58 protein-coding genes and 1 rRNA gene (1 of these 59 running past the window's edge) are annotated in these 57,671 nt (G+C 40.5%); 38 read left to right on the top strand and 21 right to left on the bottom strand.

The genetic code is table 11. The annotated features are described in order from the left end of the window. Positions 1-460 carry the beginning of an alanine/glycine:cation symporter family protein gene (locus tag NON16_RS18255; RefSeq protein WP_257350861.1) on the bottom strand. 887 nt of this gene lie to the left of the window's left edge, so only the first 460 of its 1,347 coding nucleotides appear in the window; it begins with the start codon at positions 458-460; the stop codon falls past the left edge of the window. A gap of 357 nt (positions 461-817) precedes the next feature. Further along, complete coding sequence (locus NON16_RS18250; protein WP_257350860.1) at positions 818-1,078, bottom strand: GlsB/YeaQ/YmgE family stress response membrane protein; 261 nt, start codon at positions 1,076-1,078, stop codon at positions 818-820. A 482-nt stretch (positions 1,079-1,560) separates the two neighbouring features. On the opposite strand from NON16_RS18250, the gene NON16_RS18245 reads away from it, so the two are divergent. From NON16_RS18245 to NON16_RS18230, 4 genes are all read left to right on the top strand, one after another. Further along, on the top strand, positions 1,561-2,031 hold the full coding sequence (locus tag NON16_RS18245; protein WP_257350859.1) for a YtxH domain-containing protein: 471 nt from the start codon (positions 1,561-1,563) through the stop codon (positions 2,029-2,031). A gap of 32 nt (positions 2,032-2,063) precedes the next feature. Next, entirely contained in the window at positions 2,064-2,897 is an 834-nt protein-coding gene (locus NON16_RS18240) for a YihY/virulence factor BrkB family protein (RefSeq protein WP_257350858.1), read from the top strand. A 331-nt stretch (positions 2,898-3,228) separates the two neighbouring features. Then, positions 3,229-4,869: an acetolactate synthase large subunit gene (locus NON16_RS18235; protein ID WP_257350857.1), complete on the top strand. Its 1,641-nt coding sequence runs from the start codon at positions 3,229-3,231 to the stop codon at positions 4,867-4,869. A gap of 255 nt (positions 4,870-5,124) precedes the next feature. After that, entirely contained in the window at positions 5,125-5,604 is a 480-nt protein-coding gene (locus tag NON16_RS18230) for a VanZ family protein (RefSeq protein WP_257350856.1), read from the top strand. 85 nt (positions 5,605-5,689) lie between these two features. Here NON16_RS18230 and NON16_RS18225 read toward each other — a convergent pair whose 3' ends face one another. Together NON16_RS18225 and NON16_RS18220 are read right to left on the bottom strand one after the other, a co-directional pair. Then, complete coding sequence (locus NON16_RS18225) at positions 5,690-6,130, bottom strand: TlpA family protein disulfide reductase (RefSeq protein WP_257350855.1); 441 nt, start codon at positions 6,128-6,130, stop codon at positions 5,690-5,692. Positions 6,131-6,728: 598 nt separating this feature from the next. Then, positions 6,729-7,904: an MFS transporter gene (locus NON16_RS18220; RefSeq protein ID WP_257350854.1), complete on the bottom strand. Its 1,176-nt coding sequence runs from the start codon at positions 7,902-7,904 to the stop codon at positions 6,729-6,731. 135 nt (positions 7,905-8,039) lie between these two features. On the opposite strand from NON16_RS18220, the gene NON16_RS18215 reads away from it, so the two are divergent. From NON16_RS18215 to NON16_RS18200, 4 genes are all read left to right on the top strand, one after another. Next, positions 8,040-8,426: an OsmC family protein gene (locus tag NON16_RS18215; RefSeq protein WP_257350853.1), complete on the top strand. Its 387-nt coding sequence runs from the start codon at positions 8,040-8,042 to the stop codon at positions 8,424-8,426. Continuing rightward, complete coding sequence (locus NON16_RS18210; RefSeq protein WP_257350852.1) at positions 8,411-9,022, top strand: YitT family protein; 612 nt, start codon at positions 8,411-8,413, stop codon at positions 9,020-9,022. The genes NON16_RS18215 and NON16_RS18210 overlap by 16 nt, the downstream gene beginning before the upstream one ends. A gap of 85 nt (positions 9,023-9,107) precedes the next feature. Next, positions 9,108-9,710 carry an abortive infection system antitoxin AbiGi family protein gene (locus NON16_RS18205; RefSeq protein WP_257350851.1) on the top strand — a complete coding sequence of 201 codons (603 nt, stop codon included), beginning with the start codon at positions 9,108-9,110 and terminating at the stop codon, positions 9,708-9,710. A 353-nt stretch (positions 9,711-10,063) separates the two neighbouring features. Continuing rightward, entirely contained in the window at positions 10,064-10,852 is a 789-nt protein-coding gene (locus NON16_RS18200; RefSeq protein ID WP_257350850.1) for a YfkD famly protein, read from the top strand. A gap of 76 nt (positions 10,853-10,928) precedes the next feature. Here NON16_RS18200 and NON16_RS18195 read toward each other — a convergent pair whose 3' ends face one another. After that, positions 10,929-11,252 (bottom strand): winged helix-turn-helix transcriptional regulator, encoded by a 324-nt coding sequence (locus tag NON16_RS18195; protein ID WP_257350849.1) that lies wholly within the window; start codon positions 11,250-11,252, stop codon positions 10,929-10,931. A 167-nt stretch (positions 11,253-11,419) separates the two neighbouring features. Between NON16_RS18195 and NON16_RS18190 the strand changes: the two genes are divergently transcribed. The 4 genes from NON16_RS18190 (at position 11,420) to rlmD (ending at position 16,097) form a co-directional block, all read left to right on the top strand. Then, positions 11,420-11,608: an SE1561 family protein gene (locus NON16_RS18190; protein WP_257350848.1), complete on the top strand. Its 189-nt coding sequence runs from the start codon at positions 11,420-11,422 to the stop codon at positions 11,606-11,608. A gap of 160 nt (positions 11,609-11,768) precedes the next feature. Beyond that, entirely contained in the window at positions 11,769-13,313 is a 1,545-nt protein-coding gene (locus NON16_RS18185) for a fumarate hydratase (RefSeq protein ID WP_257350847.1), read from the top strand. Positions 13,314-13,716: 403 nt separating this feature from the next. Further along, positions 13,717-14,493 (top strand): delta-lactam-biosynthetic de-N-acetylase, encoded by a 777-nt coding sequence (gene pdaA, locus NON16_RS18180; protein ID WP_257350880.1) that lies wholly within the window; start codon positions 13,717-13,719, stop codon positions 14,491-14,493. Between the two features lie 224 nt (positions 14,494-14,717). Further along, positions 14,718-16,097 carry a 23S rRNA (uracil(1939)-C(5))-methyltransferase RlmD gene (gene rlmD, locus NON16_RS18175; protein ID WP_257350846.1) on the top strand — a complete coding sequence of 460 codons (1,380 nt, stop codon included), beginning with the start codon at positions 14,718-14,720 and terminating at the stop codon, positions 16,095-16,097. 64 nt (positions 16,098-16,161) lie between these two features. Here the strand turns inward: rlmD and NON16_RS18170 are convergent, their stop codons facing one another. The 5 genes from NON16_RS18170 to NON16_RS18150 form a co-directional block, all read right to left on the bottom strand. After that, entirely contained in the window at positions 16,162-17,925 is a 1,764-nt protein-coding gene (locus NON16_RS18170) for a CocE/NonD family hydrolase (RefSeq protein WP_257350845.1), read from the bottom strand. Between the two features lie 399 nt (positions 17,926-18,324). Then, entirely contained in the window at positions 18,325-18,999 is a 675-nt protein-coding gene (locus NON16_RS18165; protein ID WP_257350844.1) for an ABC transporter permease, read from the bottom strand. 13 nt (positions 19,000-19,012) lie between these two features. Further along, positions 19,013-19,936 carry a glycine betaine ABC transporter substrate-binding protein gene (locus tag NON16_RS18160; RefSeq protein WP_257350843.1) on the bottom strand — a complete coding sequence of 308 codons (924 nt, stop codon included), beginning with the start codon at positions 19,934-19,936 and terminating at the stop codon, positions 19,013-19,015. Positions 19,937-19,953: 17 nt separating this feature from the next. Then, positions 19,954-20,595 carry an ABC transporter permease gene (locus NON16_RS18155; protein ID WP_372508840.1) on the bottom strand — a complete coding sequence of 214 codons (642 nt, stop codon included), beginning with the start codon at positions 20,593-20,595 and terminating at the stop codon, positions 19,954-19,956. Positions 20,596-20,614: 19 nt separating this feature from the next. Further along, positions 20,615-21,760: a betaine/proline/choline family ABC transporter ATP-binding protein gene (locus NON16_RS18150; protein ID WP_257350842.1), complete on the bottom strand. Its 1,146-nt coding sequence runs from the start codon at positions 21,758-21,760 to the stop codon at positions 20,615-20,617. Positions 21,761-22,206: 446 nt separating this feature from the next. Here NON16_RS18150 and NON16_RS18145 point away from each other — a divergent pair, with 446 nt between their 5' ends. Genes NON16_RS18145 through NON16_RS18130 form a run of 4 tightly spaced genes read left to right on the top strand, consistent with a single transcriptional unit; the run spans position 22,207 to position 25,154 of the window. Then, positions 22,207-22,758: a GbsR/MarR family transcriptional regulator gene (locus NON16_RS18145; RefSeq protein ID WP_257350841.1), complete on the top strand. Its 552-nt coding sequence runs from the start codon at positions 22,207-22,209 to the stop codon at positions 22,756-22,758. 15 nt (positions 22,759-22,773) lie between these two features. After that, complete coding sequence (locus tag NON16_RS18140) at positions 22,774-23,667, top strand: beta-keto acid cleavage family enzyme (protein WP_257350840.1); 894 nt, start codon at positions 22,774-22,776, stop codon at positions 23,665-23,667. 2 nt (positions 23,668-23,669) lie between these two features. Further along, complete coding sequence (locus NON16_RS18135) at positions 23,670-24,638, top strand: L-carnitine dehydrogenase (protein ID WP_257350839.1); 969 nt, start codon at positions 23,670-23,672, stop codon at positions 24,636-24,638. A 36-nt stretch (positions 24,639-24,674) separates the two neighbouring features. Next, complete coding sequence (locus NON16_RS18130) at positions 24,675-25,154, top strand: thioesterase family protein (RefSeq protein WP_257350838.1); 480 nt, start codon at positions 24,675-24,677, stop codon at positions 25,152-25,154. 406 nt (positions 25,155-25,560) lie between these two features. Here NON16_RS18130 and NON16_RS18125 read toward each other — a convergent pair whose 3' ends face one another. The 3 genes from NON16_RS18125 to NON16_RS18115 all read right to left on the bottom strand — a co-directional run bounded on the left by NON16_RS18125 (position 25,561) and on the right by NON16_RS18115 (position 27,863). Next, positions 25,561-25,719 carry a YfhD family protein gene (locus tag NON16_RS18125; RefSeq protein ID WP_257350837.1) on the bottom strand — a complete coding sequence of 53 codons (159 nt, stop codon included), beginning with the start codon at positions 25,717-25,719 and terminating at the stop codon, positions 25,561-25,563. A gap of 351 nt (positions 25,720-26,070) precedes the next feature. Beyond that, on the bottom strand, positions 26,071-26,622 hold the full coding sequence (locus NON16_RS18120) for a GNAT family N-acetyltransferase (RefSeq protein ID WP_257350836.1): 552 nt from the start codon (positions 26,620-26,622) through the stop codon (positions 26,071-26,073). 338 nt (positions 26,623-26,960) lie between these two features. Next, entirely contained in the window at positions 26,961-27,863 is a 903-nt protein-coding gene (locus NON16_RS18115; protein ID WP_257350835.1) for a TIGR01777 family oxidoreductase, read from the bottom strand. Positions 27,864-28,029: 166 nt separating this feature from the next. Between NON16_RS18115 and recX the strand changes: the two genes are divergently transcribed. Continuing rightward, complete coding sequence (gene recX, locus NON16_RS18110; RefSeq protein ID WP_257350834.1) at positions 28,030-28,842, top strand: recombination regulator RecX; 813 nt, start codon at positions 28,030-28,032, stop codon at positions 28,840-28,842. Here recX and NON16_RS18105 read toward each other — a convergent pair. Next, entirely contained in the window at positions 28,829-29,500 is a 672-nt protein-coding gene (locus NON16_RS18105) for an SDR family NAD(P)-dependent oxidoreductase (RefSeq protein WP_257350833.1), read from the bottom strand. The genes recX and NON16_RS18105 overlap by 14 nt on opposite strands. A 608-nt stretch (positions 29,501-30,108) precedes the next feature. Between NON16_RS18105 and NON16_RS18100 the strand changes: the two genes are divergently transcribed. Then, entirely contained in the window at positions 30,109-30,420 is a 312-nt protein-coding gene (locus NON16_RS18100) for a YfhH family protein (protein WP_257350832.1), read from the top strand. Positions 30,421-30,520: 100 nt separating this feature from the next. Here the strand turns inward: NON16_RS18100 and NON16_RS18095 are convergent, their stop codons facing one another. The 3 genes from NON16_RS18095 to NON16_RS18085 all read right to left on the bottom strand — a co-directional run bounded on the left by NON16_RS18095 (position 30,521) and on the right by NON16_RS18085 (position 31,936). Further along, entirely contained in the window at positions 30,521-30,679 is a 159-nt protein-coding gene (locus tag NON16_RS18095) for a YpzG family protein (protein WP_257350831.1), read from the bottom strand. A gap of 32 nt (positions 30,680-30,711) precedes the next feature. Then, on the bottom strand, positions 30,712-30,855 hold the full coding sequence (sspK, locus tag NON16_RS18090) for a small, acid-soluble spore protein K (protein ID WP_257350830.1): 144 nt from the start codon (positions 30,853-30,855) through the stop codon (positions 30,712-30,714). A 97-nt stretch (positions 30,856-30,952) separates the two neighbouring features. Further along, positions 30,953-31,936, bottom strand: coding sequence for a metal-dependent hydrolase (locus tag NON16_RS18085; protein ID WP_257350829.1), 984 nt, complete (start codon positions 31,934-31,936; stop codon positions 30,953-30,955). A gap of 250 nt (positions 31,937-32,186) precedes the next feature. Between NON16_RS18085 and mutY the strand changes: the two genes are divergently transcribed. Then, on the top strand, positions 32,187-33,284 hold the full coding sequence (gene mutY / locus NON16_RS18080; RefSeq protein WP_257350828.1) for an A/G-specific adenine glycosylase: 1,098 nt from the start codon (positions 32,187-32,189) through the stop codon (positions 33,282-33,284). Positions 33,285-33,358: 74 nt separating this feature from the next. Here mutY and NON16_RS18075 read toward each other — a convergent pair whose 3' ends face one another. After that, a complete protein-coding gene (locus NON16_RS18075) occupies positions 33,359-33,583 on the bottom strand; it encodes a hypothetical protein (protein ID WP_257350878.1) in 225 nt (74 codons plus the stop codon). 204 nt (positions 33,584-33,787) lie between these two features. Here NON16_RS18075 and NON16_RS18070 point away from each other — a divergent pair, with 204 nt between their 5' ends. The 9 genes from NON16_RS18070 (at position 33,788) to NON16_RS18030 (ending at position 43,839) form a co-directional block, all read left to right on the top strand. Then, positions 33,788-33,997, top strand: a complete 210-nt coding sequence (locus NON16_RS18070) for a gamma-type small acid-soluble spore protein (protein ID WP_257350827.1) — start codon at positions 33,788-33,790, stop codon at positions 33,995-33,997. A gap of 317 nt (positions 33,998-34,314) precedes the next feature. Further along, complete coding sequence (locus NON16_RS18065; RefSeq protein WP_257350826.1) at positions 34,315-34,980, top strand: SOS response-associated peptidase; 666 nt, start codon at positions 34,315-34,317, stop codon at positions 34,978-34,980. A gap of 247 nt (positions 34,981-35,227) precedes the next feature. Next, positions 35,228-35,755 (top strand): nucleoside tri-diphosphate phosphatase, encoded by a 528-nt coding sequence (ntdP, locus tag NON16_RS18060; protein WP_257350825.1) that lies wholly within the window; start codon positions 35,228-35,230, stop codon positions 35,753-35,755. Between the two features lie 16 nt (positions 35,756-35,771). After that, the gene (locus NON16_RS18055; protein WP_257350824.1) at positions 35,772-37,547 is read left to right on the top strand and encodes an ABC transporter ATP-binding protein; all 1,776 of its coding nucleotides are present in this window, start codon (positions 35,772-35,774) and stop codon (positions 37,545-37,547) included. 387 nt (positions 37,548-37,934) lie between these two features. Beyond that, positions 37,935-38,906: an ABC transporter ATP-binding protein gene (locus NON16_RS18050; RefSeq protein WP_257350823.1), complete on the top strand. Its 972-nt coding sequence runs from the start codon at positions 37,935-37,937 to the stop codon at positions 38,904-38,906. Positions 38,907-38,920: 14 nt separating this feature from the next. Continuing rightward, complete coding sequence (locus tag NON16_RS18045; RefSeq protein WP_257350822.1) at positions 38,921-39,907, top strand: ABC transporter ATP-binding protein; 987 nt, start codon at positions 38,921-38,923, stop codon at positions 39,905-39,907. 221 nt (positions 39,908-40,128) lie between these two features. Beyond that, on the top strand, positions 40,129-41,727 hold the full coding sequence (locus NON16_RS18040) for an ABC transporter substrate-binding protein (protein WP_257350821.1): 1,599 nt from the start codon (positions 40,129-40,131) through the stop codon (positions 41,725-41,727). A 181-nt stretch (positions 41,728-41,908) separates the two neighbouring features. After that, positions 41,909-42,913 (top strand): ABC transporter permease, encoded by a 1,005-nt coding sequence (locus tag NON16_RS18035; RefSeq protein WP_257350820.1) that lies wholly within the window; start codon positions 41,909-41,911, stop codon positions 42,911-42,913. Between the two features lie 14 nt (positions 42,914-42,927). Next, positions 42,928-43,839 (top strand): ABC transporter permease, encoded by a 912-nt coding sequence (locus NON16_RS18030; protein ID WP_257350819.1) that lies wholly within the window; start codon positions 42,928-42,930, stop codon positions 43,837-43,839. A gap of 703 nt (positions 43,840-44,542) precedes the next feature. On the opposite strand, the gene NON16_RS18025 is transcribed toward NON16_RS18030, so the two are convergent. Further along, positions 44,543-45,631, bottom strand: a complete 1,089-nt coding sequence (locus NON16_RS18025) for an aromatic acid exporter family protein (RefSeq protein WP_257350818.1) — start codon at positions 45,629-45,631, stop codon at positions 44,543-44,545. 195 nt (positions 45,632-45,826) lie between these two features. After that, on the bottom strand, positions 45,827-47,116 hold the full coding sequence (locus NON16_RS18020) for a glutamate-1-semialdehyde 2,1-aminomutase (RefSeq protein ID WP_257350817.1): 1,290 nt from the start codon (positions 47,114-47,116) through the stop codon (positions 45,827-45,829). A 258-nt stretch (positions 47,117-47,374) separates the two neighbouring features. Here NON16_RS18020 and NON16_RS18015 point away from each other — a divergent pair, with 258 nt between their 5' ends. The 8 genes from NON16_RS18015 to perR all read left to right on the top strand — a co-directional run bounded on the left by NON16_RS18015 (position 47,375) and on the right by perR (position 55,445). Next, positions 47,375-48,391 carry an ABC transporter ATP-binding protein gene (locus NON16_RS18015; RefSeq protein WP_257350816.1) on the top strand — a complete coding sequence of 339 codons (1,017 nt, stop codon included), beginning with the start codon at positions 47,375-47,377 and terminating at the stop codon, positions 48,389-48,391. Next, positions 48,384-49,175, top strand: coding sequence for an ABC transporter permease (locus NON16_RS18010; RefSeq protein WP_257350815.1), 792 nt, complete (start codon positions 48,384-48,386; stop codon positions 49,173-49,175). The genes NON16_RS18015 and NON16_RS18010 overlap by 8 nt, the downstream gene beginning before the upstream one ends. 6 nt (positions 49,176-49,181) lie before the next feature. Continuing rightward, positions 49,182-49,967, top strand: a complete 786-nt coding sequence (locus NON16_RS18005; RefSeq protein WP_257350814.1) for an ABC transporter permease — start codon at positions 49,182-49,184, stop codon at positions 49,965-49,967. Positions 49,968-50,608: 641 nt separating this feature from the next. Further along, the gene (locus NON16_RS18000) at positions 50,609-51,043 is read left to right on the top strand and encodes a potassium channel family protein (RefSeq protein ID WP_257350813.1); all 435 of its coding nucleotides are present in this window, start codon (positions 50,609-50,611) and stop codon (positions 51,041-51,043) included. Positions 51,044-51,107: 64 nt separating this feature from the next. Further along, a complete protein-coding gene (bcp, locus tag NON16_RS17995; RefSeq protein WP_257350812.1) occupies positions 51,108-51,575 on the top strand; it encodes a thioredoxin-dependent thiol peroxidase in 468 nt (155 codons plus the stop codon). Between the two features lie 420 nt (positions 51,576-51,995). After that, on the top strand, positions 51,996-53,261 hold the full coding sequence (locus NON16_RS17990) for a glycosyl hydrolase family 18 protein (protein WP_257350811.1): 1,266 nt from the start codon (positions 51,996-51,998) through the stop codon (positions 53,259-53,261). Positions 53,262-53,895: 634 nt separating this feature from the next. Continuing rightward, positions 53,896-54,846 (top strand): D-2-hydroxyacid dehydrogenase, encoded by a 951-nt coding sequence (locus NON16_RS17985; protein ID WP_257350810.1) that lies wholly within the window; start codon positions 53,896-53,898, stop codon positions 54,844-54,846. 155 nt (positions 54,847-55,001) lie between these two features. After that, positions 55,002-55,445 (top strand): peroxide-responsive transcriptional repressor PerR, encoded by a 444-nt coding sequence (perR, locus tag NON16_RS17980; protein WP_308216630.1) that lies wholly within the window; start codon positions 55,002-55,004, stop codon positions 55,443-55,445. Between the two features lie 211 nt (positions 55,446-55,656). Here the strand turns inward: perR and NON16_RS17975 are convergent, their stop codons facing one another. Further along, positions 55,657-56,019, bottom strand: coding sequence for a YgzB family protein (locus NON16_RS17975; protein WP_257350808.1), 363 nt, complete (start codon positions 56,017-56,019; stop codon positions 55,657-55,659). Between the two features lie 152 nt (positions 56,020-56,171). Here NON16_RS17975 and NON16_RS17970 point away from each other — a divergent pair, with 152 nt between their 5' ends. Further along, positions 56,172-57,041 carry a nucleotidyltransferase-like protein gene (locus NON16_RS17970; protein ID WP_257350877.1) on the top strand — a complete coding sequence of 290 codons (870 nt, stop codon included), beginning with the start codon at positions 56,172-56,174 and terminating at the stop codon, positions 57,039-57,041. A gap of 488 nt (positions 57,042-57,529) precedes the next feature. Continuing rightward, positions 57,530-57,671, top strand: a 16S ribosomal RNA gene (locus tag NON16_RS17965); the annotation flags it as partial.

Below are 57,671 nucleotides of genomic sequence, written 5' to 3'. Positions count from 1 at the left end.
AGGCACCGAAAAATGCGAAAAGCACTCCGAGCCATTTTGCTTTTAGCCCTTTATCGAGGTAGTACATCGGACCGCCAGACATTTCGCCGTCTTTGTTTTTGACACGATACTTAACAGCAAGGATTGCCTCAGCATATTTCGTTGCCATTCCAAATAAAGCACTGAGCCACATCCACAGGACAGCTCCGGGACCACCAATAAATACGGCTGTCGCAACTCCTGCGATGTTACCAGTTCCAATTGTCGCAGCAAGCGCAGTCATCAAGGCTTGAAAGTGGGAGATGTCTCCCTCAGATTTTTTGTCCTGATTCTTACTAAATGCTAATTTTAATGAATAAGGAAGTAATGAGAACTGTAAAAAGCCAAGTCGGATTGTTAAGTAAATGCCTGTACCGACTAAAAGTATTAGCAGCCATGGCCCCCATACCCAGCTACTAATTTGTCCAAGTATATCTTCCAAGGTTGATTCCTCCTTTATAGGTTATCTATTTAATATTCTGAAAAATATTGAAAATACCTTTTTCTTCAGAAAAATTTAAGAAAAATCATTATTTGACAGCATATATCAACATAAGTCGTCAAACATCGCATCTATGTGCATTCTTTTTTACGTTCTTAACGTGTAAAAAAGAGCTGCCCGAGTTGGACAGCCCTTGAAAGCTAAATTATCTAAAAATTTGCTGCATAGATGTGATGTCTAGTTGCAGCGCCCAGGTGCTCGAGGTCGCTTCGATTTATGGGCATCACGCTGGAAAACGCGTTCCTGTCCAGAAATCTCCAGCGCTTGTCGCACCTAAACAGGGCGCTTGCACTTTTCTTAATATGTTTTGCTTTTTCTTGTTCTTTTCATGATAAAGCTAATAAGGAGAACAATAATTATCGCTCCAATCAATGCGGGTATGATTGCAAATCCACCAATCATTGGTCCAAACGAGCCGAGTATCGCAGTACCAAGCCATGCTCCTATAAATCCTGCCACAATATTTCCTATAATTCCGCCTGGAACATCTCTTCCTACAATCAAACCAGCAAGCCAACCGATGATTCCACCAACGATTAAAGCCCAAATAATATGCATCTAAATTGCCTCCTTTTTGCAAGAATGTAAAAAATTTTCTGCCTAGATGTGATATCTAGCTCCAGCACCCCAGGTGTTCGAGGTCGCTTCGATTCTTCCACAAACACAAAAAGCGTGTTATGTTGCAGAATCTCCAGCGCTTGCACCACAGGCATAAGGGCAACTAAGGTAATCGCCTTGGCGTTTACCAAGTTTTCTTTATCACACCTGAACAGGGCGCTTGCGCTTTTCAATGATGTCTAGCTACAGCGCCCAGCCCCTCGGATCACTTCAGTCCATCTGCGGCGGCGACAGCCTCCTCGATGGCCTTCCAGTGTCCTTCGTGGCTACCCAGGCCGCTTGCGCTTTTCTAGTTAATTCGGAATGTATCGGTACTTTACCCATCATAATCCACCAGTAAACCTAAGAACCTTTATGTTTGACGGGATACATAACTGGGGAAGTTACATAATAGTAAACGATATTATAAAAGGAGAGATAGTATGACTCAATCTGTATATAAAACACAAGCCAATGGTATTCAAACACAGCCACAGATTCAAAAGAGTAAGGACAAAACCTTTTTATTGAAAGGAATTTTGATTGGTGCTGCAGTTGGAGGGCTTGCTGCATTAATTGATAAAAATACTCGACAAAATGTCCAGCAACGCTCTGTGAAATTAAAGGATCAAACGTCCAACGTATTCCAGTACGTAAAGGATGATCCGAAAGTAATTATGAATACGTTGAAAAATACAATGAATACAACTTCAAAGGCACTAAACGAACTGGCGACAGAGGTAAGAGATGTTATGAAAAAAGTGGATGAGGTTCGTGAAAATTCAATGGAAACATACTCGAGTGTAAAAGATGTTGGGCACGAACTAAAAGATGTATCAGGTAAGGTAAAAGAAGCAGGGAAAGAATTTTCAGACATGAATACAGGTTCAACCAATAAACTAGATACAAACTAGTACAAATTGAACATTAGGGGAGGAGAGGCGCTATGGGAACGATAACAAAGTCCAACACAAAACTTTTTTGGAAAGAGTTTTTCAAACGGGTTCAGGAAGATGGTGTGATGGACTTGTCAGCACAACTGGCTTATTATTTCCTGCTGTCTCTTTTCCCCTTTTTAATTGTTTCAATAACATTAGTAACAGCTATCGTTGATCCCCAGCAACTTTTCAGATTGATTGATGCTTATGGACCTCCAGAGCTGATGGAAATCATCAAGGAAAATATGAATGTTATTAACCAAGGTGGTGGTACGATCCTCTCGGTGGGGATTATCGTAACACTTTGGACCGCATCGAATGGGATGAATGCTGTTATTCGTGCATTGAATAAGGCGTATGATGTACCTGAAAATCGAAACTTTATCGTCGCCAGGGGGGTAGCAATTTCATTAACCTTTGGGATGCTATTTATGATCGTTGTAGCAATGTTGCTTCCTATTTTTGGAGAAATGATTGGGAACTTCTTCATTTACATAGGCTTATCTCACTTTGAACCAGTTTGGAATGCGTTGAGATGGGTCATCAGTACAATCCTAATTGCAGGCGTAATAACAATGATTTATGTAGCTGCACCGAATAAAAAACTAGTAGTTCATGACGTATGGATTGGTGCTGTCGTTGCGACAATTGGCTGGCAGCTTGTTTCATGGGGATTTGCCTTTTATGTAAACAGCTTTTCCAATTATAATGCAACATACGGAAGTCTTGGCGGAATTATAGTATTAATGCTTTGGTTTTACATATCCGGAATGATGTTGATTATAGGTGGAGAACTTAATGCGACCTTAAATAAGTTTCGGCGTCGTACAAATACTTTTTAAGAATATAAATTTTTATCAAGGAAAAACTAATTCTACTCTTAACTAAAGGGGTAGATATTTATGAGTAACAATAAGCAAAACCATAATGTGAAAAACAATAAGAAACACAAGAGTGACAGCAAGCATAAGACAAGTGGTTCTGCTAATAAAAAGAATAATTATCATTGAATATGAGCTAAGGCTGATCCGTGACTCAGTCATTAAGATGATTCCGAGTCAGCCTTTTTTCTTATGTCTCTAATTACATACTTTTATTTAAACGACCTAGAAGAAAAAGTATTCCTATTAGTGTGCAAAAGGTTTTCATTCGAAAATATGGAGGGACTAGTTAATGCGCGTATCAGAATTATTTGTAAAGTGCTTAGAAAATGAAGGGGTTGAATATGTATTTGGAGTACCTGGTGAAGAAAATATCGACTTCCTTGATGCAATGAAGGAATCTCAAATCAACTTTATTACAACCAGGCATGAAACTGGAGCTGCCTTTATGGCAGGGTTATATGGGAAGCTAACAGGTAAACCAGGTGTATGTCTTGCTACTCTCGGCCCGGGGGCAACCAACCTTGTCACCGGTGTTGCAGACGCAAACATGGACATGGCACCAGTAGTAGCTATAACAGGACAAGCAGGGTTGGAGAGACAACATAAAGAGTCTCATCAATATTACGATATTGTCTCAATGTTTAAGCCAGTGACGAAGTGGAATACTTCAATTCGGGACAAAGATATCGTTCCAGAGGTTGTTCGGAAGGCATTTCAGCTTGCAACAAGTGAAAAGCCCGGAGCGACCCATATTGAGCTCCCGGAAGACATTGCGGCTATGGAAGTCGATCAAAAACCACTCGAAGCGATGCCAAATGGGTTGCTACCAAAGGCTGTTGAAGAAACAGTTGAAAAAGCTGCTTCGATAATTAATAAATCGAAGAAACCAATAATACTGGTCGGTAACGGTGTAACTAGAATGAAAGCATCTGAATCGCTACTTCAATTTGTTGAGAAGCTGAATGCCCCATTTACTAGTACTTTTATGGGAAAAGGCTCGATTACATGGGAGCACCCCTTAAACCTACAGACAACTGGGTTACAGGATAAAGATCATATTTCATGTGGAATCGATGACTCTGATTTGATCATTACAGTTGGGTACGACATGGTTGAATACGCACCAGCTGCATGGAATCCTAAGGGTGATAAGCCAATCATCCATATTGACACAAAGATGACGGAAGTGGATTCGCACTATCCTATAAAGGCAGGCCTCGTTGGGAATATTGATGAAAATTTAAATGCATTAACAGCAAAGATTAATAAGCGCGAAAAAACAAACGGTTTCATACAAAAACTTCGCGAGCAAATTTTGGATGATCTTCACGAGCATAACGAAGATCTGTCTTATCCGATGAAACCACAAAAGATTGTAGCTGACCTTCGAGATGTTCTTGACGATGAAGACATCTTGATCTCAGATGTCGGTGCTCACAAAATGTGGATTGCACGTTTCTTCCATTGTATCAAACCTAACACATGCTTAATTTCTAACGGATTTGCTTCGATGGGGATTGCAATGCCCGGAGCAATTGGCGCGAAACTGGCTTCTCCGGATAAAAAAGTCGTTGCAGTTGCAGGTGATGGCGGCTTCCTTATGACCGTTCAGGAGCTTGAGACAATCGTCCGCTTAAATCTGCCAATTGTGATTGTTGTATGGACCGATAACCGATATGGCCTCATTGAGTGGAAGCAAATGAACCACTTCGAACGTAGCTCAGGCATCAAATTTGGCAACCCTGATTTCGTTCAACTTGCCAAATCATTTGGTGCTGAAGGGATGAAGGTATTACGAGCAGAAGAATTTAAACCATTGATGAAAGAAGCCTTCAAAATGAAAAAGCCTGTTGTGATTGATTGTCCAGTCGATTACAAGGAAAACGTCCAACTGTCAGAACGTTTAGGGAATATTATTTGTAATAACTAAAGGACCTAAGGCTAATTCAAATAGTTCGTTAGCTAGAGCCAGACTGCTACTACGTATTTTTCTCAACAATTTACAATTTGTTGGGGAACGGGATGTCTGGCTCTTTTTCCTTATGGTCTAAATAGAATTCTATTAATATTGAGATAGAAGTAGTGATAACCATATAAAGGCAGTCATAAACTGGTTACAGCAAGTCCTTTCAGTATGTTACACTATCCTTAGTTTTGAAGTCGTAAAGAGAGGAAGCACGTCCGGATGCAAATTCAGAATACACCCACTCATCGTAGTTATGCGCGTAGAAAGTGGAAATGGATTGGAACAGTGCTTTTTCTTGGTTATATTACTGTGCTGATCTATTCCACCTTACTGACGTTCAATTATTATGTGTACGGGAAGTCCTTTAACCTTGTCTTATTCGAAAGTATTGAATTAATGTGGAATAGCGGAAACTATTGGCTGATGTTTAAGAATATCATAGGAAATATACTGCTGTTTATGCCGCTTGGGTTCTTACTTCCGTTGATCTTTCGAAGATTGTCACGATTTAAATATATGTTTTGGATTACATTTGGGACGAGTACAGTGATTGAATACTCGCAGTTCATGTATGCAAATCGGATTTTTGATATAGATGATATCTTTCTAAATGGGGTTGGCGGTTTAATCGGACTCCTATTTTTTAAAATATGTGCGTTTATGTACCGGCTTTATGAGCGGAATGTGAAACGGAAATAGACATACTATAGAAAGTATTTTTATACTTTCTTAACGTGTAAAATGAAAGGGCTAACTGCGCAGGCAGTTAGCCCTTTCATTTCTATTATTTGCCGAGTACGCGGTTAACCCGTTTTGTTAGCATTTTCATGCCATCGCCGCCTGCTTGGAAGTGGCGCAGCTTTCCTTCATTATCAAATACATAGTAGGCAGGAACATATTGATTTTCATAGGCATCCGTTAATTTATGCTGGTTGTCTACGAAAATGGGTTGTGAAATTCCATGTTCTGCGGCTACTTCCTTAATCTGATCGATATCAAGATCCTTTTCAGAGCGAGGCATATGAACGGCGATAACGTTTAGTTCGTCTTTATAATCATCTCTGAATTCGTTAATGTTTGGCATAGCATCTTTACAAAGCTGGCAACTAACAGACCAGAAGTGAACAAGAGTGGGTTTGCCCCCGATAAGTTCATCCTTTGATACTTCACCATTTAGCCATTCAGTAGCACCTGCGAATTCAGGCATTTCAGTACGTAATCTCATTTGTATATCGACTCCTTTTTCCATGTTAATTCTAATTTACACGTTTAGAAAGTAATAAAACTTTCNATTCAGGCATTTCAGTACGTAATCTCATTTGTATATCGACTCCTTTTTCCATGTTAATTCTAATTTACACGTTTAGAAAGTAATAAAACTTTCTATAGAGGTTGTTCAAAAAGTCCGGTAAAAATAGCTGTCGAATTTCTTCGTTGTTCGATCTCTCCGGTCCTCACGTATTAATAGCATACGTTCTGGTCCTCGAGATTTTCACGCCTCGAACTTCTCGGCTCTTTTTGTCCTCCTTTTTGAACACGCACCTAGAGTACAAGTAAAACTAAGGCTCAGCCTTGCATTGCCTAGTTTTCTTTGTAATCATTATCACCTAATCACAATTTTAAAACGAATGTGTACGGACGTCAATTTATTAGTCTCAAACTTAGTATTCCTTTGAGTTACAGGGATTAAACGTGTCTTCTAGCCAGTCCACAATTCGTTCGACCATCGAAAGGGTTAGGGTTGTGGTGTGATTAACATCCGAGTATAGCTCTAATGTAATCTTATTCTTGTTCAGATAAGTTGACAGGGCTTTTCGTAAAATTCAACCTGTGTATATACGGGAATTTGCACTAGAAGATTTTTTCCGGTAAAAGGATACGATTACGAACAATAGCAGCATAACTCCGCCGATTGTGTAATAAATGCTTCCTTCTGCAAAATATTCAATCGAGAATCCACCAATGATTGGCCCTAAAATACTTCCCATACTAAAGAAAATCCCTGCTAAGATATTACCTGCTGGTAGAAGGGCCTTTGGCAGGAGATCCGCCATATAAGTGATCCCCATTGAGAACAGAGATCCTAGAAACAATCCCGCAATAACAAATAATCCAGCTAATAGAAGAAGTGATTCAACGAAACTCATCATAATAAAGCTCATTCCACCAATAAAAAGACAAACAACAAGTACGGGTTTTCTACCAACTCGGTCACTTAGCAACCCGAGCGGTACTTGAAAAATTAATCCTCCCACAACAAACGCAGGTAAGAGTATCGTAACGGCCTCTATTCCAAGCCCTTGTCTCAAAGCATATACTGGAAAGTTGCTGTGGACAGCGGTTTCCAGGAATCCATAGCCGAATGCAGCAATTAAACCGACCCATGATAAACGAAAAACAGCCCCGTAACGCTTCCAAGTGCTTTGGCCAGCCATCGTTTGAATGTTTTCAGGATATTCGTTTTCGATTCGAAGTAAAAGTAATAGTGATATCAAACATAATAGAGCTGCAATCGCAAATGGTAGAACGATGTGTATTTCAATTAAGCTGATCATAGTTGGACCAACACCAAATCCTACTCCAAACGAAACTCCATAAATTGAAATGTTTTTCCCGCGATTTCCTTCATTGCTCATTGAGGTTAGCCAAACTTGTGTTGCGAAATGAAAGATATTGTCGCCCATTCCGATAATTAGACGGAGGATGGACCAGAACCAGATTGCTTGCCAGAGTGGTATGAAAAGAATGGATACACAGGTTAATGCAATACCGGTAAGGATTAATTTTTTATACCCAAACTTATGTAAAGGTTTTTCCAAGAAAGGAGAAATCAGCACAATTCCAATATAAAAGGCAGAGGCACTCAGCCCATTTAAACCCGAGGAAACACCTGCATTTTCTAATAAAATCGCAAGCAAGGGCAATAGCATACCTTGTGCAAATCCAGAAACGAATACAACGATAATTAACACATTAAATCGGAAACGACCAGAACGCATAACTTGTACTTCCCCCCGATTGCTGTTACATTTTGATAGTTATGTCATACTGAGTTTATAAGCTATAAAACACAAACTTCTAAAGTATTATACCAAAGTTTGTCATTATAAGTAGGATAGAAAAGGTGAGAACAGATGGAATTTAGAATGAAAGACGGAGGATTTACAACAGATCTCGAATATGGAACATTGAATATTTCTGGAGATGAGCAATATGGGTTTCGTCCGTATCAATTGTTGGTTTCTTCGGTTGCTGTATGCAGTGGTGGCGTATTAAGGAAGGTCTTGACGAAAATGCGATATCCCTTTGAGAATATTACGGTAAAAGCTGATGTTCAACGAAATGAATCAGAGGCGGATCGCGTGGAAAAGATTTCGCTACGTTTTTACATTGAAACGAGTCAGTGGGACGAGAAAAAAATCGAAAAAGCAATGAAGCTAACCCGTAAAAATTGTTCGATGGTGCAATCAGTTCAAGCTAGTATTGAAGTAGTGGAGGAGGCAGAATGGGTCAGGGTGTGAAGCAGTTTGTGTTTCTCGTACTTGGTGCACTCATTCAAGGAATCGGAATGGGAATCTTCTTGTTTCCTCATCACATCCCTTCTGGCGGTGCTGCCGGGATTGCGATTATAAATGAGTACTTTTGGAACATTCCCCTTGGTTGGTCATTGTGGCTTGTAAATGTCCCATTACTGTTTGCTGCTGTTCGTTTTCTAGGTGCGGGTTCCGCTGTTAAGACCATTTTCGCAGTCACAATTACGTCCTTAACAGTTGATATAATCGGATTATCGATGACAAAACCTCTATCTGTCCCATGGGTTGATTTGATTTTTGGCGGATGTCTTTTTGGAATTGGTGTTGGAATTCTATTTCGAAATGGTGCATCCTCAGGTGGTATGGCGATTCTTGCACAAATTCTCTCAAAAGCGTTGGATCGTTCTCCTGGTAAAGTGATGTTTTGGATCAATGGAATTATCTTTTTTATTACCGCATTTGTCGTTGGCTGGTGGATCTTCCTATTCGCGTTTTGTACCCAATTGATCGGTACGAAAATGTTAGACATCGTCTACAAAGGCAATTTCATCAATGTGAAATTGCGGAAAGCTTTCCATATGTAACTCCATAAACGACCCTGCTACACATAAATAGTGGGAAGATGAGCACCCTCTCTGTTAGATAGATCTGACGAAAGGGTGTTTTCTTATGCAAAGATACTACTCGAGAATTTATTGGCATTTTACAGGCTCACCAAAAGGAAACTTTTCTGGTGCCTTGTGTCCTGATGAACTTCTCCAGAAAAGCCACCCTAAATCGGATCACGATTCTGTTGATCTCGTACAATCAATTGTTGAATCCGGAGTGTTGAAAGCAACAGGGGGAGACGAGGTTGGAATATACCAAACAAAAGCCTTTTGCAGCACAACCGATATTCCGATTAAAGATCTAGTGGATCACTCACTATATTATGGAAGAGCAGCAATCGGATTCAAGGCAAATGTCATCCATGATTTGTTTTTGCCTGTTCTTTATTTGTCCTCTGACCATACGAAACGTAAAGAATTTGTGAATAGAGACCATCCATTAAAAGATTTCATTAAGCTAACCGACTTTCAACCTGAAAAAGGACATACCTTTTACCGAGAACGGGAATGGCGACATATTGGTGACTTTCATTTTAAAAAGAAGGATATTGCCGCGATTGTCGTCCCCGATCCGTTTCTAAAAAAGATGCGTGATGTACTTGAACACAAAAATTATCCTGAAGATATTTCGGTTTTATCATGGCGTTTAATTGAAGAGGCGTAATTGGATCAAACGTCCGTTTTAAATGCCTAAAAATGACTGTGAAGCGCTCGTGCAGTCACTTTTCCCTTAATCTTTCACGGATTATGAGACTCAATCAAACGTTTGTTTAATGCGGCAAGATTATCAATCAAACGTTTGTTTGAAAATGAACGCTGAAATCAATTTAACTAATTTTTTCCACTGTTTCTTATTATTCAAACGTTTGATTTAATCGTTCGTTTCCTTATGGTTCTAAGGCTAATCGTCTCAATCAAACGTTTGTTTAAGTTGAAAAATAAACATATGAAAAAATTGGCATGCACATTTTAGCTTTAGTGGAAAAAAATAAGTATATGAAAGGGGTATGTGCGCTTATGAGAAAGATAAGTATTTTGATTTTCTGTTTATGCTTATTACTTGTACCTAACCAAGTTTTTTCAGCAAAAGAGAAGCAAAGTGATAAGGTTTCAATTCCAAATTCAACTGTTTCCATATCAAAGGAAAACACGTATCCGAATGCCACGCAGGATTTACCAGACCTTCAGCCTAGTGAGCTCACGAGGGATATGTTTTCAACAACTGACATCAAGATTGAGAACCCGGAACTTATCCGTCTCTTTAATGAATCCACTATTGCTCCAACAAAAACTGCTGTCGGATATCGAGCTAAGATCTACTTAGGTGAGTGGCCATTGAATTATGAATCTGCAGAAACAAATGTCAATTGGGAGTACAAGAAAGTGAATATCAATCAAGTGGACAATCGTGGTGGACAGGCGGTTCAACAACTGAAGTTCGTACAGGAAAACGAGGAGAAGGTGAGCGGAGGATTAACTGCTGAAATTCCAAGTAGTGACGATGTGAAAAAAATGATGATGATTACTGCTTCGAAAAAGACAGCTCTTCCATTGTCCTTTACTACGATTATTGGAAAAGGAACAAAGAAAGATAATGTTTATAATATTCAACCGAAGAAGGCAGGCTATTTATACGGATATATTCCAGCCGTTAACGAAAAAGGTCGTGTCACATACGGTGAGGTATACATTGTTTTAAAAGGAAGTAAGAAGATGATTGAAGTGAAAAACGTTACCCACCAAGGAATTGGTGCTTGGATCCCTGTTCAGGATTATATTACTCTCCGCTTTAACATGACAAACTGATTTTGTGAGATCGAGGGTGATTCATAATACTAATCCACATAAAAAATGGAGACTGACCACGAGGCCAGTCTCTTCCTTATTTATTTTTAGCTTCGACCCAATGGTCACTCCAACGTTGAATTTCACCTATGACATCCTTTAGTGAAGACCCTTTATCAGTTAGTTCATATTCAATACGTACTGGTGTTTCAGGGTAAACATCGCGCTTAACGATGCCGAGTGATTCAAGTTCCTTCATCCGTTCTGTAAGCATTCGATCACTCATATCGGGGATTTGCTTTTTAATATCTTTAAATCGTTTAGGTCCAGAAAGTAACACACGTATGATAAGCCCTGTCCATTTTTTACCAATAATTTCTATCGCAGCTTCGTATTTTGGGCACATGCTTTCATAGTTCACAATTCATCACCTCATATTTGTTGCTGAGATTGACTCGAGTTTACATGTAAGTTTTCTTTAGTGTACGGTTTCGACTTACTTTTGTAAAGCAATACCATTATGATATGGATGTCCCCAGCAAATCATTCTGGTATGATGGATACGGATAGAAAGGAGTTTTTTGCAAGATGGGAAATGCGATTAATGATAAAGAGACACAAATGCACTATATACAAAACCGTATGGATATGCTCTTAAAAGTTCTTGATGCGATAGATCCAAAAACAGCTGGCGTTGAAGAGATTGACCGTATTATCGGAATGCTTGATGAACTTGAACTAAAGTGTAAGCAGTTTCGACATGATTGGGAAGAGTAATTATGACAAATTTTATAGTTAATTTGTTATAATAAAAATAGATTAATTATAGTGTAACCAGTAATTTAATTTCGCTTACAAATAAGTATTATTTTTATAGAATAGTTTCAATTAGTGCATAAAAAAAGGGCGACAATTCTTGAAAAGGGGTCATTGGGGAATGGAGAAATTAAAAGATAGTATGTATAAGTTGATCGTTGAAACGTCGACTAACCTTCCAAAGGATGTCCGTAGAGCGATCGCGAAGGCAAAGGCTCAGGAAAACGCTGGCACTCGTGCAGCGATGTCTTTAGATACAATCAGTGACAATATTTTAAAGGCAGACGAAAATGTATTGCCAATTTGTCAGGACACAGGACTACCTACTTTTAAAATTAAAGTGCCTGTTGGAGTGAACCAACTTGAAATCAAAAAGGCAATTAAGGAAGCTATTACTGAGGCAACTGCAAACAGTAAATTACGGCCGAATTCGGTTGATTCATTAACTGGTGCCAATAGCGGTGATAATCTTGGCGATGGCACACCTGTCATTAAGTTTGAACAATGGGAGAAAGACTATATAGATGCTCGTCTTATCCTAAAAGGCGGCGGTTGTGAAAATAAAAACATTCAATATAGCCTTCCAGCGGAGCTAGATGGACTTGGAAGAGCCGGGCGTGATCTTGACGGAATCCGAAAGTGTATCATGCATTCCGTTTATCAAGCTCAGGGTCAAGGCTGTAGTGCAGGATTTATCGGAGTAGGAATCGGCGGGGATCGTACATCAGGCTATGAGCTGGCTAAAGAGCAGTTGTTCCGTTCCGTTGAAGATACAAACACAAATGATGACCTTCGTAAGCTTGAAGAGTATGTAATGGATAATGTGAACGAACTCGGAATAGGTTCAATGGGCTTTGGCGGTGAAACGACGTTGTTAGGTTGTAAGGTTGGTGTCATGAACCGGATTCCTGCAAGCTTTTTCGTTTCTGTCGCTTACAATTGCTGGGCCTATCGTCGTCTTGGATTTAAGTTAGATGGTGAAACAGGTGAGATTCAAGAGTGGTTCTATCAGGATGGGGAAAAGATTGATTTTAAAAAGGAAATGGAAAAAGCGGCTGCAACTCTTGAAGGACAGGATGAAGTACGTGAAGTCGTTCTTGAGGCACCAATCACTGAGGAGAAGATTCGAGAGCTTCGAGTTGGGGATGTAGTGCGAATTAACGGTGTTATGCACACTGGTCGTGACGCGATTCATAAGCATTTAATGTCTAACGACGCGCCAGTCGATCTGAATGGTCAGATCATTTATCACTGCGGTCCGGTTATGAGGAAGGATGAATCTGGTGAGTACCACGTAATGGCAGCAGGTCCGACAACAAGTATTCGTGAGGAACCATATCAAGGGGACATCATGAAAAAATTCGGAATCCGTGCTGTGATCGGTAAAGGTGGAATGGGTCCGAAAACGCTGAAAGCACTTGAAGAACACGGCGGCATTTACCTGAACGCAATTGGCGGTGCTGCACAGTACTATGCGGAGTGTATTAAAAAAGTGGATGGTGTCGATTTACTCGATTTCGGTATTCCAGAAGCAATGTGGCATCTTCAAGTAGAAGGATTTACAGCGGTTGTTACGATGGACTCCCACGGGAAAAGCCTCCATCAGGATGTTGAAAAATCTTCGTTAGAGAAACTAGCCCAGTTTAAAGAACCGGTATTTAAATAAAATGAATGTTTGGAAAAGCGGAGGACTCTAAGTATAGGAGTCCTCCGTTTTTTTAATAGGAAAGTATAAAATTTGATGCAAAGATGTAATGTCTAGCTTTAGCGCCCAGTTGCTCGAGGTCGCTTCGATTTCTGGCATCACGCTGGAAAGCGCGTTCTTGTCCAGAAATCTCCAGCGCTTGCACTAGCATAAGTTCAACTAAGGTAATCGCCTAAAAAGCGTGGCGTTTACCAAGTTTTCTTTATCGCACCTAAACGGGCGCTTCCGCTTTTCTGTATTGGAAATCGATTCCTCGTATGTATAGCTGAACAATATTCAAACTAAATGTAAGGACATACAGAGGGAGAAGATTTCTGTGCTAAAACATTTTATTGCCGCATTCCTTGCAGTTGTGTTGGTATTAATGGTTCCACTGAACGGAAATGCTTATTCGAACGAAAAGCATGATTGGTTTTTTAAACGGAGCAAGGATCATCAACCAGCAACAACAGAATCGGAATTTATTGAGCTTTTAAAAAAGTACAATGGATTTTTTATTGGGGACACAAGTGAAAAAAATCTTTATTTAACATTTGATAATGGCTATGAGAATGGATACACAAAACAAGTTCTAGATGTTTTAAAAGAAAAGAAGGTCCCAGCAGCATTTTTTGTTACGGGGCATTACTTAAAGGACCAACCAGAACTGGTTCAACGGATGGTAAAAGAAGGGCATATTGTTGGGAATCACTCGTGGCACCATCCGGACTTAACAACAGTTAGCAATGATCGTTTAAAAGAGGAACTTCAAAAGGTGGAAGAAGCATACCGAAAATTAACGGGACGCGATGATATGATGTTTTTGCGACCACCAAGGGGAGTATTTAGCGAACGAACTCTTGCTTTATCTGAACAAGAAGGTTACATCAACGTGTTTTGGTCACTGGCCTACATGGATTGGATGACGGATCAACAAAAGGGTTCAGATTATGCCTACCGTAATATCATGAAACAAGTTCATCCAGGAGCGATCATGCTGCTCCATACTGTTTCTAAGGACAACGCAGAAGCTCTAGCCCGCGTCATCGATGACTTACGTAAACAAGGCTACACATTTAAAAGCCTTAACACCCTTGTAGCAGATGAAAACCTTCTCGGCGCAAATAAGATTGGACAGGGTAATCTCCAACCCCTAGATTGAAGGAGAACAAACCTTCAATCTCAAGATTAAAACGGAACGATTGAAGGGGAATTAACCTTAAAGCTAATAGACGAAAATACGTGTTGAAATGACTGTTATGGAGGGTCAGGTTCGGTAAAGGATCGCAAAATTAAAGCGGTTCTTTACATCTACCTGACCCCTTTGATGTTAATGGGCCTTCATGTGATATAATGAATCCGATTCTACAAAGACGGAGTGTTAGGATGAACACAAAAGATGTACACGTAAAAGTTGGGGAAACAATCCCTGTTACAATAAAAAGACTCGGAATAAATGGAGAAGGGGTCGGATTTTATAAAAGAAAAGTAACATTCATCCCGGGAGCCCTCCCGGGTGAAGAGATACTTGCCGAAGTTACGAAAGCCTTTCCTAATCGCATTGAAGCGAGTGTAAAGTCAATAAAGAAACGATCAGAAGACAGGGTGAAACCGCCATGCCCGATCTACGAAGAATGCGGAGGCTGTCAGCTCCAGCATCTTCAATATGAGGCTCAGTTGCGTGAAAAGAAGGATATTGTACGCCAGGCTTTTGATCGGTATACGAATTACAATGCGCATCACCTTCCGTTGAAAGATACGATCGGCATGGAAGATCCATGGAATTACCGAAACAAAAGTCAACTTCAGGTTGCAAAACGAGATGCCTCAGTGATCGCGGGTCTATATGGAATTGGTTCTCACAAGCTGATCGATCTAACGAATTGCATGGTTCAGCATCCCGAAACAACAAGTGTCACGAATGAGATTAAGTCGATTCTAGAGGACCTGAACATTTCCATTTATAATGAACGAAAGCGCTCGGGTATTGTGCGAACCATTGTGACGAGAGTAAGTTTTCAAACGAAGCAGGTTCAAGTTGTTCTGGTTACAACTCAGCGTGATATTCCTAAAAAAGATCTTTTAATAGGTGAAATCAAAAAACGCTTGCCACTAGTCGTTTCGCTTTTACAAAATATCAACGGTCAAAAGACGTCTGTTATTTTTGGTGAGGAAACGATTCATCTTGAAGGTGCGGAAACGATTCAAGAAACGCTAGGGGATCTGTCTTTTGAGTTATCAGCTCGAGCATTCTTTCAATTAAATCCGGTTCAAACAGTCAAATTATATAATCAAGTTCGTAAAGCAGCTAAACTTACGGGTGAAGAAAAAGTCGTCGATGCGTATTGCGGAGTAGGAACGATTGGTCTTTGGCTCGCAAAGGATGCAAAAGAAGTTCGCGGGATGGATGTCATTGAAGATTCGATTGATGATGCCACAGAGAATGCAATAAAACACGGATTTACAAATGTTCAATATGAGACGGGAAAAGCAGAGTATTGGCTCCCTAAATGGTTAAAAGAAGGCTGGAAACCTGATGTTATCGTGGTCGATCCTCCGAGAACAGGCTGTGATCAGACGTTTTTAGATACAGTCAAAAAAATCAAACCGAAGAAATTGGTCTATGTTTCATGTAATCCATCGACTCTGGCAAAGGACGTAAACTTCTTATCGAAAGCAGGATTTAAAGTAGAGCGGTTACAGCCTGTAGACATGTTTCCACATACTTCACATGTTGAAGTTGTAGCTTCTTTAACTTTGAAATAAAAAGAAAAAAGCGTTTCGAGGATCCCGTGAATCAGAGATCTTCGAAACACATTCAAGTTTGGTATTATAAATTATCGCTCGGAATAATGGGCAGCAGGATATGTGATGGATATTTTTTGCTATGATAAATGAGTTGATTCGCTTTCTGAACATCCGTACTATCCTTCATTGTTAAACCTGTATTCGGATTCGCGTCAAACCTCGGAAAATTACTTGAGGAAACTTCAACACGGATGCAGTGGCCAGGAAGAAAAACGTTACTAGTTGCCCATAAATCAATTTCATACTCAATTACTTCTCCACATAAATCCGTCTCTGGGTGGTAACCGTTTCGATATCGGGCTCTAACAATGCCATCGGTCAAATTATAAGCAGTCCCATTGGGCATGACATCGACCAGCTTGGCGGTAAAATCAGTATCCTTCGCATCTGTAGAAGCCCAAAGCTTAACCTTCACTAATCCTGTAACCTCAATTGGCTCCTTAATAGGTTCTGAAGTATAGACTAATACATCTTCTCTCTCCTCGAGCACTTTCTGGTCACGAGGTCCAGTTGTGTTTACGCCATCATGTAATGTGCCGCCGCCATTAGATGGTACCGGATGTTCGGGGTCATATACGAATTGATCAACATGATCTTCAGTTGGATTTTCAGTGGATAGCCTTCCATCACCAAATCGCGTATTTGCCCCACCAGCACTATGTAGGTAGTACGGGGTGTAGGATGTACGTGCAAGTGGCCATTCTTGTTCGTTACGCCACTGATTTACACCCATAACAAATATTTTTACAGGTGCCTCATCGGTAATGTGTGTTTCTTCTCCTTTAAGCCAATGATTGAACCAACGCAAGTGGAGGTTTGTCAAATCTTCACGCAAATCAATCCAGTCTTCTGATGCGTGTGCACCGAATTTCCGGTCACCAATCACCGAACCAAAATCACCATGAGCCCAAGGACCAATTATGATCTTTTGATGTTTTCTTGCCTTTTCACTGCTGGCTTTCTTGCACATTTCAGTATAATTTTCAATCGTAGATAGGAGTAAGGAATCGTACCATCCACCGACATGATACGCAGGAACATCTATTTCGCTATATTTATGAACAATACTCGCTCTTTCCCAAAAATTATCCTCTAGGTCATAATTTAGTAATTCAAAGAAAAATTCAGCTATGCCGAGTTCTTTGATTGGAGGCCATTTTTTAATGGGGAAAAATCTGTACCATTCTTCTATTTGGTTAATATTTTCTGCTAACCTTTTCATAGCCTGCTTATAAGATACAGAGTCATCTTTGTAGGCTCTTTTTAAAAGATCAGGTACGATCGATTCTAGATACCAGGTTTCAGAAAGCCCCAATCCATAAGCTCCGTTTTGATAACTGCTTCCTCTTCGTGGATCATTCAGTGCCTGAGCAGGGAAGATCGCATTCAAATGTGGAGGCCGTTCAGTCGCAGCGAGAAGTTGTGTGAAACCGTAGTAGGAGAGACCAAACATGCCGACTTTACCAGAGGAATAAGGTAAAGAAGCCGCCCATTCGACAGTATCATAACCATCTTTAGCCTCGTTCACAAAGGGTTGAAAATCACCTTCAGATTCATAACGACCACGAACATCTTGTATAATCACGACGTAACCATTGCTTACAAGACGATTCGTATCTATGTAACGATGTGAATAAAACGGAAGGTCTTTGCCATAAGGAAGGCGAGTGATCAATACCGGGAACTTCCCATCTATGTTAGGTCGGTAAATATCTGCATACAGCACAGTACCATCCCGTAACGTACATGGTACATTCTTTTCTAATAAAATTTGTGTTGATTTCAATTCAACCGTCCCCTTTAGTAAATATTATCGAAATCCATTCGGGTTTTACCAAATGGACTTCGACAAAATGTATAATTTTAGCATAGATGTAATGTCTAGCTCCAGCCCAGTGACCTTCGGGGATACCCAGGGCGCTTTCGCTTTTCTTGCATGTTAAGAAAGTATAAAAAATACTTTCTATAGTATAAGCGCAACTATGGCGATCACCTGCGCTAAGGCTTGGCGCTAGTCAATTTTTCTTTATAAGTAAAGAAAGTATAAAAGTTTGGCGGCATGGATGTAATGTCCAGCTTCAGCGCCCAACCACTTGGATCACTTCAGGCCTCCTGCGGCGGCAACAGCCTCCTCGTCGGTCTTCCAGTGACCTTCGTGGCTGAACAGGGCGCTTACGCTTTTCTATCAAGCTGGCTTTTTATCTTGTTTTAGACCTTTGTTGTTTACCGGTGAAAGTATACGTTCTAGCCAACCCATACCGATATCAGCTATGACCGCCATTAGAGCTGTTGGGATTGCACCGGCGAGAATAATAGCTGTTCCATTGGTAGCGTTTGTACCACGGATGATAATATCACCTAAGCCACCAGCACCGATAAATGTTCCAATAGTTGCAATACCAATCGCAATGACTAGGGCAGTTCTGAGACCAGCCATAATGACCGATAATGCTAAAGGTAATTCCACCATTCGCAACACTTGGAATTTGGTCATCCCCATCCCACGGCCAGATTCAAGCAGGGCGTTATCTACGTTACGAATCCCGGTATACGTATTTCTCAGAATAGGCAAAAGGGAATATAGGAAAAGTCCAAAAACAACCGTATTTGCCCCAAGACCCATTACGAGCATGAGTACCGCGAGCATTGCAAGAGCAGGTATTGTTTGGATGATGTTCGTTAGTGAAATGACTACCGCGCTTAATCGAGCGTTTCGGGCAATAAAAATGCCGACGGGAATTGCCACCAATGCGGCAAATAAAACACCATAAGCAGACATTAGAAAATGTCGTGAAACTTCTTCCCATACATACCCAATATTTTGTGAATAGTAATACCACAAATCCTCTATGATATCCAAGGGTCATCACCTCCTAGTTAGTTTGTTCAAAGTAATTATTCTTCTCTAAAAACTCTTGTGCGACGATTGAGGGTTCTTTCATTTTTACATTAGCCTGATAGTTCATCTTTCGCATTTGTTTAGTATCTATTGTGTCTGCCAACTTCTTAATAATGTCACGAAGTTCAGGATGCTTCTTAAGTACTTCATTTCGGGCAACCGGTGAACTATCATATGGTGGGAAGAGATGTTTATCGTCTTCTAATGTGACTAGATCGAATGCCTCAAGGCGCCCGTCGGTTGTATAGGCTAGTACAACATCCATTTCATTGCTCTCGACCGCCTTATACACTAACCCGATTGACATTGGAAACACGCGTCCAAATTCATATCCATAAGTCTCCTTGAATGAATCATATCCGACTCCAGGACGTTTGATCCACGCACTGTCTACACCTAGTCTCAGTTCTGAAGATATTGGTTTAAGGTCTGAAACAGTTTTCAAGTTTTTCTTTTCTGCAAGTTCACTTGTTACTGTAAAAGCGTATGAGTTAGCAAAACCGTATGAATCAAACCAGGTTTGATTAAACTGTTCTTGGAATTCTCTTTTTACGATTTCGAGAGCCTTCTTAGGATCTTTGATTGGCTCCATTCCAAGTGCACCAACGAGATCCGTTCCTGTGTATCTTGTTGCTGTTATATCAACTTCACCCGCTGTCATGGCTTCATGCTGAACAGTAGAAGAGCCCATGTTTGTTATCATCTCAGTCTGAAGGTCAGTGTAATGTTCCACCATCAAGCTAACGATATTACCCATGATCGCCGATTCGGCTGTGCCCAACGTTCCGATCGTTATCGTTTTTTCTGCAGGCCCGCTCAATCCTGGAAGTGAACAACCACTGAGTAAAGTCAGAGAAAGCACGACCGCAATCAATGATTTTCTATTTATTTTAAACAATTAAGTATTCCTCCTTTCTAAATCGCTTCTTGTGAATCCCTAAGGCCTTTAGGTGTTGCTCGAACCTCAAGACGACCGAGAAGTAAATCAGTAATAAGTGCTAATAGAGTTACTGGAACAGCACCTGCAATAATTAGATCCGGACGATATAGGTTCAATCCATTAAAGATATAATCACCGAGACCTCCAGCACCGATAAACGAAGCAAGTGTGGCCCAACCGATCAGATAGACAGTTGATACACGAATCCCTGCCATAATTATCGGAACTGCCAATGGGATTTCAACGTTCCAGACGCGCTGCCAGCTGCTCATTCCCATGCCGCGTCCAGCTTCTAATAGACTTTGATTGACATCTTTGACACCGGTATATGTGTTTCTTAAGATTGGCAACATTGAATAGAAGAACAACGCTGCAATAGCGGGGACTTTACCGACTCCAAGAAGTGGGATGAAAAAGGCGAGAATGGCAAGACTCGGAAACGTCTGAACAACTCCAACCGTTCCAATGACAAAAGCGGCAACCTTTGGAATGCGTGTTAGCGCAACACCTAGTGGAATCGCAACAATAACACCGAGTGAGACGGCAATCAATGAAATATAAAAGTGTTCCCACGTTTTAAGTAACAATTGTGCTCCATTATTTGTCAAAAACTCCATCAAATCAATCAGCTCCTTTCTATTGATGGTTCATAGAGAGATTTTCTTCATCGCCCCAGATCGTATCGTAGACAACATCGGCAAGATTTGCTCTTGTTACGATACCAATTAATCGGTGGTTTGCTTCGACAACAGGAACGTACTTCATTCCCCTCTTCAGAATCTTGTGGATTGTATCTCGTAAAAGTGTTTCCTTTTCAACCGTATATACGTTCGTTTCCATAACGTCGCCGACTTGCACTTCCTTTTTACGATTCCGGTCAATGATTTCAATATCGATAAATCCTTTCAGAATTTGCTGTTCATCAACAACAAGCAGTGAATCGACTCGACGGTTTTTCATTAGTTGGATTGCCTCTGACAACGTTTTGTCCTCACCTATTGTTGCTGGTTCTAAACTCATAATCTGTTCGACGGTTTGAATATTCGGTCTAGCCTGAACCAATCGCTCTTTACCGATAAATTCCTCGACAAAATCATCTGCAGGGTTTCGTAGGATATCATCAGGGGTACCGACTTGTACCAGTTTTCCGTCGCGCATGATTACAATTCGATCAGCTAATTTCAGCGCCTCATCCATATCATGTGTAACAAAAACAATAGTCTTGCCAAGCGATTGTTGTAATTTCTTAAACTCTTCCTGCAAAGAATCTCTCGTAATCGGGTCAAGTGCTCCAAACGGCTCGTCCATCAAGATAAGTGGTGGGTCAGCGGCAAGTGCTCGTAGAACGCCGATTCGTTGTTGCTGTCCTCCACTTAGTTCATGAGGGTAACGGTCTAAGTATTCTGGATCCATATCAACAAGCCGTAATAATTCTTCTGCACGGGATCGACGTCGTTCTTCTGTCCATTTCAATAGCTTTGGTACAAGTGAGATGTTTTCTTGAATCGTCATATGAGGAAATAATCCAATTTGTTGGATGACATAACCGATTTCACGTCTAAGCTGTACCAAGTTTTTTTCTAAAATGTTCTCTCCTTCTATATAAATGCTTCCATCCGAAGGCTCAATTAAGCGATTGATCATTTTCATAGTCGTCGTTTTACCGCAACCACTAGGCCCAATAAAAACAACAAATTCCCCTTTTTCTACTTCTAACATCATATTATCTACTGCCTTTTTTCCTCCATCGTACACTTTTGTTACATGGTCGAATTTCAGCAAACAAAAGCACCTCCATTAAATTCCGAATTTTGTATTTTGCTTTTTAGAGGATGTTCAAAAAGGATCCAAATGATAAACGGCGAATTTCTGCGTTACTCGGTTTTTCCGGTCCTCATGTATTAACATCATACATTCCGGTCCTCAAAACTGTCGCGCCTTGAACTTCTTGTTTCTGATTCGTCTACTTTTTGAACACACACTTTTAGAATCCCCCGAACTTTTTAGCAATGATTAAAGTATAGAGTAAAAGACGAAAAGTATAAACCTTATGTACTGTACATATAATCCATAAAGTTTGTAAACTTTATATTGTACAAAGGTTATAAAGGGGTTTATTTAAAATCCCTCTTAATTTCTCCGGAATACTTAGAAATACTCGTTTTCGATTTTTATTGTGGTATGTTACATTGTTTTATATTGGTACATGAAGTGGGAGGAGTCCACGTATGGAAGGGAAAACGTTTGATAAATTAAGAAAAGCTGAAGACCAATTTGTCGAAAAAATTGCTGATAATATGCAGACGTTTGGTGTTTCATCAACGGTCGGTCGTGTCCTCGGTACGATTTATATGAACAGGGAGCCGATGACATTGGATGAATTATCAGAGAATCTAGGAATGAGCAAAACTCGTATGAGCCAAGTTGTTCGTGAAATGCTTGATCTTAATATCGCCGAGAAGGTTTTTGAAAGAGGTGTACGAAAAGATTTATACAACGTCGAGCGTGACTACTATCAAACCTTTATTTCATTGTTCACTTCTAATTGGCACAAAGCCATTAACAAAAGCAAAATGTTCGAACAAAAGCTGCATCGTGAATTAGTAGACTTGCAAGAGGATGAAATGGTTAACGAAGAAATGGAACAAAAAATAAATGAACTACTAATAGAAACAAAAGAATGGGTGGAATACTATCACTGGATAAGTCGGTTAATTGATTTCTTTGAGAGCGGAGAAATCTTTGAGCATGTTCCGAAACATACAACGAAGAAGGATTAGACAGGAGGAGTCAACATGAACAAAAATGTAATCATTACCTGTGCGGTAACAGGCGCAGGAGAAACGACTAAGAAAAGTTCACATGTTCCAGTAACACCAAAGGAAATTGCTGATTCATGTATTGAGGCTGCAAAAGCCGGTGCCGCCATAGCACACATTCATGTCCGTGATCCAAAAACAGGTGGGATTAGTCATGACAAGGCACTGTTTCGTGAAGTAGTGGAACGTGTCCGCGAATCCGATACAGATGTAGTCCTTAACATTACCGCAGGGGGTGGCGGTGACTGGATACCTAGTGATAATGATCCTACCGTGGGTGGACCTGGTACTGACATCCAGACACCTGAAGAACGTCATGCACCTGTAGCAGATTTATTACCGGAAATTTGTACTCTTGACTGTGGCAGCCTCAACTTTGGAGAACAAATTTATATTAGTCCGACAGAGTGGTTACGCAAACAAGCAAGTCTCATTCAAAAAAGCGGAGTAAAAGCGGAACTTGAGTGTTTTGACACCGGACAAGTTCGTTTTGCTAAACAACTGATTGACGAAGGTCTCATCGATGGTAATCCGATGTTCCAATTTTGCCTCGGCATACCGTGGGGAGCGGATGCGGATGCTGAAACGATGCTTTATATGCGTAATAAAATTCCGGAAAACGCCAGTTGGTCAGCCTTTGGAATTGGCCGCATGCAAATGCCAATAGCAGCACAATCCGCACTTCTAGGCGGCAATGTCCGCGTAGGTTTGGAGGATAATATTTACTTAGACAAAGGTGTTCTAGCTACTAATGGTCAATTAGTTGAAAGAGCGGTAACAATGATAGAAGGTTTGGGAGCAAAGCCGATGACACCCCAAGAAGCACGTGAACATCTTGAATTGAGAAACCCACATAAAGGGGTTAAGTAATTATGAGCGATATGAAACATGCAATTAAACAGATAACGGTTGTCGGTACAGGTGTAATTGGAAACGGCTGGATTGCCCGCTTTCTTTCACAAGGATACGATGTAATTGCTACAGACCCTGCAGAAGGAGCGGAATCGCGAATGCGTATGGCCGTGGATAATGCTTGGCCGGCCCTTGAAAAGCTTGGTCTTTCCGAAGGTGCCTCACGGGAGCGATTGCGTTTTGAACCCAATCTTGAGAAAGCTATAGCAGATGCTGATTTCATACAGGAAAATGCACCAGAACGTGAGGAATTGAAACGCAAACTATTATCCGATATCGATCGAATTGCAAAGCCGAATGCTATTATTGCTTCTAGTACTTCAGGATATATGCCAAGTACGTTGCAGGCAGATTGTAATAATCCGGATCGTATCATTGTGGCTCATCCATTTAATCCGGTCTATTTAATTCCACTCGTCGAACTTGTGGGTGGGAAGGATACTGCACCAGATACGATAGAAAGAGCAAGAATATTTTTTGAATCAATACAAATGAAGCCATTGGTTGTTACAAGAGAAATTGAAGGACATGTAACCGACAGGCTAATGGAAGCCATTTGGCGAGAAGCATTACACCTTGTTAATGACGGAGTAGCAACAACTGAAGAGGTCGATGCTTCAATCGTTTATGGACCAGGTTTACGTTGGGCGTTAATGGGTCCGTTCCTAACACTTCACCTAGCGGGTGGCGAAAAAGGGATGCGCCATATGCTCGAACAATTCGGTCCTGCTTTAAAGCTTCCTTGGACAAAACTCGAGGCACCTGAGCTTACAGATGAACTTTCCGAAAAGGTCATTGAAGGCTGTGAACATCAGACTGAAGGCCATTCAGTGGCTGAACTCAACCAACGAAGAGATGATTTTCTAATTGAGTTACTGGAATTACTCGAGAAGTATTGGCCAGCAGCAAATTTAAACGGAAAGTTATAAAAAATAGGTAATCAACAATAAAAAGGAGAACCAGACATGAATCACACTGGAAAACCACTGTTAGAAGGCCGTGTCCGTTCGGAATGGGTTGATTATAATGGTCATATGAACGATGCTGAGTATGCACGTGTATTTAGTATGGCTGTAGATCGTTTAATAGAGGATATTGGTATCGATGAGGCTTACCGCAATCATTATCAATATTCTATGTACACGCTTGAGACACATTTGTGTTATCTGGCTGAAGCTCATGAAGATCAACTTATTCGGATACAAGTGCAACTGCTGGATCACGATTCAAAACGATTGCATTTATTTTTTGTCATGGAGAACAACGAAGGAGAATCTCTAGCAACTAGTGAACAAATGCTGATGGGAATGGATATGAAAGAAGGACGGCCTGCTCCATTTCCCGAAGCTATTGAAGAGAAGGTCTCGGAATTGGCTAAAGCAAATGAGGGAGTGCCGATTCCCGATCAAGCGGGCAGAAAGATTGGGATACGCCGTAAACGATGATTCAAACCTAAATGTTTAAAAAAGTATAAATAAGAATGACCCTTCGGACTCTTCAAATAGAAGAAGTGTTTCGAGGGGTTTTTGCACGTTAAGAAAGTATAAAAATACTTTCTATAGTATAAGCGCAACTAAGGCTCAGCCGGCGCCAAAGGCTTGGCATTACCAAGTTTTCTTTATCAGTTAAAACATTGAGTTATAGTTTATCCCCAGTTCATCCACAGAATTTGTTAATAAGTCCACAATTGGAGATAGTTATACACATTTACATAACTGTGTTTCAACATAGTTATGCACATTAATCACCGTTTGTGGATAAAGTTATACACAACGTATGAAGTTTTCCACAAATTAAAAGAGACTTGCCGGGGAAGGGACAAGTCTCTTCGTTCAGTCTTAACAGAGGTTGTTACTTTCTTTCTCGACGATTTGCCGCAGCGGCTCTTTCTTGAGCTTGCAGATCGTTTGAGTCAGCAAGTTCTCGGGAAAATTCCACATCACGGCCGTTCTGAGGAGCCATGTTTTGCTTGTTTTGTGCGTTTTCACGAGCACGTTTATCTTTTCCCATGAGTAAACCCTCCTTAGACGCTTGGTGAGAGGATGACCTCTCGCTTATTATGATGTACATAAACGCCGGAACTATAAGAGGAAAGAATGGGAAATGGTGTGAATATGTGGTTAGGGCTTTCCACAAACATTATATCGATCACAGATCATTATATCGACCACGCATAGTAATAAGGTCCCGAATTTAGTGAACTCGGGACCACATTTACCGTAAAGCTATGCTAAAAACTCCATAAAGAAGGGAGTACGGAGTCAGGCACCTCCGACACCACATTTGGTCGCAACAAACCTACTTGTTGCTAAATGTTCTGTCAAACCGAGAGAATGAGTCACCCCAACACCCTTCAATGTATTAAGCTTCGCGAATAATCTCTTCTGTGGCGGCTTCGCGTAATGTGTATAGATGATACGTGTCACGCTCGATCTGGAACAAATCATAAATTTCCTCAGTGTTATTTAGTTGTTGATAAATATCTGGTCTCGCTTCATTAGCGATCGAAATGTATTGAATCTTTTGAGCCGCACGCTGAGAGCGAAGATTTGTTTTGCGAATACGCATAAAAATGGTTTGTATTCCTTTTTCGAAAAAGAGTTCGTGGAAGAAATCCTCTTTAGCAGGCTGATTGTAGCCTTTTCCATGATAAGGTTTTCCGAGCCAAGTTCCTAAAAAGCCGCACTGATCCTGAACATCAAAAAGATTATTCGTCCCAATTGGATTTTGCCATTCATCTAAAATTGTTCTTGAAATGATTTCGCCACGGTCTTCTGCTTCAATTGTTTGCTTTGTTAAAAACATAAATTCCTCTAGAGAGCTTGCCTTTTGGCGTACAAAAGGGAAGACCTCCGGATCCACCATTAAGTCGAACAGAACATGACACTCAGAAAGATCACGCTTCTTTAACACGCTCAACATCCTTTCCTAGAGGGTAGATCTATTCCACCCTCGAATTAAAAGTTCTAATTCGGGGTGGGAATCGAACCCACTAAGACCAGATGTACTGGTGGCGCACCAATTGCCTTCCCTAGCAATTTATTGAATTTTAAATAGGGATTTTCAAAAAGTGACCAGCGAAACGGTATGTGTATAAGTCGGCTATGTCAGAATGTGACATTTGAGCCGATGTTGTTCCTCGTCGACTTTTTGAACGAATTTTATAAGCTAATCATAATCGATTTTTTTCAAAAAGAAAACATACTTTTTTAGCATGTTAAGAAAGTATAAAAATACGTTCTATAGTACCTCTAATTATAAATTGCATTTAAGGCAGATGTAAGGGTGGGATATTGAAATTTGTATTCATAGTCTAGTGCTTTTTGTGGATAAACCTTTTGACCATCTAATATTAACGTACTCACTTCACCAAGAGCACCTCTCATCAAAAAATCTGGCGTAGGGAACCAATGGGGTCGGTGTAACGTTCGTCCGAGTATTTTTCCGAAATCATTCATTTGCACTGGGTGAGGAGAAGTGGCATTTAATGGTCCTTTTATAAAATCATTCTTTATTGCGAATTCAATTAATCCGACAATATCATTTATATGAATCCATGAGTACCATTGCTCACCTGAACCGATAGGCCCGCCGGCAAAAAGTTTGTAAGGCAAAACCATTTTGGGCAACGCGCCCTCATCGCGGTCAAGTATTAAACCAAATCGAGTATATACAACTCGAACTCCAAGCTCAGTCGATTCAGCTGCTTCCCTTTCCCATTTGCTAGTAACATGGGCTAGGAAGTCGTCGCCTGGTTCTGTGACTGATTCATCGAACGTTTTTGTTTGGGATGTTCCATAGTAACCGATAGCCGAAGCATTTACTAATACAGACGGCTTGTTTCGCTGAGCTTTAATTATTCTAAAAATTTCCTGAGTTGCACTTATTCTGCTTGCGAGGATCTTTTCCTTTTTTGCTTCAGTCCAGCGGCCGTTAATCGTTTCGCCAGCTAAATTAATGAGAGCAGTCATTTGAGGCAGGTCAGAGACTGGATCACTATCATCCGTTAGCCATTTTATATAGGTTACGTTATTTATTTCGGGTTTTCCAATAGGATTTCGGGTTAAGATATATACTTTATGTCCCTGACTGGTAAGGTGGTAGGTTAATGCTTGGCCGACAAATCCCGTACCTCCAGAAATGGCGATATTCATGTTTGTTTCCTCCCTGTACTTGCTATGCTTATTTTTGTATTCGCTCTACAATCCCTTTTCCCTTTAATATCCAGATTGAAAAGTTCGGCTTTGTGGTTTGGATCAGCTTTTTAAATATTCAAAGTAAGCTCAGAAGGTATGCTAAACTGGGGAAGAGGTGTTCATAATGAAAATTACGAAGATCACGGTTCAGAAGAAGAACAAAAGTCGATATAATGTTTTTGTCGATCGTGGAAATGGTGAGGAATTCGGATTTGCGATTGATGAAGATGTTTATATTAAATCAGGTATCCAAAAAGGGATGGAGCTTACGGCGAAGGATGTTTCCGAATTGGAGGCAGAAGATGAGGTCCGAAAAGGCTTTAACCTAGCTGTGAATTATTTATCGTACAGGATGAGGTCCTATAAGGAGATTGTTGATTATTTAAAAAAGAAGGAAGTCCCCGCAGTGGCAATTGAAGCAATTATGGAACGACTGCAAGGATTCAATTACATAGACGATCTTGAATTTGCAAAAATGTTTATACGTAGTAAAGTTGCCACGTCCCAAAAAGGTCCAAAAGCTCTTGTACAGGAATTGAAATTAAAGGGTGTACCACAAACGATCATTGAAGAGGCAATTCCTGTTTATCCTCAAGAGGAGCAAATTGAATCAGCGACAAAGCTTGCCATCAAAAAAGCAAAACAGAGCCAGAAACTGAGTGAGGTAGCTGTGAAACAAAAGGTCGGGCAAATTTTACAACAAAAAGGCTTTGCATGGAACATTATTGAACAAGCATTAGAAAAAGCCTCCCTTGAAAAAAATGAAGATGAAGAAAGGGAGGCATTGGATATACAAGCTCAAAAAGCCAATCGGAAGTATAGCAAATTCTCTGGTCGAGAATACAAACAAAAAATGAAACAGTATTTGTACAGAAAGGGATTTCCATTAGAGTTAATCGATGAATGGCTAAATAACAACGAACTTAACGATCAATAAATATTTCGGCTTGTCCATTATTCTGTTCAACAATTAGCTCCGCCACATGATCCGAGCTTTTCAAACGGGAAGGGTCCTTAACATGTTCCGTTTCATCCCAAAATGGGGTGTTCATTCCACCCATATATACGGCAGTAATTCGTATTGACGTACCTTCTAGTTCTTTAATTAAGCTTTCTGTAAAACCTCGTACAGCATATTTGCTTGCAACATAAACCGATTCATTTTTCTTACCACGAAGTCCGGCAGTGGAGATGATGTTCATTACCTGTCCTTGACCTTGCTCAATAAGCGAAGGGAGTACCTTTTTGGTCAGGTTGATCGTTCCTTTAACATTTGTAGCTAAAACCTGATCGATTTCCCCATCGGAGTAAGTATTAAGCGGGCCAAAACAACCGGTACCAGCATTGTTGATGAGGAGATCGATACGCTTTTCATTTAATAGTACCTGGATCGTTTCTTGTACCTCTTCACTATTCGTTATGTCACAAACAACCGGTGTTGCGCTACCTCCCGAGTTTTCCACTTCATTTTTTACGATATTCAATGGTTCAACCCTTCGGCCGATAAGATAGATATGGTAGCCCCTCATTCCATGCTGGATGGCAAGGCTTCGACCTAGTCCCGTTCCAGCACCTGTAATGATGACATTTTTCATTGTAATCACTCCAAATATTCTATTCATTAGATGTTAACGGTAAAAAAATTCGAATCTGTTTTTCTACACGTATCATAATGCTAGCATATCTCTTCATTTACCTAAAGCCTCGACAATTAACCAGTTGCGCTGTCATACATTAAACGGTTGCATGCGCTTTTCTTTTAAGTAAGTATAAAAATTTGCTTTATCGATGCGATGTCTAGCTCCAGCGCCCAACCACTTGGATCACTTCAGTCCCCTTCCGGCGGCGACAGCCTCCTCAGTGGCCTTCCAGTGACCTTCGTGGCTAAGCAGGGCGCTTCCGCTTTTCCATGATGTCTAGCTCCAGCGCCCAACCACTTGGATCACTTCAGTCCCCTTCCGGCGGCGACAGCCTCCTCAGTGGCCTTCCAGTGACCTTCGTGGCTAAGCAGGGCGCTTCCGCTTTTCCATGATGTCTAGCTCCAGCGCCCAACCACTTGGATCACTTCGTCCCCTTCCGGCGGCGACAGCCTCCTCAGTGGCCTTTCAGTGACCTTCGTGGCTAACCAGGGCGCTTCTGCTTTTCATATGGCATAGAAATGTTTATTCCTCTATAATTAAAGAGAATTTGGAGGTTTTAATTAATGGAAAAACGATATAGTGATATGAGTGAGCATGAATTACATGAGGAAATTAGTTCGCTTACTGAAAAAGCGAGGAAATCAGAACAGCTTGGAATTGTAAATGAGTTGGCTGTTCTTGAGCGGAAAATAGCGATGGCTCGCTGTTATTTACTAGACCCATCCCATTATAAGCCAGGTGAGGTTTATGAGCTTATCAACGATCCTGGCCGTGATTTCACCATTGATTACATGAATGGAGTTTTCGCTTGGGGATATAGAAGTGGAGAGAATGAGCTAGAAGCATTTCCTATTTCAATGCTTCGTTCAAAATAGTAAAAAAAAGGACTGACTCTACCTAAAATGTGAGACATGGGCATAGCCATTACACATCCTATTGGTAGAGTCAGCCTTGTTTGTTGCAAAATAATATGAGCTAAGAGCGTTTACGTGTTTCAACTTTCAAAACGTGATTGTGTAAACTCCGTTGCGTTTCTCCGTTTACCTGTTGGTAGGAGTGCTTCGGGTTTGCACGTGGTGATTGGAAAGGATCTTCATACATCGGAAATAGACGGTTTTGATTCCCTTTTTCCATAGTAGACAACTCCTGACAAAGTATCATCCGGATCAGTTTTGATTGGAACGTCTCATCCGTTCATCAGGATGAGTTTGTGTCGTTCCATTGGCTCGTTTAGACGCATATTCTTCTTTAGCTCGGGGTTCGCCCGATGGGGAAATCCGATTAGGAAAGTTTTTTGCTTTATTACGCATTCGTAACATCTCCCTTCTAATCGGTACCCTTAGTATGATGTGAAAGTACATCGGATATGTTTGTGAATTATTGACATAGGTTTCATTTTTTCATTAGTTAATTCGATGTCACAAGCTCAAGCTTCCGTTTAAGTGTTTTTTCACTATAAACCCAACCGGTAAAGGAGCTTAGGTTCCTTAATCCCTTATCTAGCCGGACAACTGCAACGAATGGATAGTGTCCCTTTGAGCGGTATCTTAAATCGATGAATCGAACTTCATATCCGTCTTCAAACTCCTCAACTTCCCACCGATAAACTGGCGAAAAGGATAGGAATGCTGCAAGGTTGGAATCCTTTTTAGCTGCGTTAATAATTGGATCGTCAGGAACAGGAATACGATCATAAACGTCATGTACTGTCAATTCATCGCCCTTCACTTCCACGACATGAAACTCCTTTTCGCTCATGACTGCCACATGCTTTTGACTCCAGCGCATTGTGGGACAAACAATCACATTTTCAGCATTTGGAATTTCCTTTTTTATCATGTGTATCGTATGTTGTTTTGAAAAGTATCGCCATATATAATAACCAATCAATATACCGTATATTGACAGGAATGTGTACCCGGGGTCGTAGCCTATGAACCATAGTACAAACCCGAAAATATGAGCAAAGAAAATAAACGGATCGAATATATTAATCATCCCGAGTGCAACCCATTTCCTCTTAAAAGGATGAAGTGCTTGTGTTCCATACGCATTAAATATGTCAACAAATACGTGTAAAAAGACAGATAAAAACGTCCATAACCACACATGTAGTAAGTCTGCCCCAGGAAAAATCATTCCGAGAACGCCAGCAATCAAAAATGGCCATAAAATTACAGCTGGTATTGAATGAGTGATGCCGCGGTGGTTACGAATATATACAGCATTGTTTCTTAATTTAAGTATCGTATCAAAGTCTGGGGCGTTTGACCCTATGATCGTCCCGACTAAAACAGCTTGAGTTGTAACTGAATCCTGTGCAAGTACAGGATCAATGGTGGCGAGTCCGCCCAGTGCAATACCCATAACTATATGTGTACCGGTATCCATTAATTGTAGAGCCTCCTTGGTTAGCGGTTCAAATTCGGATTCGGTTTAGAATATGCTCAAAAGGTATACGTATTTATATTGTATCCAATAAACTGTAGTTCGATGGGTAGCGATTTAATTTATGTCTTAAAAGTGCATTTAGTTTATAGTATAGTGGTTACGTTGTATGGTTTGGTCTTCTTAACTAAATCAATCAAATTTGTGCGGTTTTATTTATTGCTATACATTATTTTATCACGACGGGGGTTTAATGTTGAATAAAAAAGTTTGTCAGAAACTTAAACTTTCAATAAATATAGAAGGATTTCAATCAGATTTATTATCCTGGTACAGCGCTAACCATAGGAATCTTCCATGGAGAAAAGTACGGGATCCGTATAAGATTTGGGTTTCGGAAATTATGCTCCAGCAAACAAGGGTTGATACAGTAATTCCATATTATGAACGATTTATGGAGTTGTTTCCGTCTCCGGTTGCTCTTGCTGAGGCAGAAGAAGAGAAGGTATTGAAGGCATGGGAAGGTCTTGGCTATTATTCGAGGGCTCGAAATCTTCAAGCAGCAGTACGTGAGGTAAAGGAGTCCTACAACGGTGTTATTCCAGATGACCCAGTGGAAATTCTTTCGTTAAAAGGTGTAGGCCCGTATACGGCAGGAGCAATTTCAAGTATTGCTTTTGGATTGCCAGAACCAGCAGTAGATGGCAATGTTATGCGAGTATTATCAAGGATTTTACTAATTGAAGACGATATAGCCAAACCACAAACACGAAAAAAGTTTGAAGAAGCAGTTAGGTTACTGATTTCTCAGGAGAATCCTTCTCATTTTAATCAAGGGCTAATGGAACTCGGAGCGATGGTTTGTACTCCAAAATCTCCGTCTTGTTTGCTTTGTCCAGTTCAAGAGCATTGTAAAGCCTTTGATGAAGGGATTCAGGATGAGCTGCCTGTTAAAAAGAAGAAGATTAAGAAAAAAACAGTCCCGATAGCGGTCGCCTTACTTACAAATGAAAATGGTCATACCATTATAGAAAAAAGACCTGAAAAAGGACTCCTAGCAAACCTTTGGCAATTTCCATACCACGAAACAGAGAGCGATAAGGGGGATCAGGCTGAACAATTAAAAAATGAGTTAGAAAAACGCTATCCGATCACAGTCGAGTTGGACGAGCATTTGATAAACTTTCAGCACGTTTTTTCACATTTAACATGGAAGCTAGCTGTTTATTCTGGATCGTTTAAGGAAAATGGAACTATAAATGGACCGAAAGTAGTTAGTAAAAAGGAAATGGAAAAGTATCCATTCCCAGTATCCCATCAAAAGGTTGCCGCCCTCTGGAAATGGGAATAACTTAACATGTGAAAAAGGGTTGACCGATTAGATCTGGCACTACCAGATCTAATCGGTCAACCCCTCATAAGTAATTAATCGTATTTAGGCCTTGTGCCATGGTTCCAATCTGCTTCTTCCCGATGTAATCCACCACGATGTTCAATTTCTTCAATGATTTCACGATGAATGGATACTCCCTCACTATTTAAATAAGGTGTCATTTGTTGTAGTGAGTGATGAAAAAATGCTAATTCCTTATCCGACCATTCGGTTTTGGACATCATCGAAAGCTCCGTCATATCTCTCCCTACATACATATCTGTCATACCTCCTCATAAGGTGGTCAAAAAACGCCATTAACTTGCACTTTTTTTGAACCTTTCATTATAACTACTGTACCCGCCCACACTGATTTTAATCTTACCTTTTTCACTTGGTTTATGACTGGAAAATGGTACATTTCAAAAATGCGGATAGTACATGTATCTGTTGGTTAAATTATTTGTGTGGAGGTGAGACACATGGCTAAACAACAACAACCAGGCCAACAACAAAAAACTCAAGCTGGGACAAACGTTCAACAGGTAAAACAAAAGAACGCTCAAGCTGGTCAACAACAAGCTGGTCAACAACAACAAGCTGGTCAATTCGCTGCTGAATTTGGTAGCGAACAAACAAACGCTCAAGAAGTACGTCAGCAAAACCAGCAGTCCCAACAACGCAAAAAGTAATAACCACACTTCCTAAAGCACCCTTGGCATCCACTGTCAGGGGTGTTTTCCTTTGCACGCAAAAAAAAGATAAAATTTTGCTGCAGAGATGCGTTGTCTCTAGCTTCAGCGCCTAGGTACTCGAGGTCGCTTCGATTCTTCCACAAACACAAAAAGCATGTTATGTTACAGAATCTCCAGCGCTTGTCGCACCTGGTCAAGGCGCTTCCGCTTTTCTGCACGTACAGTATTTCTTGTATGTTTCAATATTCTGTTGAAGGAAACAATTTAAGTGTGACGAAAACAATGAAGTAAGTAGAAAGGGTGGTGATTACTCAATGTGTGGTCGATTTACACTGACAGCAGAAATTGACCTTCTTATGGATTGGTTTGAAATTGATGAATGGGCAGATAATAATCTACAACCGAGGTTTAATATTGCGCCGTCGCAAGACCTTTTAGCAATCGTATCGAATCATGGGAAACGTCGTGCTGGTTTTTTAAAATGGGGATTGGTTCCGACTTGGGCGAAAGATCCTTCAATTGGTAACAAAATGATTAATTCCCGTGCTGAAACAGTTATGGAAAAGCCTAGTTTTCGAAATGCGTTTAAAAGGAGAAGGTGTCTCATACCTGCAGATGGCTTTTATGAATGGAAAAAGGAGGGGAAGCAGAAACAACCGAAGTATATCCAGATGAAGAATAAGAACCTGTTTGCTTTTGCAGGATTGTGGGAAAAGTGGTCGGATGAAAATGGAAAAAGCCTTCATACGTGTACGATTTTAACTACAAAACCAAATGAACTGATGGAAGACATACATAATCGGATGCCGGTCATACTTCCAAAAGAGGACTATTCTACATGGCTTGAATGGGGTGGTTCTGCAGAGGGATTAGATGATTTACTACATCCATATAACACTTCAGAAATGACCGCACACAACGTTTCAACGCTCGTTAATTCACCATTAAACGATATTGCTGATTGTATCGAAGAAGTGTAATCTCGTGCACATTCATTTTCATTTATATGAAGAAGGGATATAATAAAAGGAGTTTGCATTTCATTTCGCTGTTGGATTAGACAGGGATGAAAGCAGTAAATTATTAATACATTGATACGATAAATATACAGGCTAAAGAAAACTTGGCTAGCACCATTCCTTAGCGCAGGTGATCGCCGTAGTTGCGCTTATACTATAGAAAGTATTTTTATACTTTCTTAACGTGAAAAAAAGAAAGGAGATTATTATGTCTTTTCCGACCACAGGAAGTTCAATACAAATTCATAGTTATAAACATAACGGACAGCTGCACCGGGTTTGGGAAGAAACCATTATCCTGAAAGGAACTTCCTCTGTTGTAATTGGCGGAAATGACCGTATCATCGTTACTGAGTCAGATGGAAGAGAATGGCGCACGAGAGAACCAGCCATTTGCTATTTTAGTTCTGATCAATGGTTTAATGTCATTGCAATGCTTCGTGAAAATGGAATCCATTATTACTGTAACCTTGGAACTCCTTTTACTTATGATGAAGAGGCCTTGAAGTATATCGATTATGACTTAGATGTGAAAATTTTCCCTGATATGACCTATACGTTGCTTGATGAAGATGAATTTGTCCTACATCGTAGAGAAATGGATTATCCGAGAGAGATTAATGACATCATGCGCCGAAACCTTGATCAATTGTATTCATTAATTAATCAACGGAAAGGTCCTTTTGAACCTTTTTTTGTAGAAAATTGGTATGAACGGTTTTTAGAATATCGGTAACAATGGGAGAACCCAGATGAAGGAGAAGCCTCAGGAGGTGAGGACAACGGATAGCATTAAAAGATACTTGAAATTCGTTGGCCCATATCGGAAACAAATCATCATTACCATTTTTATTGGGATTTTTAAGTTTGGTATTCCTTTATTAATTCCTTTGATCTTAAAATATATAATCGACGATGTCGTAAACGCGGATATTAGTATGGACGAAAAGGTGAGCCGCATGTCTTGGGTACTTGGGGGCGCCTTTTTTGTATTTGTAATACTAAGACCACCAATTGAATATTATCGCCAATACTATGCACAATGGACAGGGAGTAAGATTTTATATGATATCCGTGATAAGCTCTTCAGTCATATTCAGCGGTTAAGCTTAAAATTTTACTCGAATACGAAAGTCGGCGAGGTTATTTCTCGAGTTATTCATGATGTTGAACAAACGAAATCTTTTGTTATTACTGGCCTTATGAATATTTGGCTTGATATGTTCACAATTGTAATTGCAATTGTCATTATGATGACGATGAATGTCTGGTTAACACTTGTTGCGATTTCGTTACTTCCTTTTTATGGATTGTCGATAAAATATTTCTATAGTCGGTTGCGGCAGTTAACGAAAGATCGCTCTCAAGCACTTGCGGAAGTACAGGGGCATCTCTACGAGAGAGTGCAAGGTGTAACAGTGATCCGAAGCTTTGCACTTGAAGATTATGAACAAGATCAATTCAATGTACGGAATACGAAATTTTTGGATAAGGCTTTAGACCATACATCTTGGAATGCGAGAACTTTTGCTGTTGTAAACACGATCACAGATATTGCTCCACTGCTTGTTATTGGTGTGGCCGGTTATTTTGCAATCAATGGGCAAATAACAATTGGTGCGATGGCTGCGTTTGCGGCATACATGGACCGTTTGTATGGTCCTCTACGCCGCTTAGTCAACTCTTCAACAACTTTAACTCAAGCGATTGCTTCAATGGACCGCGTTTTCGAGTTTATGGATGAAACGTATGATATTGAAGATAAAAAGGGAGCAAAAAAGCTTGAGCATGTTGACGGAATGATTACATTTGATAACGTCTCGTTTCGCTATAATGATGAGGAACGTGATGTCTTAAATAATATTAACCTAGATGTACATGAAGGAGAAACGATTGCATTAGTTGGAATGAGTGGTGGAGGAAAATCAACACTTATCAGTTTAATTTCGAGATTTTATGATGTTACAGCGGGTAAGATTCTCCTTGATGGCGAGGACATTCGAAATTTCAAAGTGCGTACTCTAAGAGATCAGATAGGTATGGTGCTTCAAGATAATATTCTTTTCAGTGAATCGGTCAAAATGAACATTAAAATGGGAAATCCAGATGCAACAGATGAAGAAGTGATCAAAGCAGCTAAAGCAGCCAATGCTCATGATTTTATTAAAGGATTATCTCAAGGATATAATACAAAAATTGGAGAACGGGGAGTAAAACTTTCGGGTGGTCAAAAGCAACGACTTGCAATTGCCAGAGTCTTTCTGAAAAACCCACCGGTTCTCATACTTGATGAAGCTACTTCAGCTTTGGATTTAGAGAGTGAACACCTTATCCAAGAATCGCTTGAAACGTTAGCCAGAGATCGGACTACATTCATCGTTGCCCATCGCTTGGCAACAATCACACATGCTGATCGAATTGTCGTTATAGAAAACGGAAGGATTGCGGAAATAGGAACCCATGAGCAACTTATGAAACAAAAGGGGAGTTATTACAATTTGTTTACGGTTCAAATTTTAGAAGGTTAATAGGAATTTTCAACTTTCCTTATCACATAATTCTATGAACTAGTATGAAAGGACTGGCCAAAAGTGATCAATACTTTGCGGGCCAGTCTTTTTGTTTTCGTTACTCTAAAAAAGAATAAAAAGTGGACTCTTATCCACTTTAAAGTGAATTATCCAATCGTAAAAAGAGAGAATTTTAATTTCTGGAGTAAATAAATATAGGTAAAAAGAAGGAGATAAATGTAGTTTTGTGGAATAGTACATAAGTATTATATTTGCAACTTTCTAAATTTTTTGTGTTGTCAAACAAGTGCATCGATGGGATAATATGAACAAACGTTCAGGGCCGTAACAAGATTGTAAAGTTTTTAACATCAAGATCAATTGACAGAAAGAGAGGTGGGGCGAATGGATGCTCCAGTTTTGGACGTTAAGGGTTTAAAGACCTACTTTTTGACAGACGATGGCGAAGTCCCTGCTGTCGATGATATTGATTTTCACGTCAAACGTGGTGAAGTTCTCGGAATCGTTGGAGAATCGGGATGTGGGAAAAGCGTTACTTCTCTCTCGGTAATGGGACTCGTTCCTTCTCCACCGGGGAAAATTGTAGGAGGAGAAATCCTTTACAAGGGAGAGGATTTAACGAAGGCCAATGATAAGAGAATGCGTCAGATTCGTGGAAACGACATCGCGATGATTTTCCAAGAACCTATGACATCCTTAAATCCAGTTTATAAGATCGGTAATCAGCTGATCGAAGCAATTCGATTACATAATCCATGGAGTAAGAAACAAGCGTGGGAACGAGCAGTAGATATTATGACGCAGGTCGGACTTCCACGCGCAGAAGAGTTGATGGACAGCTACCCCCATCAGTTATCCGGAGGGATGCGTCAAAGGGTTATGATCGCAATGGCGATGGTATGTAATCCTGAAGTATTAATTGCTGATGAGCCAACTACTGCACTTGACGTCACTATTCAAGCTCAAATATTAGACTTGATGAAGAGGCTTAACACTGAAACACAAACGTCAATCATTATGATTACGCATGATCTTGGAGTTGTCTCAGAAATGTGTGAACGAATCATTGTCATGTATGCGGGAAAGGTCGTCGAAGAGGCAAACGTCGAAACGATTTTTAAAGATCCGAAACATCCTTATACGGTTGGTTTAATACAATCTGTACCTGATATGAGATCAAAGAAACAAAGATTATATTCGATACCCGGAACAGTACCGAAGCCAGGCTCGATCAAACAAGGCTGTCAATTTGCACCACGATGTGAACATGCTTTTGACCGTTGTTTTGCTGAGACACCAACATTGGAGAAAACGGATAATGGAAGTCGGGTTCGATGCTGGCTCCATCACAGCTAGAAGGGGGTCAAGAGATGTCACAACCATTACTAGAAGTAAAAGAACTAAAAAAACATTTCCCGATAACGGGCGGTGTTCTGGGCAAAGAAGTTGGACAAGTTAAAGCGGTTGATGGTGTAACCTTTTTCATTCGTGAAGGTGAAACTCTCGGTTTAGTTGGTGAGAGTGGCTGCGGTAAATCAACAACAGGCCGCATGTTGCTTAGGTTGATTGAACCAACAGAGGGTGAGGTAACCTTTAACGGCAAAAAGATTACCAGCATATCTGGATCTGAAATGCGTAAAATGCGACGAGACATACAGATGGTTTTCCAAGATCCTTACGCTTCCTTAAATCCAAGACATACGGTTGAAAAGATTCTTGAAGAACCGATGATTGTACACGGCATTGAGAAAAACTCGAAAAAACGTAAGCAAAAGGTAAGGGAACTGCTTGAAAAAGTCGGCTTAAGCAGTTATCACGCAAAGCGGTATCCGCATCAGTTCAGTGGCGGCCAGCGTCAACGTATCGGTATCGCCAGAGCACTTGCGGTTAAACCAAAATTAATTGTTGCTGATGAACCAGTGTCAGCTCTGGATGTATCTGTGCAGGCACAAGTGTTGAACTTGCTGCAGGACTTGCAAAAAGAGTTCGATTTAACGTTCTTATTTATCGCTCATGACCTTGGTGTTGTTCGTCATATCAGTGATCGTGTAGGTGTGATGTATTTAGGTAAATTGGTCGAGCTCGCAGGCAGTGAAAAGCTTTATGAAAAACCGCTACACCCATATACACAGGCATTGTTATCAGCTGTACCTGTTCCAGATGTTGAACACAAGAAGGAACGTATTGTACTTCAAGGAGATGTTCCGAGTCCGTCCAACCCGCCTAAAGGGTGTCCGTTCCATACAAGATGTCCAGAAGCTATGGATGTATGTAAGCAAGTCGTACCTAAGTTTCAAGAGGTTGAACAAGATCATTATGTAGCTTGTCATCTATATGAGGATAACAAGTCTATATAGAGGATGTTCAAAATGTCACCAAATGATAAACGGCGAATTTCTACGTTACTCGGTTTTTACGGTCCTCACGTATTATCAAATACGCTCCGGTCCTCAAAACTGTCGTGTCTTGAACTTCTTGTTTCTGATTCGTCGACATTTTGAACTTGTATTAAAAAAGGATGTTCATTGATAAAGGATGTTTTTGAAAGCGCTTTAAACTATTACAAGGGGGAGTACAAATGAAAAAAGGATTTCTGTGGGCTTTAGCCGTTATTATGCTTTTATCCGTGGCACTTGCTGGGTGTAACTCTAGTTCAAGTGGTGGAGAAGGCGGTGGAGGAGAAGGAGAAGGCGACAAGGAACAAGTATTGATTTTTGGTCGTGGTGGAGACTCTGTTGCTCTTGACCCTGCTATTGTAACCGATGGTGAATCATTTAAAGTTATTAAAAATATCTATGACACGTTAGTAGAATATGGTGAACAGGATACAAGCATTAATCCGGGACTTGCGAAAGAATGGACCGTTTCTGATGACGGTTTAACGTATACGTTTAAACTAGAAGAAGGTATTAAATTCCACAATGGTGATGATTTCAATGCAGATGCTGTTGTGAAAAACTTCGAACGCTGGATGACGAGTGGTGACGCAGGAAAATTTGCTTACTATGCCTCTATGTTCGGTGGATTTAAAGGTGACGAAGGACATGTAATCAAAAGTGTTGAAGCAAAAGATGATTACACTGTCGTATTTACTCTTAATCGTCCTCAAGCACCATTCCTTAAGAACCTTGCTATGACGCCATTCTCAATCGCGGCACCTAGTGAGTTTGAAAACCTAGCAACAGAACCTGTAGGTACTGGACCATTCGTATTTGAAGAATGGAAACGTAAGGACAGAATTACTATTGTAAAGAATGAGGATTATTGGAGAGATGGACTTCCGAAGCTTGATAAAGTCATTTTCCGTTCGATTCCCGATAACTCTAACCGTTTGAACGCTTTAAAAACGGGTGAAATTCACCTTATGGATGGTGTAAACCCAAGTGATGTTGCAGAAATCGAAAAGGTTGAAGAATTGCAAACATTCTTCCGTCCATCAATGAATGTTGGCTACCTTGGATTCAACACTGAGATGGAACCGTTCAATAATAAAAAAGTTCGTCAAGCATTAAACCATGCTGTTGACAAAGAGGCTCTTATCAAGGCGTTCTATTCTGGGCAAGCAGAACCAGCGAAGAACCCACTGCCTCCGGTAATTGATGGATACAATGATGAAATTGAGCCTTATGAATTTGATCTTGAAAAGGCAAAGAAAATGTTAGCAGAAGCTGGATATCCTGATGGATTCAAAACAGAACTATGGGCAATGCCAGTACCGCGTCCATACATGCCAGATGGAAAGAAAATTGCGGAAGCGATCGCATCTAACTTTGAAAAGATTGGTGTCGATGTTGAAATCGTAACGTACGAATGGGCAACTTATCTTGAAAAAACACAAGCAGGTGAGTCTCCAATGTTCCTATTAGGCTGGACGGGTGACAATGGTGATGCTGATAACTTCTTATATACGTTACTTGATAAAGACAACATTGGTTCAAACAACTACTCTAGATATGCAAATGACGAGCTTCATAAAATTTTAATCGAGGCACAATCAACTCCTGATAAAGAAAAACGCGCCGAGCTTTATAAGAAAGCACAAGTTATTATCCATGAAGACGCTCCTTGGGTTCCGCTTGTACACTCAGAACCAGCACTTGCAGGACGCGCTGATCTTAAAGGGTTTAAACCACACCCTACAGGCTCTGATAAGTTAACAAACGTTTATTTTGAGTAAATGGTAATGTGGGGGGTGAATCGCTCCCCTTTTCTATCTTTTTTCAACAGTGTAATTATAATGTACAACCCTAGAAATAAATTGTTCATAACGGTGATTCAGATCAGGTTGTGCAGCTTGGCTTATTTACATAAGCAGCTAGATATTTCTGGTATAAGCCAGTCTCAAGAGGTGATAAAGAATGTTTGCATACACGATCCGAAGAATACTTATGTTAATTCCAGTTCTGTTCGGGATGACGCTTATTGTTTTTTTGCTAATCCGTGCGATTCCTGGTGATCCAGCCCAGGTTATTTTGGGTCAGCAGGCAACACAAGAAGCAGTGGCTGCATTGCGGGATAGCCTTGGACTAGATGAAGCATGGTACACTCAATACTTTCTTTACATAGGAGACCTCTTTACAGGTGACCTAGGTGAGTCGATTCGAACAAATTCACCGATCAATGAAGAAATTTGGCCTTACTTTGCGGCTACTTTAGAATTGTCCCTTTTTGCAATGATTATTGCGATTGTCGTTGGGGTGAATGCTGGAATCATCAGCGCATGGTTTCAAAATTCATGGTTTGACTATATTGCAATGCTGCTTGCACTTATCGGTGTCTCAATGCCAATCTTCTGGTTAGGATTAATGGAACAGTGGGCATTTGCAGTTGAATTTGAAATCTTTCCAACGTCCGGCCGTGAAAGTATTTTGAATCCAGTAGATCCAATTACGCATTTGTTCATAATTGATACGATTATCCAGGGACGCTTTGATCAACTTGCAGTAGTCCTTAAACATTTAATATTACCAGGAGTTGCTCTAGCAACGATTCCGATGGCGATTATCGCTCGTATGACCCGTTCCAGCATGCTTGAGGTTATGCGCTCTGATTATATCCGAACAGCAAGAGCAAAGGGTTTACGTATGTTCTGGGTTGTTTATAAACACTCATTAAAGAATGCGTTTGTTCCCGTCCTCACGGTAATTGGTTTACAAATGGGCCTTTTATTAGGGGGGGCAATCCTGACTGAAACGATCTTCAGTTGGCCAGGAATAGGGCGATATATTTATGATGCAATCGGTTTTCGTGACTATCCTGTCATTCAATCCGGTATCCTCGTTGTCGCATTTGTATTCGTAATGATTAACTTATTGGTCGACCTCTTATACGCAGCTATCGATCCAAGAATTAAATACCAATAGGGGAAGTGAAGATAATGGCGGAACTAGCACGAAATGATAATCCTATTCAACCTAATCAACAAGATGAAAAGCCAGCTTCTCCATGGAGAGATGCTTGGAGGAATTTCCGAAAAAACAAGTTAGCATTGATTGGCCTTGGTATCGTTACCTTTTTTATCATACTAGCCGTTTTTGCACCAGTCATAGCACCAGAGGGAATCGACGATCAAAAGATTTCAACTGAAAATTATGCAAAACTCGAATCTCCTTCAAGTGAATATTGGTTCGGGACAGATGATTTTGGTAGAGATATTTTAAGTCGGGTTATTTACGGAGCACGTATCTCATTAACTGTTGGATTCTTTGCGGTTATGGGGTCAGTAATTGTTGGTTCCATCCTTGGGATTGTTGCTGGTTATTACGGGCGTTGGGTTGATACGATTATTTCGAGAATATTTGATATAATGCTTGCCTTCCCAAGTATCTTGCTCGCGATTGCAATTGTTGCTGTTCTCGGTCCATCTCTTAAAAATGCATTAATAGCGATTGCGATTATTAATATTCCGAACTTTGGACGGCTCGTTCGATCTAAGGTGTTAAGTATTAAGGAAGAAGAGTATATAATGGCAGCAAAGGCAGTGGGGATGAAGGATAGCAGGATTCTATTCCAACATATCCTACCTAACAGCTTCGCACCGATTATCGTTCAAGGTACTCTTGCGATTGCAACTGCGATTATTGAAACAGCCGCACTTGGGTTCCTTGGACTAGGTGCAAAAGCACCTACTCCTGAGTGGGGTACGATGCTTGCAGATTCAAGACAATTTATTACAGACGCACCATATACAATGATTTTTCCAGGACTCGCAATTATGCTGACCGTTCTTGGTTTTAATCTGATGGGGGACGGCCTTCGTGATGCATTGGATCCAAAGATGAAGAGTTGAGGAAACATTGGTAGTTATCAAAAAGTGAAAGGGATGTCTCAGAGCCGTTAAAGGCCGGGACATCTCTTTTTTACCTTTTCTTATTAGTATCAGAATTTATAAGTTGAATTGGATCTAGGTGTTGTCTTTTTGAGATTTGTAGTAGGCATTTTGAGGATGTATTGGACGATTACGAGGAATAAATCGAAGGAACGTCCACTTAACGATGTAAAGTTCATCCGTTGCAACCCATTTAGGTAGGAAAGTCAAATAACGATTGAGTTGAGATGCCTTATTGGGGGATTTAATAACCTTTTCCCTCCGCCCCAATATTAATTCGGCCACGAAATCCAATATATCGGTCGCGGATTGAATTATATCGGCCACGAATAGTAAAATGATCCCGATTTCACTGTGCCCCTTGATTGAAAAATTTTAAACTCCTAGTGTACAAGAAAACGAACGGATCTCCACATGATGGCCGATCCGTTCTTTCTTAGATGGTTATAGGTGAGAAAGTATAAAACTTTGTTGTATAGATTAAGGGTGCTTGCGCTTTACTTATAAAGATAAGAAAGTATAAATTTTAGTTGCATAGATGTAATGTCTAGCTCCAGCACCCAGGTACTCGAGGTCGCTTCAATTCTTCCACAAACACAAAAAGCGTGTTATGTTGCAGAATTTCCAGCGCTTGTTGCACCTGAACAGGGCGCTTGCGCTTTTCTTAATCATCTGTGGAATAAGTGTCAGTAATTTTCACTTCATTTTCAACTGTATGATAGGTGTGAAAGCTTTCAATCAGTTTATCAAGATGAATAAGCAGATGGTTATAATCAATGATCAGACCGATTAGTGGGAACACATTCATCCATTGCTCCCGATCTACCAATTTACTGTCATAAAGCTCCATGAAGTATTCCGTAAGTTCTTGTTCATCCTGATCCAGTTGGTTCAAGATCTCCTCAGGTGATTGGTATCGAACCTTTCCGATATATTTCAGTAATATACGTTGATGATAATTTGTAAGTTGATCTAATTGATCCTGAATTCGCTTCTGTATCATTTCAGGCATTTGATAGATTTTATGGTCATGCTGGTCAAGACTTTTTAATATTGCAGCAGCTTTGTTGGTCGTTGAGATCATGTGACGGAATAATACGAGCTTTCTGTTTTTCGTATATTCGGAACGTTTCATGTAGTTCCGTTCTTCTTTAAACATCAAATAGTAGTTGTCGGCCTTAATCATGTTTTCGTTAATCTTTGCGAGATCTTCTTTTAAAATCTTTCGTTCAGCATCGTTTCGAGTGGCTAATCGAATCCACTGTGCAATTTGCTCGGTATTTTTCACATTTTTATGATAGAGCCGTGTCTCATATTTCGGTGGTAAAAAGGCAAGGTTTACAAGGAACGAGCACAATACACCAATCATAATGACAGAGAATCTTTCAATTGCAAAAGAGATGTAATGATCACCCGGGTTAACCATTAGAATGATAACCGTAACGATTGCGAGTGGAATTGTTTTTTCTATTTTCAGCTTGATGTTAATTGCGATTACGATAAGTGCAACAAGACCTACTATAATTGGCTCGTTTCCGAGAGTAATAACTGCAATAATAGCAAACACAGCACCGATGATGTTGGCCTGAACCTGGTCAATAATCGTTTGATAAGAACGGTAAATCGTAGGTTGAATAGCAAACACTGCAGCAATCGCAGCAAAAGAAGGGGAATCTAGATTCAGCCACATACTGATGTATAGTGACAACGCGATTGCTATACCGGTTTTAAATATTCGTGCACCTAATTTCATAGCGGATAATTAATTCCTTTCCTTTAAAAATGTTCATATGATAAACATTTATGATAAAAGGGACTATACACCGATTTGCACAATAAAGCAAGATGGGTTACAAAACCTTAAACAACAAGATAAATTACTAAAAATTCGAAACTTAATTGGATTCTGTTTCGTTATAGCTGTGCATAAAAACTTCCACTACCTGTTTTAAAGTTTTTTAAATGCGTGTTCGACTGCAGCTAGTGTTTCTTTTATATCAGATTGGGTATGTGCGGTGGTTAGGAACCATGCTTCGTATTTAGATGGTGCTAGGTTAATGCCCTGAGCCAACATGAGATTGAAGAAGCGTGCGAACATTTTACCGTCACTTTGTTCCGCTTGATCATAGTTCACAACTCTTATATCCGTCCCGAAATAGATGGTTAATGCGCCTTTTAGTCGGTTAATAGAAAGTGGTACAGTGTATTGTTCGGCAAGCTTTGCAATTTCAGTCTCGAGCGTTTCTCCTAGTGCATCAAGCTGCTCATAAACACCATCTTGTTGAAGGACTTCAAGGCAGGCAATACCAGCAGAAATCGATGCAGGGTTTCCTGCCATCGTGCCAGCTTGATAGGCGGGACCAAGTGGTGCAACCTTTTCCATGATTTCCTTTTTACCCCCGTATGCTCCGATCGGTAAGCCGCCGCCGATAATTTTTCCTAAAGCGGTCATATCTGGTTCAACACCTAATAGGTTTTGCGCGCCTCCATACATAAAACGAAATGCAGTGATCACTTCATCATAAATGACTAGTGAACCGGCGTTGTGGGAAATCTCATTAACCGCCTCGAGGAAACCAGGTCCAGGCTCTACGATTCCGAAATTACCGACGATTGGTTCCACTAAAACACCTGCAATCTCATCTCCCCAACGATCCATGGCTTCTTTAAAAGCGTCGATATCATTGAAAGGAACGGTGATTACTTCCTGTGCAATGCTTTTCGGGACTCCAGCAGAGTCTGGCGTACCAAGGGTTGACGGTCCTGATCCCGCTGCAACTAAAACGAGATCCGAGTGGCCATGGTAGCAGCCTGCAAATTTAATGATTTTATCCCGGCCAGTGTAGGCTCTAGCTACACGGATTGTTGTCATGACTGCTTCTGTTCCAGAATTGACAAAACGGACTTTTTCCATAGCTGGCATAGCATCTTTGAGCATTTTTGCGAACTTGTTTTCAAGTCTTGTAGATGTTCCATATAGGACCCCGTTTTCTGCTGCGTGAGTGATTGCTTTTGTAATATGAGGGTGGGCGTGTCCAGTGATGATCGGACCATAGGCTGCCAAGTAATCTATGTACCGATTGCCATCAACATCCCAGAAATAGGCACCCTGAGCACGTTCCATGAAGGTCGGTGCACCTCCGTCAACAGCCTTATAAGAACGTGAAGGACTGTTCACCCCACCTACTATATGTTCTAGTGCCTCTTCATATAACTCATTGGATTGATTCCGTTTCATAGTAACCTCCTATTAATGAAGGGGTCATGTACCGAATTCATGCTACGATATAACTGGATTAATAAGCGATGCCAAATCCAACTATAAACCTTGATATATCAACTTTCATTTCGGTAACAGACCTCAAAATGATTGCTTTCCTATTGTAGCAAATTATAAAAAGTTACGCAGAGTATTAGAAATGTTTGAAGCGGTTATGTTGTGTTTTTTTTGATTGGTCTATAAACTATTAATGGTGTAACTGGAGGGAAGAAAATTATGAGTAATTTAATGATAGATGTTGATAATTTAACGAAGGAATTCAAGTCTCATTCAAGTCGTTCCGGGCTGAAAGGGGCTTTCAGGGACTTACTCACCCGGAATTATACGGTTCATCAGGCTGTGGATTCGATTTCACTTAAAATCAAGCCAGGTGAAATGGTCGGTTATATCGGAGAAAACGGAGCTGGTAAATCGACGACGATCAAAATGTTAACTGGAATTCTAACTCCGACTGCAGGTAACGTGAGGATCAATGGGATGAATCCACATAAAGAGCGGGAGCGGTTCGTGAAAACAATCGGTGTTGTATTTGGGCAACGGTCTCAATTATGGTGGGATATCGCGGTACAGGAATCTTTCCGACTGCTGAAAAAAGTTTACAATGTTTCTGATGAAGACTATAAAAGTCACATGGGATTGGTTATTGAAGCACTGGACATTGCTCCATTACTCGATAAACCTGTTAGAAAGCTATCACTTGGTCAGCGAATGCGTTGTGAATTAGCAGCAGCGCTCATCCATAATCCACCCTTGCTGTTCCTTGATGAACCTACAATCGGACTCGATGTTCTCGTAAAACTGAAAATCCGCGAGTTCCTCAAAGAATTAAACGATCGCTACCAAACAACCGTTGTACTAACGACACATGATCTAACTGACATCGAAGCGCTTTGTGAGCGAGTTATCATGCTTGATGAAGGGAAAATCATCTATGATGGAGCCCTTAGCCAATTGAAAACGAGCTGGGGCGAAGGGAAGCAGATTCAATTTCATTTCACTTCACCAAAGACGAGAGAAGAATTACTGGAAACCACCGGTAGTGAGCTTGTCGTTTGGGAGCCAAGCGAAAATGCCAACAGTTGGACGGCAAATGTAACGAATGATGAAGAGGTTATATCTGTTTTAATTAAAGATGTTGTAGCTGATCATAAAATTCTTGATCTTAAGCTTCTGGAAACGTCAACGGAAGAGATCATCCGTAATATTTACGAGGAAGGCGTTATCCATGGGTAAGTATATTGAAATGATCCGGATTCGCTTTCTAATGATGCTTGCGTACCGAACGAATTACTACAGCGGGATCATCATTTACAGCATTAATATCGCCGCTTATTACTTTCTATGGAGTGCGATCTACGGGGGCAAAGAGGATATTGAAGGGCTATCAGTCATTCAAATGACGACGTATATTGCAGTCGCTTGGATGGCACGTGCCTTTTATTTCAACAATATCGATCGAGAAATCGCGTTAGAAATTAAAGAGGGAAAAGTTGCGGTGGAATTGATAAGACCGTACCACTATTTGAGCATGAAAACGATGCAAGCACTAGGGGAAGGGATCTTCCGTCTACTCTTTTTCTCAGTGCCTGGAATGGTGATCGTCAGTCTTATTTTTCCTTTAAAAATTTCAGCGGACCCAGCCACCTGGGGATTCTTTGCGATATCGATCGTGTTTAGTTTTATGATTAATACACAAATTAATTTGATGACAGGTATTCTAACATTTTTCCTATTCAATAATGATGGTTTAATTCGGGCAAAGCGAGTGGTTATTGATCTCTTTTCAGGATTGCTTTTACCAATTAGCTTTTATCCACTATGGGCTCAGTCAATCATGGGCTATTTCCCATTTCAGTATATCTCGTATGTACCGAGTATGATCTTCACAGGTGGTTTTGCTGGTTCAGAGGTTTGGAACGCGATTATGATGCAGTTCCTCTGGGTTGCCATCCTATTCATACCGATTCAAATACTATGGGTGCTTGCGAAAAAACAAATGGTCATTCAGGGAGGGTAATCGACTATGTCCTATGTTTCAATCTTCATGCAATATGTCGGGCAGTATATGAAAACGCGATTAACCTACCGAACGGATATGATCGTGGAAATATTCTCAGATTTGCTTTTTCAAGCGGTTAACCTTGTCTTTATCCTAGTCGTTTTCGGACATACGAAGTTATTAAGTGGGTGGACAAAGGATGAGATCATCTTTATTTATGGATTTTTCCTCATCCCATTTGCCGTCTTCTCGACCTTTTTTAACATTTGGGACTTCAACGAACGGTATATTGTCAAAGGTGAACTGGACCGAATCTTAACACGTCCGATTCATAGCTTATTTCAAGTCATTCTTGAACGGTTAGAGCTTGAGTCAATGTTTGGGGTCATAACTGGACTCGTTGTAATGGTTTATGCGGGTCAAAATTTAGGGCTGACCATTGAGTGGTATGACCCAGTATTGTTCCTATTATTTGTGCTTGGTGGATCGCTTGTCTATGCAGGGATCTTCATAAGCATTGCAACGATAAGCTTTTGGTCGGACAGTCGGACTGCGATCATGCCAATGATGTATAATATCGGAAACTTCGGGCGTTATCCGGTTAATATATACAATCAAATTATTCGATTTGTCCTTACATGGATTCTGCCGTTCGCATTTGTCGGCGTGTGTCCAGCTGCCTTTTTCCTTGGTAAAACCGATTGGTATCTATATGCATTTCTGACTCCGGTCATGGGGATCGCGTTCTTTATCTTTTCGATCATCCTCTGGAATATCGGTGTGACCAAGTACCGTGGTGCTGGAAACTAGAGTTTGTTTATATGTGTCTGTTCAAAAAATAGACGAATCTTGTTAATGAAGTTCAACTAAATACGTCACATCCTGTGACAACATTGAACTGACTCACATCGTGTGAGCCCAAGGCACGACAGTTTCGAGGACCGGAGCGACGAGCAGTACCTGCATAAAAGGCTACGAGTTGTACCGAGGAAGCTTACTCCAAAGGTGAACTAGTAGACGCAGGTACATATAGAACTTCGACTAAGTACTTCACGTCCTGTGAAAACGTCGAAGTCAGCATAAGGATAGCTACGCTGAATAATCATCGCAGACACGAAAATAATTTTATTTTTGTGTTGAGGTCCCTGTGCAAGTCCGGAAAAACCGAGTACAAGAGTATTCTCCGGAAGCGGTACCTCGCACGAAGGAAAAGTGAACTTCTTTTTCAAGGAACGCAGAAATTCGCCGTTTATCAACGAGCGGTACTTGCAAGACCGCTACGAGTTGTACCGAGGAAGCTTACATCCCAGATTACACTTGTAGACGCAGGTACAGGAGCCCCTTGGATACTTTTTGAACAACCTCTATAATGAAATTTCCATCTGTAAAAGTAAGGTCGATCTTGTCCTATCTTTGCCCATTTTTGCATAGGCTTAGATGAGGTGGATAAGATGGACCTTCTTTTTTTACTGTTTATCATGATCTCGGTATTTTTCATCGTACAGAGGAGTCTCCGTTCATTTTTTGTGCATAATAATGTGCGTCGAAAGCCTCCGAGGGGGTTTATTTCACTTGAAGATTTGACGTCTTTATTTATTGTTTATTCGATCATTATATTAGGATTCGGTACAATCTACTTATGTTTACTCGTACAAGGAATCCCTGTGCTTTCAGAGGGTGGATTTCCTGTCAATGGAACCTATATCGAACTCATTGAAGCAGTCTCTTATTTTAGTGCGGTAACACTGCTCTCAGTTGGTTATGGGGACATAACACCTGTTGGGATCGGGAGGTGGCTTTCAATTATAGAGGCACTAATCGGCTACCTATTACCTGCTGCCTTTGTGTTATCTAGTTTTACCGATAAGGGTAGGAAGTCAGAATAGTTGTAACCTTTATATAGATTGGGTACCCTTATAGTAGACAAACTATTACATAGGAGGGTATTAAATGGCTGTAAAAACAGGCGAAATGGCTCCGGATTTTACGGTGCCGGCAAACAATGGTGAAAATGTAAGTCTATCTGACTTTAAAGGGAAGAATGTAGTGTTGTATTTTTACCCAAAAGACATGACACCTGGCTGTACAACGGAAGCATGTGATTTCCGAGACAACCACGAGAAATTTGGTAACTTAGATACAGTGATACTTGGGGTGAGCCCAGATCCGGTTGACCGCCATAATAAGTTTATTGAAAAACACGACTTACCTTTCTTATTGCTTGCGGACGTGGATAATAAGGTTGCGGAACAATATGACGTATGGCAATTAAAGAAAAACTTTGGAAAAGAATATATGGGAATTGTACGCTCAACCTTCATCATTAATAAAGAAGGGGAGCTAGTGAAAGAATGGCGCAAAGTTCGTGTGAAGGATCATGTTACTGAGGCGCTTGAATACATTAAGGAAAACCTTTAAAAGAAGTTAATTAGTTAAATTTATTCCCAATGAAGGGGCTGGCTGAAGGTTCATCATAGGAACTTTATAGCTAGCCTTTTTGTTTACACGTTAAGAAAGTATAAAAATACTTTCTATAGTATAAGCGCAACTACGGCGATCACCTGCGCTAAAGCTTGGTGCTAGCCAAGTTTTCTTTATGAGTAAAGAAAGTATAAAAGTTTGCGGCATGGATGTAATGTCCAGCTTCAGCGCCCAACCACTTGGATCACTTCAGGCCTCCTGCGGCGGCAACAGCCTCCTCGTCGGTCTTCCAGTGACCTTCGTGGCTAAGCAGGGCGCTTGCGCTTTTCTTACATTTTTATTCCGAAAATCGTTCATTTCTCCTGTATTTGAAAAATAAGTATAAATATTAAGGACTTATGCTGATGGGGGAGTATTATGGCGATTCATACAGTTTCATCGGGGGATACATTGTGGAGGTTATCAAGAGTTTACAGTGTTCCCGTCTCATCCCTTATGCACGTAAACGGATTAGTTTCTAACGCTCTTGTACCGGGCTTGAATTTATATATTCCCGATCAAATGCCTCCAGAGAGATTTTATCAGGTTAAGGCGGGAGATACTTTCTGGAGGCTCTCGCAACAATTCCGTACCTCCGTTCAGGCAATCATTACTGCAAATCCAGGGGTTGATCCGAATGCACTAAGGATTGGGCAACGCATTCGTATTCCTACATGGCAAAAATACATTATGCAGACCCTTGTTTTTATCGATGCGATTGAACCTTCCCCCTATATTGATCTGTTAAGGGAACTTTCCGGTAATATTACCTATCTTGCCATTTTCACTTATTCTTTTAATCGAGAAGGTACGTTAATTGAAGCGAATGATGAAGCGATTATACAAGCTAGTAAAAAGAACAATATTCAACCGCTGATGGTTGTCAGCAATTATGAAAAAGGGACGTTCAGTGCTGAATTGGCTGATCAAATCTTAAATCCCTCCGTACGGCGTACACTTATCAAAAATATAATTGCCGCAGTTGATAACAAAGGCTATGCAGGCGTGAGTATCGACTTTGAATTCGTTCCTCCGACAAGGCGTAATGATTTTACGGCATTTTTACGTGAACTAAAGTTGGAGCTTGGTAAACGTATCTTGCAAATAAATGCCCATGCAAAAACTAGTGATGCTCCAACGAATCGGTTGACCGGTTTCCTTAATTACAGTGCGATTGGGAAAGTTGTTGATATCATGTCGGTCATGACGATTGATTATGGATATGCAATCGGACCGCCAAACCCTGTTTCTCCTGTTTGGTGGGTCGAACAGGTGTTGAAATATGCCACTGGTCAGGTCAACCGCCGAAAAATTATGATGGCGATCAATCTGTACGGTTATGACTGGACGATGCCCGATGAACCTAGTGAAGATGCAAGGATGATTGCAGTCAATAATGCACAAAATCAAGCAATTTCAAAATGGATCCCAATTCATTTTGACTGGCAGGCCCAAGCGCCAGGGTACCGTTATTCAGAGGGTGGTAGCGAACATGTCGTTTGGTTCGAAGATATCCGAAGCGTTACTGCAAAATACAAATTAATGGAAGTGTATAACCTGTTGGGAACGACTTACTGGCGGTTACGTTTCAAGTTTCCACAGAATTGGGCATACGTTGCAAAGAATATCCAGGTGAATAAGTGATGATAAGAGGCATAATCCCCTTTTTCCCTCTTTTTATAGTTTGTGATAAAATGAAGTCGTCAGAATTTTGCGAGAGAAAGGGGATTACTTTTGAAAGATCAATAAAAACATTAGCGTCAACATCATTCGATTGAACTGAAGGAACAACAATTTTACATAAACAATCGACCGAAGCTGAGTAATACTTAAATACGCGACAAAAGGATTGGCGCAAAAAAGTTGGAATGGCTGAACCCTGCACAATTAAAATAAACATCTCCTACTAGGGTCGTTCGTCTATACGGAGCCAGCAACTGCCGCATATAAAAGGAGTAACTGAATCTCTTCTAAATTGATAGGGGACTCTGAACAAACGAGTCTCCTTTTTTTACACGTTACGAAAGTATAAATTTTAGTTGCATAGATGTAATGTCTAGCTCCAGCACCCAGGTACCCGAGGTCGCTTCAATTCTTCCACAAACACAAAAAGCGTGTTATGTTGCAGAATTTCCAGCGCTTGCACTCCCAAGCATAAGTGCAACTAAGGCAACCGCCTTCACAATGCTTGGCGCTGGCCTAGTTTTCTTTATCGCACCTGAACAGGGCGCTTGCGCTTTTCTTACACGAATATAAAAATAGGTCAAGGAGGAGTTATATGTACATTCTTTCTTCAGCAAAAATAAGGTATTCGATACAGGATCATCTTAAAGGGAAGTACCCGGAACTTCAGTTTCATTTTTGTAAGAACATGGAGGAAGCGAAGGGAGATTTAGCAAAAGCAGAAATACTTATTACATATGGTGAGGATCTTACCCCGGAATTGATTGAGGCGGCCAATCATTTAAAATGGATCCACGTTATTTCAGCGGGTCTAGACAAAATGCCTTTTCAAGCGATCAAGAAGCAAGAAATTCTTGTTACAAATGCAAGAGAAATTCACAAAATTCCAATGGCTGAGTACACAATCGCAATGATGCTTCAGGTTGTCCGCAATATACCGCTGATGTTAGAAAGTCAAGCGAATAGGGTGTGGAATCAGAGAATTAAGATGGATGAGTTGCATGGTAAAACGCTTGGAGTTCTTGGGGCTGGTGCAATTGGTTCAGAAGTTGCAAGACTCGCTAAAGCATTTAATATGAAAACGGTAGGCATGAACAGCAGCGGAAAGCATGTCGAGTATTTTGATGAAATCGTAACACCCAAAGACCTTGACTCGCTTTTACCAAAGGTCGATTTTCTCGTTTCTGTTCTTCCAAAAACAGATTCAACAGAGTCCTTTTTAAAGAAAAAGCATTTTGAAACGATGCAGGATCACGCTGTTTTTATCAATATTGGAAGAGGGACGACGGTCGATGAAGCAGGATTAATCGAGGCGCTTCAGGACAATCAAATTGCCCATGCCGTACTTGATGTAACGGAAGAAGAACCTCTACTTGAAACAAGTCCTCTATGGGATATAAAAAACGTTACTATAACGCCGCATATTTCTGGGATCACACCTCAGTACCAGCACCGTGCGTTTGAACAATTTGAAAAGAACTTACACGTGTATCGAACAAACAAAGGAAACTATATTAATGTAATTGATCTAGACAGGGGTTATTAAAAGGCACACAACGTTTATTTCTTCGCTACAATATTTTGATGGGTTTTGGAACATGCTATAAATAGGCTTAGGATTGACAACATTTACTGATTCCGTGTACACTAATTATAAGTATTATAAAGTAAGAATGTTTTTTGGAAGAGAGGTGCATGACGATGCTACAAGAAGAAAATCGCTTGCAGACAGCGGTTGATACGTTGAAGGGTGCGGGAGTTCGCATTACCCCACAACGTCATGCGATTCTAGAGTATTTAATTCAAACGCTGTCTCATCCAACAGCTGATGAGATTTATAAAGCATTAGAAGCAAAGTTTCCGAACATGAGTGTAGCGACAGTATATAATAATCTCCGTGTTTTTCGCGAAGTAGGACTGGTTAAAGAATTGACCTATGGTGATTCATCCAGTCGATTTGATTGCGTAACAACGGATCACTACCACATTATTTGCGAGGATTGCGGTAAAATGGTTGACTTTTCTTATCCAGGGCTTAATGAAGTCGAAGAAGTCGCAAAGCATGTAACGGGCTTCCGAATCGGCCATCATCGAATGGAAGTATACGGTACTTGCCCAGATTGTCAGAAAGCTAAAGCTCATTAAAGTTAAATGGGGTATGGCGTAGGCAAGCTTTAAGAATACGCCTGCTGCTCCTACTATAGAACTTTTTTAATATAAAGAAAACTTGGTTAGCGCCAAGCCTTAGCGCTGGCGATCGCCTTAGTCCCTAAAGGGATGACCTAAAGGCCCTTGCTTTATACTATAGAAAGTATTTTTATACTTTCTTAACGTGTAAAAAAGGACTGACACCACGTCAGTCCTTTTTGCTTTTCCTTTTATTGTTGTACTTTTCATCAAACTCTACGCCTTCAAGTGCAGGATCCATAGTTAATGGTTGTTTACAGAACATGCATGAATCTACACGTCCAAGAACCTTTGTCACCTTATGGCAATTCGGACATTCTACTTGTACCGCCTTCGTTGACAGCATTCCAATCCATATGTAAACGCCAGCACTGGAAAGAGTTGCAAGAAATCCAATCAACATAAGGATTGTCATGACTATATAACTTGCTTTAAAATAAAGCCCCAGATACATAATGATGATTCCAATAAAAACTAAACTTAGGGCAAATGTCCTGATTTTATTTATTTTACTTGTATATTTAATGTCCATAATATACATTCCTCCTGCACACAGTATAGCAAAAAAGAAAATTGAATTCATGAACAATCTATTAACATTTTCGTTTTGAAAAGGAAATGCGGATGGGATATGGAATAATTATGGATAGGAAGTACGGACAATTTACAGGAGCTGATAATCTAATGGAAGATATATTACGACCGCTATACCAAGAACGCGCAAGTCATGATGAAACGCTTGGGGTTTTGTTAGTTGAAAAAAATAAAAAATACAGTCCATCCACCGATCACTTTGATGTCATCTTGTTTATTATTGTGGAACGAGCTGAAACCTCCTGGCAGGTTAAGCATTATGAATTTGAAGAAAAAAAAGCAGCGTTACATATTGTTGACCTCCAACAGTTGAACGAATGGCTCATGCTTGGTTCGCATCGACGGGTAGTTGATTGGGTCGTTAATGGAAGGGTCCTTTTCGATCGAAACGAATTTGTTGATTCACTCAAAACCCGAATCAATGACTTTCCGATCGCAGAGCGACAAAAGAAAATTGGGATTGAGTTTGCTAAGCTTGTTCGCAGGTTTTCCGATGGAAAGGAACTCTATTATGCAGGACACTATTTAGACGCATATAACAATATCATGCACGCTCTCCATCATCTTGCTCGTTTATCAGTCATAGAGCATGGGTTTTATCCGGAGGTCACTGTCTGGAATCAAGTCAAACAAATTGAACCAGAAATTTATAAGCTTTATGAAGAGCTATCATCAAGTGAAGAACCGATACATAAGAGAATTGAACTATTAATTATCGCTAATGAATTCTCTATGTCATCCAAAACTGAGCTTGCTTCACGACATCTTAAGGAGATTATGGACGCAAAAGAAGAACCCTGGTCGTTCTCCGAGTTAATGGAACACAAGGAGCTATCCGATTATAAAATTGATCTAAGTTCATTTATTGAACATCTTAAAGAAAAAGAATACATTCAAGTCATCCGTCATGAAACAAAGGGAAAAGGGATCTATCATAGAACGTATAAGTGTGTGAGATAGGTTTCCTCCGGATACTTGTATTGAAGCTGTTATGTGCTACTTGCTTCAATACAAGTAACTAGATCTCTACGCTCTAACCTCGGCAAAGATGTCTTTATATGGCTGTGTACCTAATATGCAAATAGAGTAAATAAATTGCTTTAAACGTGTTGACACTATTTTTTATGCGTGGTATATTATATCTCGTCGCTGCGAAATGCACCGACACAAACACGAAAAAAGTTGTTGACAGTTTAGGCGTCAGATGATATTCTATAAAAGTCGCTGTTAACAAGACAGCAACAAACAAACTTCGATTAGATTCCTCACTTTTTGTGAATTCGAAATCGACATTAAAGCTCTTTGAAAACTGAACAAAAGCCAAGCGTGAAACGGGTTTTAACGAACCCTGATTATTTTTTATTTAAACGAGTTAAGGATCTTCGGTTAAGTTCGTCACGTCCTGTGACAACACCGAAGTTAGCGCATCCGTGCGCGTCACAAACACTTTATTGGAGAGTTTGATCCTGGCTCAGGACGAACGCTGGCGGCGTGCCTAATACATGCAAGTCGAGCGAACCAACGAGGAGCTTGCTCCTCAGCGGTTAGCGGCGGACGGGTGAGTAACACGTGGGCAACCTGCCTGTAAGA

It is taken from the genome of Pseudalkalibacillus decolorationis, from assembly GCF_024609785.1.
In the GTDB taxonomy this organism is placed as follows: Bacteria; Bacillota; Bacilli; order Bacillales; family Fictibacillaceae; genus Pseudalkalibacillus; species Pseudalkalibacillus decolorationis.
This window is presented reverse-complemented; position numbering and strand designations above follow the sequence as displayed.

Bases quoted from the DNA above. Each gene is read 5' to 3' on its own strand.
- NON16_RS18230 (WP_257350856.1), top strand. From the start codon at position 5,125: ATGCAAATTCAGAATACACCCACTCATCGTAGTTATGCGCGTAGAAAG.
- NON16_RS18050 (WP_257350823.1), top strand. From the start codon at position 37,935: ATGGATGCTCCAGTTTTGGACGTTAAGGGTTTAAAGACCTACTTTTTG.
- sspK (WP_257350830.1), bottom strand. From the start codon at position 30,855: ATGCGTAATAAAGCAAAAAACTTTCCTAATCGGATTTCCCCATCGGGC.
- NON16_RS18225 (WP_257350855.1), bottom strand. From the start codon at position 6,130: ATGAGATTACGTACTGAAATGCCTGAATTCGCAGGTGCTACTGAATGG.
- NON16_RS18095 (WP_257350831.1), bottom strand. From the start codon at position 30,679: ATGGAAAAAGGGAATCAAAACCGTCTATTTCCGATGTATGAAGATCCT.
- NON16_RS18020 (WP_257350817.1), bottom strand. From the start codon at position 47,116: ATGAAACGGAATCAATCCAATGAGTTATATGAAGAGGCACTAGAACAT.
- NON16_RS18245 (WP_257350859.1), top strand. From the start codon at position 1,561: ATGACTCAATCTGTATATAAAACACAAGCCAATGGTATTCAAACACAG.
- NON16_RS18115 (WP_257350835.1), bottom strand. From the start codon at position 27,863: ATGAATATCGCCATTTCTGGAGGTACGGGATTTGTCGGCCAAGCATTA.
- NON16_RS18240 (WP_257350858.1), top strand. From the start codon at position 2,064: ATGGGAACGATAACAAAGTCCAACACAAAACTTTTTTGGAAAGAGTTT.
- NON16_RS18220 (WP_257350854.1), bottom strand. From the start codon at position 7,904: ATGCGTTCTGGTCGTTTCCGATTTAATGTGTTAATTATCGTTGTATTC.
- NON16_RS18205 (WP_257350851.1), top strand. From the start codon at position 9,108: ATGCAAAGATACTACTCGAGAATTTATTGGCATTTTACAGGCTCACCA.
- NON16_RS18070 (WP_257350827.1), top strand. From the start codon at position 33,788: ATGGCTAAACAACAACAACCAGGCCAACAACAAAAAACTCAAGCTGGG.
- pdaA (WP_257350880.1), top strand. From the start codon at position 13,717: ATGGTTCCACTGAACGGAAATGCTTATTCGAACGAAAAGCATGATTGG.
- NON16_RS18140 (WP_257350840.1), top strand. From the start codon at position 22,774: ATGAACAAAAATGTAATCATTACCTGTGCGGTAACAGGCGCAGGAGAA.
- NON16_RS18065 (WP_257350826.1), top strand. From the start codon at position 34,315: ATGTGTGGTCGATTTACACTGACAGCAGAAATTGACCTTCTTATGGAT.
- NON16_RS18215 (WP_257350853.1), top strand. From the start codon at position 8,040: ATGGAATTTAGAATGAAAGACGGAGGATTTACAACAGATCTCGAATAT.
- NON16_RS18200 (WP_257350850.1), top strand. From the start codon at position 10,064: ATGAGAAAGATAAGTATTTTGATTTTCTGTTTATGCTTATTACTTGTA.
- NON16_RS18000 (WP_257350813.1), top strand. From the start codon at position 50,609: ATGGACCTTCTTTTTTTACTGTTTATCATGATCTCGGTATTTTTCATC.
- mutY (WP_257350828.1), top strand. From the start codon at position 32,187: ATGTTGAATAAAAAAGTTTGTCAGAAACTTAAACTTTCAATAAATATA.
- NON16_RS17985 (WP_257350810.1), top strand. From the start codon at position 53,896: ATGTACATTCTTTCTTCAGCAAAAATAAGGTATTCGATACAGGATCAT.
- ntdP (WP_257350825.1), top strand. From the start codon at position 35,228: ATGTCTTTTCCGACCACAGGAAGTTCAATACAAATTCATAGTTATAAA.
- rlmD (WP_257350846.1), top strand. From the start codon at position 14,718: ATGAACACAAAAGATGTACACGTAAAAGTTGGGGAAACAATCCCTGTT.
- NON16_RS18155 (WP_372508840.1), bottom strand. From the start codon at position 20,595: ATGGAGTTTTTGACAAATAATGGAGCACAATTGTTACTTAAAACGTGG.
- NON16_RS18045 (WP_257350822.1), top strand. From the start codon at position 38,921: ATGTCACAACCATTACTAGAAGTAAAAGAACTAAAAAAACATTTCCCG.
- NON16_RS17970 (WP_257350877.1), top strand. From the start codon at position 56,172: ATGGAAGATATATTACGACCGCTATACCAAGAACGCGCAAGTCATGAT.
- perR (WP_308216630.1), top strand. From the start codon at position 55,002: ATGCTACAAGAAGAAAATCGCTTGCAGACAGCGGTTGATACGTTGAAG.
- NON16_RS18185 (WP_257350847.1), top strand. From the start codon at position 11,769: ATGGAGAAATTAAAAGATAGTATGTATAAGTTGATCGTTGAAACGTCG.
- NON16_RS18125 (WP_257350837.1), bottom strand. From the start codon at position 25,719: ATGGGAAAAGATAAACGTGCTCGTGAAAACGCACAAAACAAGCAAAAC.
- NON16_RS18005 (WP_257350814.1), top strand. From the start codon at position 49,182: ATGTCCTATGTTTCAATCTTCATGCAATATGTCGGGCAGTATATGAAA.
- NON16_RS18145 (WP_257350841.1), top strand. From the start codon at position 22,207: ATGGAAGGGAAAACGTTTGATAAATTAAGAAAAGCTGAAGACCAATTT.
- NON16_RS18130 (WP_257350838.1), top strand. From the start codon at position 24,675: ATGAATCACACTGGAAAACCACTGTTAGAAGGCCGTGTCCGTTCGGAA.
- recX (WP_257350834.1), top strand. From the start codon at position 28,030: ATGAAAATTACGAAGATCACGGTTCAGAAGAAGAACAAAAGTCGATAT.
- NON16_RS18250 (WP_257350860.1), bottom strand. From the start codon at position 1,078: ATGCATATTATTTGGGCTTTAATCGTTGGTGGAATCATCGGTTGGCTT.
- NON16_RS17990 (WP_257350811.1), top strand. From the start codon at position 51,996: ATGGCGATTCATACAGTTTCATCGGGGGATACATTGTGGAGGTTATCA.
- NON16_RS18075 (WP_257350878.1), bottom strand. From the start codon at position 33,583: ATGTATGTAGGGAGAGATATGACGGAGCTTTCGATGATGTCCAAAACC.
- NON16_RS18135 (WP_257350839.1), top strand. From the start codon at position 23,670: ATGAGCGATATGAAACATGCAATTAAACAGATAACGGTTGTCGGTACA.
- bcp (WP_257350812.1), top strand. From the start codon at position 51,108: ATGGCTGTAAAAACAGGCGAAATGGCTCCGGATTTTACGGTGCCGGCA.
- NON16_RS18040 (WP_257350821.1), top strand. From the start codon at position 40,129: ATGAAAAAAGGATTTCTGTGGGCTTTAGCCGTTATTATGCTTTTATCC.
- NON16_RS18055 (WP_257350824.1), top strand. From the start codon at position 35,772: ATGAAGGAGAAGCCTCAGGAGGTGAGGACAACGGATAGCATTAAAAGA.
- NON16_RS18235 (WP_257350857.1), top strand. From the start codon at position 3,229: ATGCGCGTATCAGAATTATTTGTAAAGTGCTTAGAAAATGAAGGGGTT.
- NON16_RS18190 (WP_257350848.1), top strand. From the start codon at position 11,420: ATGGGAAATGCGATTAATGATAAAGAGACACAAATGCACTATATACAA.
- NON16_RS18025 (WP_257350818.1), bottom strand. From the start codon at position 45,631: ATGAAATTAGGTGCACGAATATTTAAAACCGGTATAGCAATCGCGTTG.
- NON16_RS18210 (WP_257350852.1), top strand. From the start codon at position 8,411: ATGGGTCAGGGTGTGAAGCAGTTTGTGTTTCTCGTACTTGGTGCACTC.
- NON16_RS17975 (WP_257350808.1), bottom strand. From the start codon at position 56,019: ATGGACATTAAATATACAAGTAAAATAAATAAAATCAGGACATTTGCC.
- NON16_RS18010 (WP_257350815.1), top strand. From the start codon at position 48,384: ATGGGTAAGTATATTGAAATGATCCGGATTCGCTTTCTAATGATGCTT.
- NON16_RS18100 (WP_257350832.1), top strand. From the start codon at position 30,109: ATGGAAAAACGATATAGTGATATGAGTGAGCATGAATTACATGAGGAA.
- NON16_RS18030 (WP_257350819.1), top strand. From the start codon at position 42,928: ATGGCGGAACTAGCACGAAATGATAATCCTATTCAACCTAATCAACAA.
- NON16_RS18015 (WP_257350816.1), top strand. From the start codon at position 47,375: ATGAGTAATTTAATGATAGATGTTGATAATTTAACGAAGGAATTCAAG.
- NON16_RS18105 (WP_257350833.1), bottom strand. From the start codon at position 29,500: ATGAAAAATGTCATCATTACAGGTGCTGGAACGGGACTAGGTCGAAGC.
- NON16_RS18035 (WP_257350820.1), top strand. From the start codon at position 41,909: ATGTTTGCATACACGATCCGAAGAATACTTATGTTAATTCCAGTTCTG.
- NON16_RS18085 (WP_257350829.1), bottom strand. From the start codon at position 31,936: ATGGATACCGGTACACATATAGTTATGGGTATTGCACTGGGCGGACTC.